The organism is Aureimonas pseudogalii (assembly GCF_014196835.1).
Classification (GTDB): Bacteria; Pseudomonadota; Alphaproteobacteria; order Rhizobiales; family Rhizobiaceae; genus Aureimonas; species Aureimonas pseudogalii.
Genome location: NZ_JACIEK010000015.1, coordinates 1 through 55,757 on the forward strand (window position 1 = coordinate 1; position 55,757 = coordinate 55,757).

57 protein-coding genes and 1 pseudogene (1 of these 58 running past the window's edge) are annotated in these 55,757 nt (G+C 60.7%); 32 read left to right on the forward strand and 26 right to left on the reverse strand.

What is annotated here, in order from left to right; all coding sequences use genetic code 11:
* Nucleotides 1–330, forward strand: a 330-nt coding sequence (locus GGR04_RS19450) for a DDE-type integrase/transposase/recombinase (RefSeq protein ID WP_183201630.1), incomplete at its 5' end; no start/stop codon positions are given.
* Here the strand turns inward: GGR04_RS19450 and GGR04_RS19455 are convergent.
* Entirely contained in the window at nucleotides 296–2,875 is a 2,580-nt protein-coding gene (locus tag GGR04_RS19455) for an SPM autocatalytic domain-containing protein (RefSeq protein WP_183201632.1), read from the reverse strand. The genes GGR04_RS19450 and GGR04_RS19455 overlap by 35 nt on opposite strands.
* Nucleotides 2,876–3,849: 974 nt before the next feature.
* Nucleotides 3,850–4,452 (reverse strand): GNAT family N-acetyltransferase, encoded by a 603-nt coding sequence (locus GGR04_RS19460; protein WP_183201633.1) that lies wholly within the window; start codon nucleotides 4,450–4,452, stop codon nucleotides 3,850–3,852.
* A gap of 580 nt (nucleotides 4,453–5,032) precedes the next feature.
* On the opposite strand from GGR04_RS19460, the gene GGR04_RS19465 reads away from it, so the two are divergent.
* Nucleotides 5,033–5,743, forward strand: a complete 711-nt coding sequence (locus tag GGR04_RS19465) for an IS6 family transposase (protein ID WP_183201635.1) — start codon at nucleotides 5,033–5,035, stop codon at nucleotides 5,741–5,743.
* A gap of 127 nt (nucleotides 5,744–5,870) precedes the next feature.
* Here GGR04_RS19465 and GGR04_RS19470 read toward each other — a convergent pair whose 3' ends face one another.
* The gene (locus GGR04_RS19470; protein WP_183201637.1) at nucleotides 5,871–6,470 is read right to left on the reverse strand and encodes a recombinase family protein; all 600 of its coding nucleotides are present in this window, start codon (nucleotides 6,468–6,470) and stop codon (nucleotides 5,871–5,873) included.
* A 264-nt stretch (nucleotides 6,471–6,734) separates the two neighbouring features.
* Between GGR04_RS19470 and GGR04_RS19475 the strand changes: the two genes are divergently transcribed.
* The 7 genes from GGR04_RS19475 (at nucleotide 6,735) to GGR04_RS24610 (ending at nucleotide 12,845) form a co-directional block, all read left to right on the forward strand.
* Entirely contained in the window at nucleotides 6,735–6,983 is a 249-nt protein-coding gene (locus tag GGR04_RS19475) for an AbrB/MazE/SpoVT family DNA-binding domain-containing protein (protein ID WP_183201639.1), read from the forward strand.
* A gap of 3 nt (nucleotides 6,984–6,986) precedes the next feature.
* The gene (locus tag GGR04_RS19480) at nucleotides 6,987–7,373 is read left to right on the forward strand and encodes a type II toxin-antitoxin system VapC family toxin (protein ID WP_183201641.1); all 387 of its coding nucleotides are present in this window, start codon (nucleotides 6,987–6,989) and stop codon (nucleotides 7,371–7,373) included.
* 8 nt (nucleotides 7,374–7,381) lie between these two features.
* Nucleotides 7,382–8,434, forward strand: coding sequence for a 3'-5' exonuclease (locus GGR04_RS19485; protein ID WP_183201643.1), 1,053 nt, complete (start codon nucleotides 7,382–7,384; stop codon nucleotides 8,432–8,434).
* A 492-nt stretch (nucleotides 8,435–8,926) separates the two neighbouring features.
* Nucleotides 8,927–10,018 (forward strand): dsDNA nuclease domain-containing protein, encoded by a 1,092-nt coding sequence (locus tag GGR04_RS19490; RefSeq protein WP_376769878.1) that lies wholly within the window; start codon nucleotides 8,927–8,929, stop codon nucleotides 10,016–10,018.
* Nucleotides 10,015–10,578: a hypothetical protein gene (locus tag GGR04_RS19495; RefSeq protein WP_183201644.1), complete on the forward strand. Its 564-nt coding sequence runs from the start codon at nucleotides 10,015–10,017 to the stop codon at nucleotides 10,576–10,578. Before GGR04_RS19490 ends, GGR04_RS19495 begins: the two co-directional genes overlap by 4 nt.
* Nucleotides 10,575–12,488, forward strand: coding sequence for a hypothetical protein (locus tag GGR04_RS19500; RefSeq protein WP_183201647.1), 1,914 nt, complete (start codon nucleotides 10,575–10,577; stop codon nucleotides 12,486–12,488). Before GGR04_RS19495 ends, GGR04_RS19500 begins: the two co-directional genes overlap by 4 nt.
* Before the next feature lie 288 nt (nucleotides 12,489–12,776).
* Nucleotides 12,777–12,845, forward strand: coding sequence for a helix-turn-helix domain-containing protein (locus GGR04_RS24610; protein ID WP_376769879.1), 69 nt, complete (start codon nucleotides 12,777–12,779; stop codon nucleotides 12,843–12,845).
* A gap of 93 nt (nucleotides 12,846–12,938) precedes the next feature.
* On the opposite strand, the gene GGR04_RS19510 is transcribed toward GGR04_RS24610, so the two are convergent.
* Nucleotides 12,939–13,565, reverse strand: coding sequence for a GNAT family N-acetyltransferase (locus GGR04_RS19510; RefSeq protein WP_183201650.1), 627 nt, complete (start codon nucleotides 13,563–13,565; stop codon nucleotides 12,939–12,941).
* Nucleotides 13,566–14,021: 456 nt separating this feature from the next.
* The gene (locus GGR04_RS19515) at nucleotides 14,022–14,258 is read right to left on the reverse strand and encodes a hypothetical protein (RefSeq protein WP_210291889.1); all 237 of its coding nucleotides are present in this window, start codon (nucleotides 14,256–14,258) and stop codon (nucleotides 14,022–14,024) included.
* Between the two features lie 187 nt (nucleotides 14,259–14,445).
* Between GGR04_RS19515 and GGR04_RS24615 the strand changes: the two are divergent.
* The 5 genes and pseudogenes from GGR04_RS24615 to GGR04_RS19535 all read left to right on the forward strand — a co-directional run.
* Nucleotides 14,446–14,592, forward strand: a pseudogene (locus GGR04_RS24615) (helix-turn-helix domain-containing protein); the annotation flags it as partial.
* Between the two features lie 96 nt (nucleotides 14,593–14,688).
* Nucleotides 14,689–15,489, forward strand: a complete 801-nt coding sequence (locus tag GGR04_RS19520) for a LysR substrate-binding domain-containing protein (RefSeq protein ID WP_246393416.1) — start codon at nucleotides 14,689–14,691, stop codon at nucleotides 15,487–15,489.
* 336 nt (nucleotides 15,490–15,825) lie between these two features.
* Nucleotides 15,826–16,518: a ParA family protein gene (locus tag GGR04_RS19525; protein ID WP_183201657.1), complete on the forward strand. Its 693-nt coding sequence runs from the start codon at nucleotides 15,826–15,828 to the stop codon at nucleotides 16,516–16,518.
* Nucleotides 16,518–16,811, forward strand: coding sequence for a hypothetical protein (locus GGR04_RS19530; RefSeq protein WP_183201659.1), 294 nt, complete (start codon nucleotides 16,518–16,520; stop codon nucleotides 16,809–16,811). Before GGR04_RS19525 ends, GGR04_RS19530 begins: the two co-directional genes overlap by 1 nt.
* Nucleotides 16,812–16,819: 8 nt before the next feature.
* The gene (locus GGR04_RS19535) at nucleotides 16,820–17,392 is read left to right on the forward strand and encodes a DUF922 domain-containing protein (RefSeq protein ID WP_210291890.1); all 573 of its coding nucleotides are present in this window, start codon (nucleotides 16,820–16,822) and stop codon (nucleotides 17,390–17,392) included.
* Here GGR04_RS19535 and icmT read toward each other — a convergent pair.
* From icmT to GGR04_RS24470, 5 genes are read right to left on the reverse strand one after another with little or no spacing between them, the layout of a single operon-like run.
* Nucleotides 17,378–17,785 carry an IcmT/TraK family protein gene (gene icmT / locus GGR04_RS19540; RefSeq protein WP_183201663.1) on the reverse strand — a complete coding sequence of 136 codons (408 nt, stop codon included), beginning with the start codon at nucleotides 17,783–17,785 and terminating at the stop codon, nucleotides 17,378–17,380. The two genes, GGR04_RS19535 and icmT, sit on opposite strands and share 15 nt — an antisense overlap.
* A gap of 2 nt (nucleotides 17,786–17,787) precedes the next feature.
* Entirely contained in the window at nucleotides 17,788–19,374 is a 1,587-nt protein-coding gene (locus GGR04_RS19545; protein WP_183201665.1) for a DotG/IcmE/VirB10 family type IV secretion system protein, read from the reverse strand.
* Entirely contained in the window at nucleotides 19,371–20,435 is a 1,065-nt protein-coding gene (locus tag GGR04_RS19550; protein ID WP_210291891.1) for a DotH/IcmK family type IV secretion protein, read from the reverse strand. The genes GGR04_RS19545 and GGR04_RS19550 overlap by 4 nt, the downstream gene beginning before the upstream one ends.
* Nucleotide 20,436: 1 nt before the next feature.
* Nucleotides 20,437–21,078, reverse strand: coding sequence for a type IVB secretion system apparatus protein IcmL/DotI (locus GGR04_RS19555; RefSeq protein WP_183201667.1), 642 nt, complete (start codon nucleotides 21,076–21,078; stop codon nucleotides 20,437–20,439).
* Nucleotides 21,075–21,923 carry a thioredoxin fold domain-containing protein gene (locus tag GGR04_RS24470; protein ID WP_183201669.1) on the reverse strand — a complete coding sequence of 283 codons (849 nt, stop codon included), beginning with the start codon at nucleotides 21,921–21,923 and terminating at the stop codon, nucleotides 21,075–21,077. Before GGR04_RS24470 ends, GGR04_RS19555 begins: the two co-directional genes overlap by 4 nt.
* 312 nt (nucleotides 21,924–22,235) lie before the next feature.
* On the opposite strand from GGR04_RS24470, the gene GGR04_RS19565 reads away from it, so the two are divergent.
* The 10 genes from GGR04_RS19565 to GGR04_RS19610 are packed head-to-tail and all read left to right on the forward strand — an operon-like array spanning nucleotide 22,236 to nucleotide 32,907.
* Nucleotides 22,236–22,871, forward strand: coding sequence for a hypothetical protein (locus tag GGR04_RS19565; RefSeq protein ID WP_183201671.1), 636 nt, complete (start codon nucleotides 22,236–22,238; stop codon nucleotides 22,869–22,871).
* Complete coding sequence (locus GGR04_RS19570) at nucleotides 22,871–23,413, forward strand: hypothetical protein (protein WP_183201672.1); 543 nt, start codon at nucleotides 22,871–22,873, stop codon at nucleotides 23,411–23,413. The genes GGR04_RS19565 and GGR04_RS19570 overlap by 1 nt, the downstream gene beginning before the upstream one ends.
* Before the next feature lie 7 nt (nucleotides 23,414–23,420).
* The gene (locus GGR04_RS19575) at nucleotides 23,421–23,795 is read left to right on the forward strand and encodes a hypothetical protein (protein WP_183201674.1); all 375 of its coding nucleotides are present in this window, start codon (nucleotides 23,421–23,423) and stop codon (nucleotides 23,793–23,795) included.
* A gap of 5 nt (nucleotides 23,796–23,800) precedes the next feature.
* Nucleotides 23,801–26,821 carry a putative type IV secretion/conjugal transfer ATPase gene (locus tag GGR04_RS19580; RefSeq protein ID WP_183201676.1) on the forward strand — a complete coding sequence of 1,007 codons (3,021 nt, stop codon included), beginning with the start codon at nucleotides 23,801–23,803 and terminating at the stop codon, nucleotides 26,819–26,821.
* Between the two features lie 26 nt (nucleotides 26,822–26,847).
* Nucleotides 26,848–27,702 carry a hypothetical protein gene (locus GGR04_RS19585; RefSeq protein ID WP_183201678.1) on the forward strand — a complete coding sequence of 285 codons (855 nt, stop codon included), beginning with the start codon at nucleotides 26,848–26,850 and terminating at the stop codon, nucleotides 27,700–27,702.
* Nucleotides 27,699–28,475, forward strand: a complete 777-nt coding sequence (locus GGR04_RS19590; protein WP_183201680.1) for a hypothetical protein — start codon at nucleotides 27,699–27,701, stop codon at nucleotides 28,473–28,475. The genes GGR04_RS19585 and GGR04_RS19590 overlap by 4 nt, the downstream gene beginning before the upstream one ends.
* Nucleotides 28,472–29,044, forward strand: a complete 573-nt coding sequence (locus GGR04_RS19595) for a hypothetical protein (protein ID WP_183201682.1) — start codon at nucleotides 28,472–28,474, stop codon at nucleotides 29,042–29,044. Before GGR04_RS19590 ends, GGR04_RS19595 begins: the two co-directional genes overlap by 4 nt.
* Nucleotides 29,041–30,186 carry a conjugal transfer protein TraW family protein gene (locus GGR04_RS19600; RefSeq protein ID WP_183201684.1) on the forward strand — a complete coding sequence of 382 codons (1,146 nt, stop codon included), beginning with the start codon at nucleotides 29,041–29,043 and terminating at the stop codon, nucleotides 30,184–30,186. Before GGR04_RS19595 ends, GGR04_RS19600 begins: the two co-directional genes overlap by 4 nt.
* A gap of 1 nt (nucleotide 30,187) precedes the next feature.
* The gene (locus GGR04_RS19605; RefSeq protein WP_183201686.1) at nucleotides 30,188–30,679 is read left to right on the forward strand and encodes a hypothetical protein; all 492 of its coding nucleotides are present in this window, start codon (nucleotides 30,188–30,190) and stop codon (nucleotides 30,677–30,679) included.
* Nucleotides 30,679–32,907, forward strand: a complete 2,229-nt coding sequence (locus GGR04_RS19610) for a DotA/TraY family protein (RefSeq protein WP_183201687.1) — start codon at nucleotides 30,679–30,681, stop codon at nucleotides 32,905–32,907. The genes GGR04_RS19605 and GGR04_RS19610 overlap by 1 nt, the downstream gene beginning before the upstream one ends.
* 48 nt (nucleotides 32,908–32,955) lie before the next feature.
* Here the strand turns inward: GGR04_RS19610 and GGR04_RS19615 are convergent, their stop codons facing one another.
* From GGR04_RS19615 to traA, 8 genes are all read right to left on the reverse strand, one after another.
* Entirely contained in the window at nucleotides 32,956–33,282 is a 327-nt protein-coding gene (locus tag GGR04_RS19615; protein ID WP_183201689.1) for a hypothetical protein, read from the reverse strand.
* A gap of 100 nt (nucleotides 33,283–33,382) precedes the next feature.
* Nucleotides 33,383–34,261, reverse strand: a complete 879-nt coding sequence (locus GGR04_RS19620; protein WP_183201691.1) for a hypothetical protein — start codon at nucleotides 34,259–34,261, stop codon at nucleotides 33,383–33,385.
* Between the two features lie 10 nt (nucleotides 34,262–34,271).
* Nucleotides 34,272–35,489 carry a type IV pilus twitching motility protein PilT gene (locus tag GGR04_RS19625; protein ID WP_183201693.1) on the reverse strand — a complete coding sequence of 406 codons (1,218 nt, stop codon included), beginning with the start codon at nucleotides 35,487–35,489 and terminating at the stop codon, nucleotides 34,272–34,274.
* Nucleotides 35,486–36,415 (reverse strand): type IV secretory system conjugative DNA transfer family protein, encoded by a 930-nt coding sequence (locus GGR04_RS19630; RefSeq protein WP_183201695.1) that lies wholly within the window; start codon nucleotides 36,413–36,415, stop codon nucleotides 35,486–35,488. Before GGR04_RS19630 ends, GGR04_RS19625 begins: the two co-directional genes overlap by 4 nt.
* The gene (locus tag GGR04_RS24475; protein WP_183201697.1) at nucleotides 36,412–36,912 is read right to left on the reverse strand and encodes a DotD/TraH family lipoprotein; all 501 of its coding nucleotides are present in this window, start codon (nucleotides 36,910–36,912) and stop codon (nucleotides 36,412–36,414) included. Before GGR04_RS24475 ends, GGR04_RS19630 begins: the two co-directional genes overlap by 4 nt.
* A 128-nt stretch (nucleotides 36,913–37,040) precedes the next feature.
* Nucleotides 37,041–38,723, reverse strand: a complete 1,683-nt coding sequence (locus GGR04_RS19640) for a Fic/DOC family protein (protein WP_183201699.1) — start codon at nucleotides 38,721–38,723, stop codon at nucleotides 37,041–37,043.
* Between the two features lie 5 nt (nucleotides 38,724–38,728).
* The gene (locus tag GGR04_RS19645) at nucleotides 38,729–38,935 is read right to left on the reverse strand and encodes an antitoxin VbhA family protein (RefSeq protein ID WP_183201701.1); all 207 of its coding nucleotides are present in this window, start codon (nucleotides 38,933–38,935) and stop codon (nucleotides 38,729–38,731) included.
* A gap of 132 nt (nucleotides 38,936–39,067) precedes the next feature.
* Nucleotides 39,068–42,934 (reverse strand): Ti-type conjugative transfer relaxase TraA, encoded by a 3,867-nt coding sequence (traA, locus tag GGR04_RS19650; protein ID WP_183201702.1) that lies wholly within the window; start codon nucleotides 42,932–42,934, stop codon nucleotides 39,068–39,070.
* A 326-nt stretch (nucleotides 42,935–43,260) separates the two neighbouring features.
* Here traA and GGR04_RS19655 point away from each other — a divergent pair, with 326 nt between their 5' ends.
* From GGR04_RS19655 to GGR04_RS19665, 3 genes are all read left to right on the forward strand, one after another.
* The gene (locus GGR04_RS19655) at nucleotides 43,261–43,530 is read left to right on the forward strand and encodes a TraC family protein (RefSeq protein ID WP_183201705.1); all 270 of its coding nucleotides are present in this window, start codon (nucleotides 43,261–43,263) and stop codon (nucleotides 43,528–43,530) included.
* Between the two features lie 13 nt (nucleotides 43,531–43,543).
* Nucleotides 43,544–43,768, forward strand: a complete 225-nt coding sequence (traD, locus tag GGR04_RS19660; RefSeq protein ID WP_183201706.1) for a conjugal transfer protein TraD — start codon at nucleotides 43,544–43,546, stop codon at nucleotides 43,766–43,768.
* 128 nt (nucleotides 43,769–43,896) lie between these two features.
* Nucleotides 43,897–45,474, forward strand: coding sequence for a type IV secretion system DNA-binding domain-containing protein (locus tag GGR04_RS19665; RefSeq protein ID WP_210291892.1), 1,578 nt, complete (start codon nucleotides 43,897–43,899; stop codon nucleotides 45,472–45,474).
* 179 nt (nucleotides 45,475–45,653) lie between these two features.
* On the opposite strand, the gene GGR04_RS19670 is transcribed toward GGR04_RS19665, so the two are convergent.
* Nucleotides 45,654–46,460 (reverse strand): helix-turn-helix domain-containing protein, encoded by an 807-nt coding sequence (locus GGR04_RS19670; protein ID WP_312857493.1) that lies wholly within the window; start codon nucleotides 46,458–46,460, stop codon nucleotides 45,654–45,656.
* 306 nt (nucleotides 46,461–46,766) lie between these two features.
* Between GGR04_RS19670 and GGR04_RS19675 the strand changes: the two genes are divergently transcribed.
* Nucleotides 46,767–46,976, forward strand: coding sequence for a hypothetical protein (locus GGR04_RS19675; RefSeq protein WP_210291893.1), 210 nt, complete (start codon nucleotides 46,767–46,769; stop codon nucleotides 46,974–46,976).
* A 320-nt stretch (nucleotides 46,977–47,296) separates the two neighbouring features.
* Here the strand turns inward: GGR04_RS19675 and GGR04_RS19680 are convergent, their stop codons facing one another.
* Complete coding sequence (locus tag GGR04_RS19680; RefSeq protein WP_183201709.1) at nucleotides 47,297–47,602, reverse strand: single-stranded DNA-binding protein; 306 nt, start codon at nucleotides 47,600–47,602, stop codon at nucleotides 47,297–47,299.
* 604 nt (nucleotides 47,603–48,206) lie between these two features.
* The gene (locus GGR04_RS19685; RefSeq protein ID WP_183201711.1) at nucleotides 48,207–48,707 is read right to left on the reverse strand and encodes a hypothetical protein; all 501 of its coding nucleotides are present in this window, start codon (nucleotides 48,705–48,707) and stop codon (nucleotides 48,207–48,209) included.
* Between the two features lie 440 nt (nucleotides 48,708–49,147).
* On the opposite strand from GGR04_RS19685, the gene GGR04_RS19690 reads away from it, so the two are divergent.
* The 3 genes from GGR04_RS19690 to GGR04_RS19700 all read left to right on the forward strand — a co-directional run bounded on the left by GGR04_RS19690 (nucleotide 49,148) and on the right by GGR04_RS19700 (nucleotide 51,740).
* The gene (locus GGR04_RS19690) at nucleotides 49,148–50,188 is read left to right on the forward strand and encodes an IS110 family RNA-guided transposase (RefSeq protein ID WP_183201785.1); all 1,041 of its coding nucleotides are present in this window, start codon (nucleotides 49,148–49,150) and stop codon (nucleotides 50,186–50,188) included.
* Nucleotides 50,189–50,575: 387 nt separating this feature from the next.
* Nucleotides 50,576–50,887, forward strand: coding sequence for a hypothetical protein (locus tag GGR04_RS19695; RefSeq protein WP_183201712.1), 312 nt, complete (start codon nucleotides 50,576–50,578; stop codon nucleotides 50,885–50,887).
* Between the two features lie 319 nt (nucleotides 50,888–51,206).
* Nucleotides 51,207–51,740: a glyoxalase superfamily protein gene (locus tag GGR04_RS19700; RefSeq protein ID WP_183201715.1), complete on the forward strand. Its 534-nt coding sequence runs from the start codon at nucleotides 51,207–51,209 to the stop codon at nucleotides 51,738–51,740.
* A 114-nt stretch (nucleotides 51,741–51,854) separates the two neighbouring features.
* Here GGR04_RS19700 and GGR04_RS19705 read toward each other — a convergent pair whose 3' ends face one another.
* Together GGR04_RS19705 and GGR04_RS19710 are read right to left on the reverse strand one after the other, a co-directional pair.
* Nucleotides 51,855–52,871: a pyridoxal-phosphate dependent enzyme gene (locus GGR04_RS19705; RefSeq protein ID WP_183201717.1), complete on the reverse strand. Its 1,017-nt coding sequence runs from the start codon at nucleotides 52,869–52,871 to the stop codon at nucleotides 51,855–51,857.
* A gap of 132 nt (nucleotides 52,872–53,003) precedes the next feature.
* The gene (locus GGR04_RS19710; RefSeq protein ID WP_183201719.1) at nucleotides 53,004–53,450 is read right to left on the reverse strand and encodes an anthrone oxygenase family protein; all 447 of its coding nucleotides are present in this window, start codon (nucleotides 53,448–53,450) and stop codon (nucleotides 53,004–53,006) included.
* 136 nt (nucleotides 53,451–53,586) lie between these two features.
* Between GGR04_RS19710 and GGR04_RS19715 the strand changes: the two genes are divergently transcribed.
* Nucleotides 53,587–54,018, forward strand: coding sequence for a MarR family winged helix-turn-helix transcriptional regulator (locus GGR04_RS19715; RefSeq protein ID WP_376769877.1), 432 nt, complete (start codon nucleotides 53,587–53,589; stop codon nucleotides 54,016–54,018).
* Nucleotides 54,019–54,223: 205 nt separating this feature from the next.
* Here the strand turns inward: GGR04_RS19715 and GGR04_RS19720 are convergent, their stop codons facing one another.
* From GGR04_RS19720 to GGR04_RS19730, 3 genes are all read right to left on the reverse strand, one after another.
* Complete coding sequence (locus GGR04_RS19720; protein ID WP_183201723.1) at nucleotides 54,224–54,646, reverse strand: VOC family protein; 423 nt, start codon at nucleotides 54,644–54,646, stop codon at nucleotides 54,224–54,226.
* 392 nt (nucleotides 54,647–55,038) lie between these two features.
* Nucleotides 55,039–55,455 carry a hypothetical protein gene (locus tag GGR04_RS19725; RefSeq protein ID WP_183201725.1) on the reverse strand — a complete coding sequence of 139 codons (417 nt, stop codon included), beginning with the start codon at nucleotides 55,453–55,455 and terminating at the stop codon, nucleotides 55,039–55,041.
* Nucleotides 55,456–55,604: 149 nt separating this feature from the next.
* A protein-coding gene (locus GGR04_RS19730) for a hypothetical protein (protein ID WP_183201727.1) crosses the window boundary here: on the reverse strand, nucleotides 55,605–55,757 show its final stretch. It continues 267 nt past the right edge of the window; 153 of the gene's 420 nt are visible here — the last part of the coding sequence; its start codon lies beyond the right edge, outside the window; it ends in the stop codon at nucleotides 55,605–55,607.

A 55,757-nucleotide genomic window follows, 5' to 3' on the forward strand; every position in this document is an offset into this window, starting at 1 on the left:
AACCGGCCCTCAGTGATCTCGACCGACAAGAACCCGGCCTACAACGAGGCGATCGCCTCGTTGCGGCGAGAGGGGCGGCTCGCCGCGACCTGCCAGCACCGGCAGGTGAAATATCTGAACAACCGCCTCGAGTCCGACCACGGCAAGCTGAAGCAGCGGATCCGCCCAGTGCGTGGCTTCCAGTCTCAGAAAACGGCGCACAACGCCATTCGGGGCTTCGAGACGATGCGGATGTTCCGGAAGGGGCAATTCCGCTCGATGGTCGACAGCCTGGCCGGTGGATCGGAGGCCCGCTTCATCGGACGGCTGTTCCAGGTGTTCGTCGCCTGAAAATGGAACAGAACGGGATCACTGCGACCTGATTGGCTATTCGCAACGGAGCCTCCGTGTCGATCTGGGTGGATCGCGCGGAACCGTCGGCATTCCAGGTCGAGACGCCTTGACTGGTACGGGCCCCGTTGGCCGTCGTGGAGGTAACGGTCCGGTTGACGCTCCCGCTGGCATCGACCGTCGTGACCTGGTTCGTCTTGAGCTCAAAGACCCCGTCGCCGTCGGCGTCGCGATGGACGATTTCCGTGTTGCCGTCCGCGCTGAGGGTTGTAATGGTCCGGCTTCGAAGGGAGTTGTCACCATTGCTGGTCGAGCTTGTGGTGACGATGCTCCCGTCCGCCTTGCGCGCAATGACCTCGTCGACGATCATATCCGTGTCGCCATCGCCGTCGAGATCGGAGACCGTCTTCTTGCCCGTGCCATCCGCCCGGTAGGTGGTCACCATCTGACCGATCTTGTGAGCGGTCGTCGTCCCCATACCGGCGTATTCGGTCAGCGTTTCGGTTCGCGTGCCGTTGCCGGCAACCGTCGTCGCCACTGTCCGGGTAGCGTTAGCGCTGCCGTCGCCATCGAGATCCGCCCGGATGGTCTGGCTCAGGCCGTTCGCGCTCGTCGTCGTGGTCGAGCTAGCCCGCGTCGAGCCATCGGGGTTCAGTCCCTTGATCTCAAGCGTGAGGCTGCCGTCGCTTGCCTTCGTGCGGGTTTCGACGCTGTCGAAGGCCCCGGAGCCATCGGCGTCGCGACTGACGGTGACGACCTTCTTATCCGCGCTGGTCTTCGTGACCTCTCGACTTTCGAGGATCGTGCCCGATCCGTCGTAGAAGGACTGGGTCAGCGTCCGCTCTCCCGAGGACGCGACGCTCATCGTCTCGTTCAGGACGCTGTCGCGGACACCGTCTCCATCATCGTCGGTCGAGACCGTCCTGGTCAGGCCGTTCGCGCTGACGGTCGAGGTGACGGCTTCGGCCATGCCCCCGTTTTCGTTGAAGGTGGTGTTGACGATGGTCGTCGAACCGTCGGCATTGGTGGAGACCGTCTGCTTCACGTTATGACCATCGGACGCATACGCAAGGACGACGTCCGCCGCCGCTCCCGTCGTGCCGTTGGTCCGGGTGAATGCGGTCGTGCCCTGTATGGCGGAACCATCCGACAGCCGCACCGTCTGGTTGTCGGTAACGAGACCGATCGACGTGATGCCCAATTCGGTCAACGTCTTGAGTGACGTGGTTCCGTTGCCGTTGGTCACCATGACCTTGAACAAGCCGAAATCCGTGTCGCCGGAATCAAGCTTGCCGTTGCGGTTGGTGTCGAAGGCGTTGCGCAAAGCCTCCATGTCGGACGTCGCCGTCGCGTCCCAGAACGTGAAGTCGATCTCATGCGCTAGATCGATCCGTCCATCGTTGCCCGCGTCGCGCACCAGGATCCCGTCACCGGCGCCCGCCCAGGCTGTGCGATGCTTCGAACCGTCACCAGCTAGGTCGAAGTACTGGTTTGAGCTGCGGAGATCGGAAATTTCGACGCCGTCACCGTCAAGGTCGAGCAGGATCGGCTTACTTCTGCTTGTATTCGCCGTGGAGTCTTCGGTGGCGTCGCTTCCGGGTACGAGACCGCCGCCTTGCCGGCTGGTCAGGCCGCTCCCCCCCGATGAGCCAGAGGAGTTGCCGCTGGATCCTGTAGATCCCTCGTCTCTGAAAGTTGTCCCATTGTACTGCTGAGTAGCAGTCGAGTCTTCAAACGCACTGCTGCCTGGTACGATTCCCCGGTTTGGTGTGCTAACGATGCCGTTAGTGGAACCTACGCCAATTGCACCACCCTGCACCGGCGAAGGTCCAAGGCTAGGAAGAGAAGTAGCGGGGCCTTCGACTACGTGAACTTGCTGCCCGCTATAGATTCGATCGATATTTTCTACGCGGTTGACAGCGCCGATTGCTGTCGCAGTCGTACCATAGTTTGCCGCAATTTGCGAGAGTGTATCTCCGGGCTGCACTGTGTAATTCAATGACGCATTATGTACGCGCACGCCGTTGGCGACGTAGGTGTGAAAGCCTTCAACCTCAATGTTGTAACTCTGCCAACCATCGACGGCAACGGGAGCAATTGCTGCGTTCCCGGCCGCCACACTGTAGCATTCGGCCCGCTCGAACAAATGCGCACGGTCTTGAGAATAACTGATACTCTCAGCGTATACTTGTTTTATTTCTCCAGACGCCAGCACGACCGTCGCTTGGCCTTCGGCGATCATTGCCTCGATCGGCGGGAATTCACCGAACTGATCGAGAAAATGATGCCCAGGCGTCGATACGAGTTCGCGCGCCTTACCCCCTTCGTCCCATGAAAGTCGCACCCACTCGGTCGTTACATTGTGGAAGATCCGCATGATCCGTCGAGGATGAAGCGCACCCCGACCTTGATTGACAGTTGGATCAAAAGCGAGAACATGATCACCAATATTAAGTTGAGCTATTGGCCTAAATGAGTTATCGGCAATCTGAACAACTGTTGATCCCGGAAAACACATCGGATCGGTTGTATTCAAAGCGCGCATCTGGTCTAGTGCTTGACGCCCGTTCACAACCTCAGTCTGTACAGCTCCTTGTCGGGTGACCGTGCCGTCCAGACCTTGAACAAATTGCTCTGTTCTGAGCGTGCTGGATTTTGAATATTCCCCTCCGACTACGTAACTTGCCTGTATACTTACTGTTCCGTCCGGGTTGGTGAAGCTATTCGTAACTGTTTGTGACGATCTAGCTTGATTTGACAGTCGAGATTGAATAGCTTGGCTATAGTTTGGTTCAGGCTTCGTAGATGTTGGGATTGTAGAAGCAGTAAAGTAAGCACCGAACTCTGCTAGATCGGTAACCCCTGCACCAGCTTGAATAGTTGTGGAAGCATCATTATTGAATGTAACAGAGCCTGTAAGCGGGCTAGCGGTGCCCGTTGGAACGCCAAAGCCTACCCCAGCGGTCTTCGTCCACCCCCACCCGGTGTCTGGGTCGTATGTAAATCCTGTTGTCGCACTGGTTGCAATTCCGGCCGAGCGTTGTGCCAAAACTCCCGCGCTAAACCCTCCTCTTGACGTAATGCCCGCGTACACCCCTACGGTACCAATTTGCCCGTAGAGGCCGCCTTCGTCGATTAGTTCTGATCAGTATTGTTATTTGGCATTGTTATCTCCTGTATATCTTTTCTCGGACGTCGCGCCAGATTATGTATTCAACACCAGTACCTTTGATGCCTTTTACAATGTTCTTTGATTCGTTTTTAATGAGCCAATCAATAAAAAAACTTAGAGATGCGCTAATTGGGCCGAACAAAAAGAATAATATTGTAATAATTCCGTATAAGCTGCAGTAAAACCTTACGTTTGACGGATAATTTGTGCTAATTATAGAAAATACGTATGGAATCGATGAGGATGCAATTATAAACAATGCGACTGAGAGTAGCGAAATTGTCCTAGGAATCATAGTATCACCGTTTGTATCATTCCGTGTTGGTGCTTCTTTGTAGATGATGAATTCAGCTTTGGAATTTAATAACATAATTACCGCCATAGGGCTGTAACCCGAGGCGCTTCATGAACTTGTCTGTCTGGGCTGGATGGATACCTGAAGTGACGTGCACGTTCAGTTCGTGTGCTCCGTTGGCCTTTGCCCAATCGATGAACAATCGCATCAGCTTGAGCGCAATACGCCCACCCAGTACGGTCCTGCGAAGCTTGCCTGAAACATAAATGAAATAGTTGGTCGCGATGGGACAACCCGTTCCGAGGAAATAGTCGCCGATCTCGGCACCCATGACCCCGACGATCTCACCCTTCCGCTCGACTATTACCCCAAGAGTTGTGTCCGGCCTAGTAAGCAGTCTCTCGTAGGCGCGCACGAACTTCGCTTCAGAGAACGGAATGTACCCATATCGGCTTTCAGCATGGAACTCGCGGCCGATCTCGATTGCCCGAAGGATGCCTTCACGTGTCGTAATCCGTACGATCCGTAACTTCGACGTTAGCAGTCCATCTGCCTCCAACGTTTCACTGGAGGTTGCTGCTGTGCTTAAATCAACATGACCAAGAGTGGTTGTTGTACCATTCATTGATGCTTCTTTATCTACAAGAGGGCTCATATTTTTAACGAAACCGCATGATTTGCACGAAATGTATTGAAATACATACCGACCCCGTTTAGCGGTTGGTCGAATGGTCTCCAAGACCTCTTAAACATCAGTCCGTCTGCCCGACCTTTCATTATTCACTGGCTCTGACAAGAATTGCTCATATCTGCGACCTTCAGTGGCCTTATCATCAGGTCCAACGTTAGATTTTTCGTTCGAAAGCAGGCCATCGTGAGTCACCATCCGAGATCCCCTCATTCTGTGAATTAACGTGGCAAGAGGGTGCATTTCTTACCAAAAGCCAGATAAGATCAATTTTCGCAGTAACTTATATTTCGATATTTGGCTCAGTCAATTAAAACAATGGCGATTGGAACTTATTTTGCTAATAATGCGTTATTATCACTCTTGCGATGAAACATATTATTTGTTCTACTTCGTATTTCGTGATAAAAGTTTAGCAGAATGGGTGGTACGAAGGCTGTGAAACTTCGCCACCGTGCCGTCGCGTGGATTGGACGGCTCTGTTGCAAAGATCCGAAAGCAGTGAAAGCCTGTGGCTCTGAAGACGGCGGACAGCGAGGGCTCGAGCATGAGTTTGGCGTTCAAGGGCCGGCACTTCGCCTCCGACATCATCCTGCTCTGCATGCGCTGGTACTGCCGCTACGCACTCAGCTACCGCGACCTCGAGGAGATGATGGCCGAGCGCGGCCTCTCCGTCGATCACACCACGATCTACCGTTGGGTCCAGCACGACGCCCCCGAGCTCGACCGACGCGTCCAGTGGTGCAGGAACCGCAACAGCGGCAGATGGTACGTCGACGAGACCTATTTGAAGGTCCGGGGTGAGTGGATGTACCTCTATCGCGCGATCGGTGACCGAGGTGAGACGCTCGATTTCCAACTGTCGCAGAAGCAGACAACGAAGGCGGCCAAACGCTTCCTCGTCAAGGCTTTGAACCGGTCGCCGCATAACCGACCATTGGTGATTTCGACCGACAAGAACCCGGCCTACAACGAGGCGATCGCCTCGCTGCAGCGAGAGGGGCGACTCGCCGCGAGCTGTCAGCACCGACAGGTGAAATATCTGAACAACCGCCTGGAGTCCGACCACGGCAAGCTGAAGCAGCGGATCCGCCCCGTACGGGGCTTCCAGTCTCAGAAAACCGCCCACAACGCCATTCGGGGCTTCGAGACGATGCGGATGTTCTGGAAGGGGCAGTTCCGCTCGATGGTCGACAGCTTGGCCGGTGGATCGGAGGCCCGCTTCATCGGACGGCTGTTCCAGGTGTTCGTCGCCTGAAAATGGAACAGAACGGGATCATTGCGGCCCGATCGGCTATTCGCAACGGAGCCCCTAAATCTACACGGAACCGCGCTGATTGGTTGCTTGCAGCGGTTGAACTCAGTCCAGCCCCACTTGAAGCCCGCTACGGCGTCACTTGATCCTGTGCCTTCGCCGCATCTCTCGCCCGCTGGATCGTCAGGCGACTGACGGCAAACTCGCGAGCAAGCGCGGAGATCGAAGCCCCCTCCCCCAGCCGATCGCGAACAACGCGCTTCTGCTCAGCCGACAGCTTGGCGGGGCGCCCCAGCACCCTGCCTTGCTCCTTCGCCCGGATCAGTCCGGCGTGCGTGCGCTCGATCAGGAGATCACGTTCGAACTCGGCGACCGCGTTGATGACGCTCATGGTCATCCGGCCCGTCGAACTCGTCAGATCGACGCCGCCCAGCGCCAGGCAGTGAACCTTGACGCCCATCTCGGCAAGCAGCTCGACGGTGGCGCGGACGTCCATGGCGTTGCGCCCAAGGCGGTCCATCTTCGTGACGACGAGAATGTCCCCCTCCTCCATCCGATCGAGGAGCTTGCGGAAACCCTCTCGGTCTTTCGCCGCGAGCGAGCCGGACACGGTTTCGGAAACGACGCGACGGACCTGGACCTCGAAACCGGCCGCCCGGATCTCGCCGATCTGGTTGTCGGTGGTCTGGCCGTTCGTGGAGACGCGAACGTAGGCAAAAAGGCGGGACATTCGGGCTCAAACCTGCTCGGAAACGTATCAAAACTATAGCGCATGCGCGATACACGCAGGAGCTATTTTTCGTGCAGGCTCAGCCGACCCTGCGCTAAACCGATCGTTTGAGTGCAGGTCACTCGGCTGCGGGAGGCCATGGTGCCTTCCCTTAACGTCTGGTGGGAGAACGCATCTGTTTCGTGCTATGCACCATTGCCCCGTTCTGGCATAGGGAATGTCATCCCGCTTTGCAGTCGCATAGCGTAGCTAAGGGTTCCGACCATGCCGGCAGCCAAGGGCAAGATCGTCGAAGGCGGGCGGGTTATCCTGCCAGCGGCGTTTCGCAAGTCGATGGGGTTGCAGAAGGGCGACACCGTACTGATCGAACTGCACGGTGAGGAGGTTCGCATCCGCCCTGCCCGCTCTGCGTTGCGGCGTCTGCAGGAGAAGCTGCGTGACTATGCACCCGAATCGGGATCGGTGGCGGACGAGCTGATCGCCGAGCGGCGTCAGGAAGCGACGAAGGAGTAGCTGATGGCCTGCGTCCTCGATGCGTCCGCCGTTCTCTGTCTGCTCTTTTCCGAGAAAGGGTCCGATAAGGTCGAAGCCCGGCTCGGTGACGCCAGCATGTCCGTCGTCAACTACACCGAGGTTCTCTCCAAGCTGATCGATCGTGGCCTGGGTGCAGACGAGGCGGTGCAGGATCTGTCCGATCTCGACATCGCGATCGTCCCCGTGGGTCAGGAGGTCGCCGAGGAGGCGGCCCGTCTGCGCTCCCTGTCGAAGGACGTCGGTCTTTCGCTGGGGGATCGGTTCTGCCTCGCACTCGCCAAGAACCTGGGCGCGCCAGCCCTCACGAACGATCGGGCCTGGAAGGAGATTGCAAAGGCCGCCGGCGTTAAGGTCGAGCTCGTGCGCTGAATCGGGTTATGAGGACGGAGGAACACAAGCCAGTGGCCGGCGATCAGCCCTTCCTGACGGATCTCTTCGGTGTGCCCTCGCCCTCCCCACGCGCGCTTGCCGAGACCCGTCGGCCCACGCCTTCACGACACATCGTGGGAAGTGCTCTGGCCCAAAGGAAAGCCTTGGAGCTGGACGCCTCCTTGGTCGAACGCCTGGAGGCGACCGGACGGTATCGTGTCCTTCGCAAGCTCGAGCCCCGCCCCGTCATGCCGGAGCTCTGGCCGCCGGCGGACCGTCAGCCGGGATCCTGGCCGCGGCTCGGCATCATCCTCGACACCGAGACGACAGGTCTTGACCACGCCACGCATGACGTCATCGAGCTTGGCATGGTCGCCTTCACCTATGACGAGACCGGCGTGCGGGATGTCGTGGGTGTCTTCTCAGCCCTGCAGGAGCCCTCACACGCGATCAGTGCCGAGATCACCCGGATCACCGGCATCACGGGCGAGATGGTCGCCGGACAGCGGTTCGACCTCGATGCCATACAGCGCTTCATTGAGGACGCCGATCTCTTGATCGCACATAACGCCCGTTTCGACCGGCCCTTCTGTGAAAAGCTCACACCGGGCTTTGACGTGAAGCCGTGGGCCTGCTCCGTGTCGGAGGTGGACTGGGTCGGGCTCGGGTTCGAGGGCACGAAGTTGGTGTATCTCGTGAGTCAGTGCGGCGCGTTTCACAACGGCCACCGCGCCGTCGATGATTGCCATGCCCTCCTCGAGGTTCTTTCGCATCCGGCGCGAACGCAGGCACCGGCAGCCTTTCAGCAGTTGCTGGCGTCCTCGCTTCAGACGCGTTTGCGCATCCACGCCATCGGCTCGCCCTTCCACACCAAGGATGCCTTAAAGGCGCGTGGGTATCGCTGGAGTGACGGCACGGGCGGCAAGTCAAAATGCTGGTGGCGTGAGGTTGCGGAGGACGTCTACGACGACGAGGTCTGCTTCCTGGAAGAAGAGATCTATGCTGGCAGCATGAACGCCTATGTGGAGAGCCTGACAGCCTGCGAGCGATTCAAGGCGTAGCTGTAGGGCGTCTTAGCGTAGATTGGGGGCACTCTTGAGCCCGCTCGACGTGGATCGGCGGGAAGTCAGCTTTGCGCCCATCTAAGCCGTCCAAGTTAATCCCGCGCGATCCTGAAACCTGCCGTTCGTGAACGAAGCCCCGAACGGCAGTCGAAACAACTGGCATTGGGACGAAGCCGTCATTCCGAAACAGCTTGCTGAACGGCGGCTTTTGTCACCAGCGGACATTCGCGTACCCGGCCTGTGACGATCCCCTTCCGATGGACATCATCCTTGCCGGCTGTAGGTGCGATGATCCGCATCGACCTACGCCTCCGTACACTTGTCGGATGTATCGCCCCGCGCTTATAGTTTGACGGGATGTGACAGCGGGGGCTGTGCCAGTTAAGCCGAAAGCGCCGAGATCTGTCGTTAGAGACTGAAAACCTTGAGAACGACGAAGATGCCTGGCCATCGATCGATGACGCCCGCCCTTCCGAAGAAGGCGGCCCTATCGCGCGCAAGGGCTTCAACTATCAGGACGAGATCGCCGTCGGCTTCGTGCTGGAGATGTTGGACAACCCCCAGCTGGTGAAGATCCATTTTGAGACCCATGACGATCTGGTGCTCGTCTGGGCTAACGGCGCGCCGCCCCTAGTCGCTGAGTTTGTGCAGGTTAAAGGTGCCGAAGCGGACAAACTCTGGTCCGTCGCGGACCTTTGCCTGCGCAAGAAGCAGGCTGTCGGATCGTCGATCTTTGAGAAGTCTCTGGATCGCGACCAGCACGAAGAGACCGCGTGCTTCAGGATCGTCACCCTACGTCCGGTGGTTTCCGCTCTGACACCGCTAACCTACAAGCGGGGAAACGAAGCGCGGGCCATAGATTGCGACGAGATGGTCGCCCTTAAAGCGGACCTTGATGGAAGAATGCCCAACGTCGTGTCGAAACGGGGCAATGGGACCGGTTACTGGCTGGACAACTGCCAGTGGGACGCTCGCCACGACGAGGTGGCCGTCAAGACGCACAACAGGATGCGGCTCTTCGAGATCATGCAAGCCGCCGGAAGCCTACTTCTGCTAGAGCATATCGACATCCTACTTGATGAGCTGCGCAAGCTGGTGAAGACGGCCGGCGATGCGAAGTGGAAGCCGGATAAGGCCAAGAAAATTCTCACCCGCAAGGCCTTCTTGACCATGTGGGACGCGTGCCTGGCCAAGCTGAAGGACGACGCCGCTCAGCCTTCGGGCGGCAAGCTAATCGAGAAGATGAGTAGCGCCTCCCTCACAGGAACGGTGGTAGCCATGGCCGTCGATATGCGGCTTGATTACGCCCGCTCCGTACGGACTTCGCGCTACATGCAGCCGGATGAAGCCAGTCAGCTTCAGGGGCGCGTCAAATCCGAGGTCCAGAACCTTAGTGCCAAACGCGCGGCCGGGACCCTCGATCTCGACGGTCCCGCCTTCCACGCGCTCTGCGTCGATCGGATGGATGCGATCAACGCTTCCCTGCCGGCGGACCAAGGCGACCGGTCCGCCTTCCTCAAGGGCTGCATGTACGACATCGCTGACCGGTGTCTTTTGCGCTTCGATCGGACGGGGTTGTGAAGTCTCTGTCGCGCCTCGGAACTCGTCCCGCTAGCCTCCCGCTGGCAGCCGACGACATCCTCGAATTTCACGCCGCACGGTTGCTGCTGCTCATGCATGTCTGCGGGACGGCGGGCCGGATCGATGGTCTAACCAAGATGGCCAAGCTCGACTTCTTCACCCGCTACCCGGACTTCTTCGATGCTGCGCGGGCGGCGACCGAACCCGATGCACAGTCCGCGCCCTTCGACCGTTCGGACGCCATCGAGTCCACGATGGTGCGGCATCACTACGGTCCTTGGGACAAGCGCTATTATCAGGTCCTCGCCCATCTTGAGGCGCGACGATTGATCACCGTGTCGAAGGTCAAAAATTCCTACCAGATCGCGCTGTCAACCGAGGGCGCGGAAAAGGCCAAGGCTCTCGCCAAACGCCCGTCCTTCGCCACGCTCATTGAGCGCCAGAGGGCCGTAAAGAAGGTCTTTGGTGGCAAGTCAGGAACCTTCCTAAAAACACTCATCTACCAGCTTTTCGACGAAGAGGTCGGTAAACGGCCCCTAGGACAAGTCATCACCAAATGAGCGCATCTTTCCTCTCAATCCGAACCCTGGAACGTCGGCTGGCGACCGGAAACGTTGAGTCGCTCACTTTTAAACCCGGCGTCAATGTCTTCGTCGGACGACCGAATACCGGTAAGACAAAGTGGCTGCAGACGCTCGATTTCCTGCTCGGCGACACCGGAGCCAACCCCTACGAGCAGAGCAACGAGGAAGGGCTCGCCGCGAAATATGATGCGGCCGCCGCGACGCTCTGCATCGCCGACGAGACGTTCCGGATCGAGCGCCGCTGGCGGGAGACCGGTGCCAAAGGGAAGGTCTTCGTCGACGACGAAGGCATGCTTGTGAGGGATTTCCAGCACTGGCTCATGGAGAAGCTGGGCATCCCGCTGCTGAACTTTCCCAGAGGCAACCCGATGTCCGGCCAGACTTGGCCGGAGCTCAGCTTCCGCACCCTGTTGCGGCACATCTTCCGCCAGCAGCGCTTCTGGAGCGGTCTCGTCGATCAACAGGCTGACACCGAGCAGCACGCCAGTCTGTTGCTCTTCCTCGGCCTAGCCGAACGCATCTACAGTGAGGACTACGGCAAGCTCGTGAATTTGAAGCTCAAGTCGATGCGGTTGAGAGCACGCCGTGAGCAGTATAGCGAGACCCTTAACGATCTAGCCAGCGGTCTCCTCGACTCGGAGGACGCCCCCCTTGGCGTGAATGAGGCCACCGTCACCGCTGCCATGAAACGGCTTCGGGACACTGTCGAGCGCCTGCATACCCGGAGGGGCGAAGTCCTGGCGGCGGCCAGCAACATCAGTCTTCCCGCATCCGATCGCTCGCGCGTCACCGAGCTTGGCCATGCGCGGGCTGCGGCACTCGAAGAGGTGACGGCGGCGCGCCAGAAGCGACAGGGAGCCGAGGACAGGCTGGCCGAGGTCCGGCGATACCGCGCGGACCTCGCGGCCGAGATCGAACGAATGGGTCGGGTCGCCGACGCCAGCCAGTTGCTCGCCGATCTGAAAGTCACCCACTGCCCGGCCTGCGACCAAGGGATCATCCCCTATCTTAAGCCTGACCACTGCTTCGTCTGCCACCAGCATTTGCCCGAGGAGCCGGAGATCTCCGGGCTCGGCGAGGTTCGGCTCCGCTTCGAGCAGGATCGGCTGAACGCCGAACTGCTCGAAGCGGAGGAGCTCATCTCCGTTCTTGAGCGCGACGTTGACAAACAGACAGAGGCTTCGCGGGCCGCCGATGAAAAGCTGCGAACAATTGAGGTCGAGCTCGCGCCCGCCCGTCGCGCCGTAGCTGCCGTCGCCCAAGCCGATGTGAGCGCGATTGATGTGGCTCTGGGCAAGGCGGCGGAGCGGCAACGCCAGATGGACCGGGTGGCCGCAGCGCTCGAGTTGGGCAAGAGCCTGACTGAACAGGTCCAGGCCCTCGAAGACGAGATCAATCCGCTTCAGGAGAAGGTTGACGAGGCCAACCGATCCGTCGACTTCAACGCCGCCGCTCAGAAACTCGAAGACGGGATGAACGCCTACCTCGCCGCCCTCAATGCGCAGCGGCCGGAGACTTGGAAGCATAGCCCGGTTGAGGTCGATATCTCCAGGTCCACCAACAGCTTCCGGGTCGGGCGCAAGCGCTGGCAGAGCGCCCTCGGCGGCACGGACTCCCTCTACTTCCTAATGGCCTACCAGTACGGGCTGCTCTCGCTAAGCCCCGTCCCCGGCATGCACTACCCGGGACTGTCCATCATCGACGTTCCGGGCGAGTTCTCAGGCGAAGAGGTCAAGGACAGCGAGAACTTCATTGTGCAGCCCTTCATCGACCTCCTCGCCGAGGAGGCGTTCGAGGGCGCTCAGTTGATCATCACGGGTGCCTCTTTCGAGGGTCTCAAGGGCGTCCACGTTCAGAAGCAGACCCACGTTCACGTGGCACGATAAAAAGTCCGACTGACAAGGGGCGGGCTTATAACTTCTGTACGGAAGCTCGAGGCTTTTAAGCTGATAGCCGCCGAAGAAAAAGCGAAAGGCCTACTTTGATCGGAAGCTGCCGCTTGCCAGCAGTGTTCAACGACGGCTGCTTTCTCCTGTCGAGCTTCCGATAGCAGACGGACCGCTTTCGGCCCTGAGCGTCTTAACGAATGAGTATCCAGCACCGTTCGTCCGGCAGCACCCTCCTGATCGGCCATTTGGGCCAAGCGCTTAATGGATGATCTGGATTTGACGATGATGACGATCGCGCGTCGGGTCGGCGTATCCAGAGCCACGCTCTATCGCCGGCTGAACGCCAAGAAGTAACTTCGCGGCGCTCAGCGTTCATATGCTTGCGAGTCGGTCATGAATGGAAGGATGCGGAACTCATCGAGCCCGCCCCTCCCCTCGCTTTAGGTATCAGCGCAGCGTGCTGGGCCGTTCCAATGCACAAGGCTCATCCCACTGTCCTTCCGGGCGGATCGTTCGAACAGGGTCGTTCCCGATGCGGACCGCATCCGAGAAGGGTTCGACGTCCTCTTCCATCTCGATCAGAGACCAGCTCGCCAGTTCGAAGGTCTCGCCTTCATTGCGGATTTTGAAGCCAAAGTGTAGCCAGAAGTCCAGAACGTCCTCGCTCGCATGGCCGTAGAGCTTGGTGTAGCCCTTCGCGCGGCACAGATCGACCGCGGCCCGGACGAGTTCGAATGCGATGCGTGACGTTCGAAACTCCTTTCGAACCGCAAGGCGCTCCATCTTGGCGAACTCACCGAAGAAGCGGATGCGGATGCAGCCGGCGGGTTCATGCTTCTTGCTGTAAAGCAGATGCGTCGCGGCGAAATCGTTGCCGTCGAACTGCTGGGCGTAGGCAAAAGCTTTCTCGCCCATGTAGACCGCTGCGCGAACCACAGCCATCTTGAGGAAGTCGTCCATCCCGTGAACGATCACCAGCCCGGTGCCGTCAGCATTGAGCCCTCGTTCATACCGACGCTTCTCATTGCGCCGATCGGAGCTGTTGGACTCGTTCGCGTTTTCAGAGGCAGCCATTTCTCTCTCCTGTGTGACAACACCGGAGAGGCATCGATCTCTTTCTCGACCATGCCCGCTGGCGAGCACGAATAAGCGTCCATGGTCCCACAAGGGGTCATCGAGGACGGTCCCTCATGGGACAGGCTTATGCAGTTCCCTGTTGGCAGCGCCACCCGTGCAGGATGTCCAGAGCTGCGCTGATGCAGACGTATGGACCGGACCCTGCTTGGAGGTCGGATCTGGCTCGCGAAAGTGCGGCGGTGAGTTCATCGCGGGTGAAGTGCGTATCAGGATCGATCGCCGGAGCTTCTGGAGCGATCTCGTTGATGGCGAACTCGATGTATGTCGCAGCTTCTGGCGAATGAGCGTGGGTCGATTGGACGAAGCTGGCTAGGTAAGACGCCAAGCTCACCCTTTCGAATAGGTCGGGAAATGGCTGTTTGTGCAAGCAGATGACAGACGTATACAACATGGTCAGTGACGGTCTGTCTTGGCGCCGCTTGCGCGTTCGATGACGGAGAGACGCAGTTTGATTTGAAGGAGGTCGTCCAAGCCGCAGCCGTCAGTCCTGGCACCGGCTTGCGGGTCTCGTCCCTGCCACTGTATGGCGAGCTCCACGAGGGAGAGGTCGATCAGCTTTGTTGCGAACGGTATGGAGAGCGAGCTTGCCAGCTCGCGACCACGAGCTAGGATTCGAGCCAGTTCCGTCAACTGGCGCTCCTCCTCGAACGTCACAGCGGGACGGTCTCGAATAAAGCGGCCACGAGAGTGGATCGTGGAGGAATCGCTGTTGTGAACAGATCCATCGTGTTCTCTTCGGTGATTGCCGAAATTTGATGGCTACACAGGCGCGCACGTTCGCGCTGCACCTAGTTCAGACACGGGGGCGTTCGGAATTTTGATACACCTTCCCCACAACGTCGATTGGGATGGGATCAAGGTTCTGATCGCCATCGCCGATCGTCAGAGTTTCCGTCAGGCCGCTCTCGATCTTGGTCGAAGCGTCAACACGTTGCGCGGGATCATCGATCGGCTCGAGGATCAGCTCGGGTTCGCCATTTTTCACCGCCATGCCGAGGGCATCCGGCTGACGTCTGAAGGTCGACGCATTCTTGGATCTGCGCGCCATGTGGCGCAGTCCATGTCGGACCTCATGCAAGTGGCCCAATCGGCGACGGACACGGCGAAGGGATCAGTCCGACTGGCCGTTACGGAAGGGATCGGCACCTTCTGGATCATTCCTCAACTGGTGGACTTTTTGTCGGGGCCTGGGCGCGACATCCAGGTCACGCTGCAATGCGCCTTGAGTGCGGTGGACGTTTTGCGCCTGGAAGCGGACATTTCCATTCAGACGAGGGAGCCGACGTCGTTGGACGTTGGGAAGCACCGTCTGGGATGGGTTCACATGACGCTGTTTGCCGGGCGCTCCTATGTGGAGCGGCATGGTCTTCCCAAGACCCTTGCAGACCTGGCGCACCACAAGATCATCGAGCAGGACATGGGCCTGTTCCCAGGCTATGGCCTCGACCAGGTGTTTTCACGGGAAGCTTCTGAGAAGATGGTGTCCCTTCGCACCAACTTTGCGAGCGCGCATTATTGGGCGGTCGCCAAGGGCGCTGGGATCGGGCTTTTGCCAAATTATGCTGTGGCGATCGGCGGTGATCTCGTGCCCATAGACATCGGCATGAGGATCTCGGTTGAGCTTTGGCTTGCTGTCCATCCGGAGTTGGTCAAAACGGAGCGTCACCAGACAGTTGTTGAGTGGCTGAACCAGTGCTTCTCGTCAGAGACGTACCCGTGGTTTGGTGAGCGGTTCATGGACCCTACGGAGATCCAAGTTTTCCTCAAAGGGTCCTCCCGCCTTCGAACCTACTTCACGGGGTTCACTCCAGTCGGTTCGGTAGAGGCGAGACGGCGTCTGGCCAACCAGGGAAACCCTTAGCGGGAGCCAGGTACCCGTTGGTATCCATGGATACCAACGGGTACCTTTCTGTAGCCTAGACTATGGTATCCTACCTTACGGTAGGCTATGGTACGATAGGATAGGATAGGATAGGATAGGATAGGATAGGATAGGATAGGATAGGATAGGATAGGATAACTTATGATACGGTAAGGTAAGTTATTTTTGAGTACGGTAAGATATGGTTAGATACCTTAACCAAGGCTGGGGTAAGGTACGGTACTCTAAGGTAGCAAAGGCTATCCACGGGTACGGCGGACTACCCGCAGCTAGTCACCAGTCAAACGCCACAACGTTGAGAAAACAGAGGCACCAATGCCGGTCATAACGTTCGCAAACTCCAAGGGTGGTTCAGGCAAGACGACATCGGCGCTGCTGCTGGCGTGCGAGTTGGCGACTGAGCGGCCAGTGACCATCATCGACGCAGATCCTCGTCGTCCCATCACAAAATGGGCGACTCTCCCTGGGAAGCCGGAACGGCTGACTGTGATTTCCAACGAGTCGGAGAAAACCATCCTCGAAGAGATCGAGGAGGCAAGCGCGGTGTCGACCTTTGTGATCGTGGACCTGGAGGGCACGGCATCGCGCCTCATGAGCTATGCGATCTCGCAGTCTGATTTGGTGATCGTCCCCATGAAGGAACAGACGCAGGACGCCACGGCCGCCGTAGACGTCGTGCGAGAAATCCATCGAGACATGAAAGCAGCTCGCCGGAAAATCCCGTACTCAATCCTTTTCACGCAGTCCAAGGTCGTAGCGAAATCACGCACGGCTCGGTTCGTCGCAAGCCAGTTTCGCGAGAACCCCGATTTTCACGTCTTTCAGACAGAAATCTTCGATCGAGATGCGTTCTCGGCGCTGTTCTCGGTGGGGGGGACCGTGAGGACGCTCAGCAAGGACACGGTGCGGACCACCGAGGAGGCCGTAAAAAACGTGCAGAGCTACACCCACGAGGTCGTCAAACGGTTGAAGGACGCCATGGGTATCAAAAACGCGGATGCAGCCTAATGAGTGAGAACGCCAACCAAGGTCGAAGGTCGCTGGATATGGACTTGGGCGCATTCGATCGTCCGGACGTGTCACCGGCCAAGGCTCCCAGCTCGTCGGATGAACAGCGGCGCCGCGTGAACCAGGTTTCGCAATTTCCCAGCCGTGAGCCGGACGCAAAGGGAGATCAGATCAACCTGAAACTCTCATCCGAGGAGAAGGCACGCTTCAAGCGCATGGCTAAGAAGGAGCGTTACAACCACGGTGAGTTTCTCACTGTCCTGATGGACGCTTACGAGAAGAGCCAGTCGTAGGGAGCTTGATGACGGCCGTGAGGAAAGCGATCGTCGGGGCCATCGTCGCTGTCGTTGGATCTGTGCCGGCGCTGGCTGATCCCAACATCGTATCGCGCATCGAGACATACCCTATCGAAGGCAGGGATGCCGACGAGTTGAGGATGGCAATCATCGAAGCTTCCCGCGCGCTGGGCAACGGCGCCCACGGGGCAGCTTCGGCGACGTTTAGGTTCACGCCGCAGCTCAGCTACCTTGAAGTGCGTGAAGGCTGTGTCCTGGATCGCGTCAGCGTACGCCTGGATGCAACTGTGACGCTTCCCGAGTGGGTTTCATCGAGGGGGGCTGACGAGGCGACTGTCGGGGCCTGGCGGCGCTTCGCGCGGTATGTGAAGGCACATGAAGCTCGGCACGAGGCGATCGCAGCCGAGTACCGGCAGATCATGGTGCAGGAGCTTGAGGCGATCGGCGCATCGAGCGACTGCCCGGCTTTGGGCCGGGAAATCGTTGCGGTGGTTGCCGATGTTGAGCGGATGCACGACCAGGCACAGGTCGCTTTCGACCGCGACGAGCGTGATCGATCTTCGCTACTCGGCCGGTGAAGGGGAGGGGAGGGGGGCTTCGGCCCCCTTCTTCACCTTCACCGGAGCGGGCTGTGGCAGTTTGCGCGTACCGCGATCGCCGAGAATGGGATGGTCCTCGAAACCGAAATCGATAGCGTGACGGTAGCGTGACAAGGGCCGTGCGGGTCTGATCGGCCCCGCAAGGCGAGCTCGGATGCCCCGGATCGAGGACGAAAAGCGGTAGCCATACCGCTCCATCGCCCAAAACAGGAGGATCCCAATGAAGAGGAGAAGGGCGGTCCAAACTCGCAGATGCAGGAACAGGAGCACCACAAAGAAGATCAGCCTCGCGTCGAAGATCGCAAGGCGTGGGTTCTTCATCGTGTAACGCCATTCGATCGGCTTTCCGAACAGGCCGTCGTCCTTCTCCATGCTCAGAACCGCCGGACGTTTTCGGTGAAGAGGACGCCGATCAGCTTGCCGGAGTTGAGGCGGACGATGGGTCCGCGCGGTCCCATGTCTTCGATCTCGTTGGCGAGCTGGTCGCCGACTTCGCCAGCACCGGCGTAGAGCCCTTCCTCAAGCCGTGGCTTCGGCCGTCCGATCCCGGCGCCGGTCAGACCGAGAGGAACGATCGTCTGCTCAGTTTGCGAAAGGGTTCGTCCGATCCCGCTGAGGAAGGCGCCAGCGAGCTTTGGAGCATATCGCTGGAGAAGGCGGGCATCGTATTCGGACTTGACCGCCAGCGTGCCCTTGGCGGCGTCGATGGCATAAGCCTCGGCGTCGAGGTTCGTGCCGTCGGGCAGAATGACGCGATCGAACTGAACCACCATGGCCGTCGTTTCGCGGTTCTCTTGGAACGAACCGAGCAAGCGAGAGCCCTTGAGGGGGCCGCGCATGACCTTCGCGACGACGGGACCGGGTGTATCGGTGTCGGACCCGTTGACGATCACGGCATAGGTGATGGAGCCGGCGGTGGCGTAGTAGTCGCCGTTGAAGACCTGTGTGCCCGAACCGTAGTGCTGCCCGGTGTTGACCTGGAGGCGAGGCTCGTCCTCGCTTGGCGCAACCGAAAGGTACGGCAGGGACGTGCCGAGGTCGGCCTGATAGCTCGTGTCCTGGGGAATGGTCTCAACCGGCGAGGCATTGGGCCTCCGCGACGCCTGACGCTCGCGCCGCTGGCGCTGGCGCTGGCGCTGGCGCTGGCGCTGGGGCTGCTCGCGAAGGGTTTCCCGATCGCGGCTGTCAACGTAGTCGCCGACCTCGAGCTGGTCGCCGCGCGTGGAGGCGCTGCTAGGTGAGACGCTTTGTGGCGATCCCGGTGCGCGAACCTGAACGCCGGTGGGACGGCCCTTCGGGTCTTCGTAGAGTTCCTGGTCGATGACGACGGTCTTGACGGACTTGCCGGCCTGCCAAGAGCCGGAGAGCCCGGTGCCCTGTGTACCCATGCGCTTAGCCATGGCGTCGATGCTGGCCCAATCCGTTTGCGGCGGGGGAGGCGCTTGGGTAGGTGCTGCGGCTACGAGCCGGTCGCGATAGACGATCTTCTCCTTCTCCACGACGACGCGCTGGTTTGCCGGGGGTAGCTTTGGCGCGACAACCGGTATCGGCTCCTTGGGAGGATCGATCGGACGGGTCGGTTCGTCGGGTGTAGCAAGGAAGCTCTGGCCAGTCGTCAGCGCTGCTTGCTGGGAGCCCTGCTGGTTGGAGTTCGCAAGCGACTGGCGGTAGTTCTCCGAGTTGGCGAGCTGCTGTCCAGCGGGCGTCGTGTCGATGTTCTGCGGCACGGCAACCATGCGGGAAGACGCCTCGTCGCCTCCACGGGAGAAAACCACGTAGACGGCGCCGGCTAGAAGAGCGGCCATGCCGACACCGGCAACGACCGGCGCCTTGCTGCGGCGCGGTTTAGCACGATTGATCGTGCTGGAGGTGGTGTTGCCGGGCTTCGGATCCGGGTTCACGACCTTCGCGTCTTCGCCGGCTGCGTCTTCGCCGTCGATCCGGGCGTTCTCGTCGCTCATTGGGTGATCCTGACCTTTGTGACTTGGCCGTTGCGGGAGATCAGCGCGACGGGGGCGGGGCGAAGACGATAGGCTTTGATGCCACCCGGCCCTGCGAGGGTCGCGGACCACGACGGAGCCATGAGGGTCTGGTTGGTTCGGATGTAGAGGTTGCCGTTGAAGTGCCACGCGGCGACGTCGCTGTCGTCGGTGGACAGCTTGCGAGCGGTCTTGGGAATATCCGAGCCTTGAACGAAGGCCATCATCAGCTCGTCCGAAGCGGTTTGCTTGGGCTCGCGCGTCTGGACGGCTGGAATGATGGCGTTCGGGCCGCGGCCACCAACGGACAGATCGAGACGGTAGTGCGAACGCGCCTCGTTCGTCTCAAGGTCGATGACGAGAGGCTGATCTTCCTGCACGAGTGAAACAGCGAGGTTGGAGTAGCCGTGGGCGACCAGCGGCGCGACCGCGAGCTGGTTGGAGCCCTCCTGCATCGCGTAGACCTGGAAGGCGTCTTCGCGGCCGACGACGAAGCTGGCGATCGGCCAGGGCGCCCCGGTCTGGTCGAAGAAGGAGACGATCGACACTGTGCCGGGTGAGGTTTCAAGCTGCGGGGTCGGGCCGCGCGTGTCGAGGGAGACGCGAAGGGATTGCGTTAGCGCTTCAGGGCGAACGCCGTTGGGCGGAGCCGCTGCGGCCCGCTGGCTCTCGTTGAGCCGACGACGGTAGTCGCGGATCATGTCGGGGTTCAGCGGGAACTGCTCGCGGAGCGACTGGCCGTAGGCTGTGATCTCTTCCGGCGACAAGGGTCGATCGAGGTCATTGAGGCTGTTCAAGAGGCGGCGCGACTGCGGAGCGGAGGTCTGGCCTTGCGGCAGGGTCATTTCCTGCTGCGAGGACTGCGCTCTGGTGTTGGGCGGAGCCGCTGCACCCTCATCTGCGACGGCCCCATCATCCGTTTCATCACCAGCTTCCTGGTTTTGAAGCACAGGCTCCATCATCACGGGCGACGACGATTGTGCGAATGCGGCCGTCGCCATGAACGTTGCGAAAAGCGTGGGGATCACGGTCGTGCGCGCCATGCTAACCGCCTGCTGCTGCATTGAACTGCGAAATGGCGATGCCATAGGGCGTCTCGTAGGTTGGAAGGCGGGTCAAGCGAACCGTGACCATGTTGGACTGGCCCGAGACTTCGGATGCGGACTGGTAGGTGATGCGGATCGGCATCTGGACGATCCACTCGTACGAACCGCTGGCATTTGTACCTTGCCTGACGATAACGGGCGTTTGGGGCACCGTCGCAAACGAGTTGAAGCGACCGTTCCGAACGAGGTCGAGGGCCTTGGATTTAGAGACAGCATCCACGAACGAGTTCCAGCCGTCAGGTTGGCTGAAGAACTGCTGCGACTCCTGAAACTGAGCGCGGTAGTTGTCGAACGAGTAGGTCAGCGAGTTCGAAACGGCCCTAACCGCGAAGTTGAGGACGTCAGCCGAGGACATATGAGGTCGATCGAGCGGCGTCAGCGGCTGGATCTGGCCGTTGCTCGTGGTCGCGAAGTAGCGTGGCTCCGGGCGCGTCAGGGCGAGGTAGACGGCGGAGCCAACACCAACGCAGGCGACGCCAGTCGCGACGGCGGCGTAGATCGCCATGATCTTGTAGGCAGACTTGTAGGTGCTGGCCCGCATCAGGACGGACTCAGCATTTCCGTAATTGGTGGCGCTCATTGCTGTGATGCCTGGGCCGCGACCTGTGCCGTCCCGCGCGCCGGGTGGGCGGATTTCAGCATGGCGTCCTTAACCTCGCCGAACTCGACCTTACCGCCCTCGGCGGTGGTGTAGATCCAGAACGGCACGCCCTGGACGCCGTTGGCGCGGATCCATTCGACGTTGCGCTGCAAGCCGCGAACGATCTCCGGACTGATGTCTGTTGGCGCCAGCACCTTCAGGCTGCTGGGCGTCGAGGTGGTTTTCGAGAGCTCGTGACTCATGAAGTCGGCGGCGGGGGTCTTGCTCTGGAGCATCGATGCCGCCTCGTACACCGCCTGTTGGCTGCGGATCGGCGCAAGGATGACGCGAAGGTCGATGTCGCCCGCCTGAACCTTCTGTGCCAGCGTGTCGACGGCGACGGCACAATGCGGACAGGTCGGATCGGCGACGAAGTAGATCGCGGGGGCCCCTGGCTTTGGCGTGCCTGCGCTGAACCAGACGCTGAAGTCGGTAGCCTGCTGGAACAGCTCGTCGAACGTTTGTGCCCTAGCCATCGTCAGAGGGGGCGGGGTCGCTCCCGCAGAGGTCGGAGCCGCCTGAGCAACCGGGGAGGTCGCTGGCGCGACCGGTGCTGCCTCCAAGACGACTGGTGGTACGACGGGGACAGGTGAAAGGGCGGCTTGCGGCAAGGAAAGCGCAGCCTGCTGCGATGTCGTGGGCGGCGCCACGCTGCTCTGCAAGGGAGGCAGGTTAGGGGCGGCTGAGGCCGCAAGGCCGGAAATGGCGAGAAGGGCACTCGACAGGTCCTGTCCGCCTGGACCGATCACGTCGCCGATGACCGTGAAGCCTTCGGTGGTCGTCACCGCAATGCGTTGCGAGCTCCCGTCCGTGACCACCCACGACTGCATCGAGCCCAAGGGGATCGCTGGGCGAACATTTTGGTATCGCTTCAAATTTTCTGGAATGGAGGAAGCCGGTCCATAGCCGTCTTGCGCCAGCGCGAAGGGTGTAGCTGCCACGCTACACGCGAGGGCCAGGAGTAACCGTACCATTCGGAGAATGCCCCATGCACGAGGAGATGTGTTAACGATTATTCGGGTGCCTGGCAGGGCGCGTGCATAGCCGATAACTGACGTCTACACCAAAAATATAACGCATTGCAATCGGGGCATTTAATGGAAGTTCAAAGCGTTTCGCGCTGGGATGCAACTCCCATTAAGAGTAAAAACAAATTTAAGGTTGCAATCGCAATTTCTGTCTGCGCAATCGCCTTCTTGATTGCAACGAATGCGTATCTCATATCCACTTTGAATTACGATAAACAGACAAACAATACTTTAGATTTTGCAAATAGTTCTGAAGATGAAAGGTCTTCCCTCAGCCGATCTGTGCCGGAATCAGATGCGAAATTAGTCGAAAATGTGGCACAGCTCGTCATACGCGTTAAGGCTTTAGAGAGCGACAACCAGCGTTTGAGTGCGGAATTAAACAATCTTGTAGATCACGACGGCGTGATCGAACGCTTGGTTACGCACATTCGCGCGCTCCATGCTCAGAGCGAGGCAACCCGCCGGGACGTCGTGGACGCCATGGTAGGCCCGTTGCCCGGCAGCGATCCCGCTTTTGATATGCCAGGGAGCGATCCCGCACTTCCAGTGGAAGCGACGGACCCTCCCTTCTTGAGCAAGGCTAAGCACACGATCGTCACGCCTGTGGCGGCGAAGGTCGAGGTCCAGAAAGAAGCTGTGCCCAAACCCCGAGGCAAAGCCAAGCCGGTCGTACTCGAGGCAGACGAAGGCGCGACGAACTAATGCAGGGTTTCGCCGCTTTCATTCAGCGCGTCAGCGATCTCGTCCCGCCTCTTCAGGCGTTGGCGGTGGCGTTCTGTTTCATCGCCGGCACCATCTTCCTGATCCGCGGCATCCTCGTCGCTGCGCAGCACGGTGACACACCGAGCCGCTACGCTTCTGGAGCCCACTCCAAAAACGCCGTGATCGCCCATCTGGTGATCGGCGCATTCCTTCTGGCGCTTCCTTCGGTCGTCGGCGCCTCGCTGGAGACGCTGTTCATGACCTCCACGGCCGCACAGCCGACGGAGATCTTCGCTTACGCGCCTGAAGCCATGCAGACGATGACGAACGAGAACGCTCGGACCATCGTCATCGCGCTTCTGCGCATCGTCCAAATCATCGGCCTGATCGGATTGATCCGGGGCCTTTTTCTTCTCAACGCAGCGCCGGTTCACCCAGGCTCCGGTCTCGTTGGCAAGGGCATCACGCATGTCATCGGTGGCACGCTCGCCATCAACATCGTGGTGTTCGTCGGAATGATCGAAAGCCTGGTCGTAGGGTAAGGGTCTCATGAAGAAGCTTCACGTTCTCGCCGCCAGCGTCGCCATGATCGCGTTCGCTGGCACCGCCAACGCACAGGAAGCCGGTTTCGGCGGCACGATGCAGACCGTTCGCACGGGCTTCCTCGGCCCAATGGGTGATCTGCTCTTGGCAATCGCCTTCATCGCGGGTGTCATCAGCGCGATCGTCGCCATCACCGTTCTCTGGAAGAACAGCCGCAACAACCACGATCCCAACGCTTCGCCGATCGCGGCGTTCAAGTGGGGCGCAGCCGCTGCGGCCCTTCTCGCTCTGCCGGTCTTCATGGGCCTGTCGGTCGACACGTTCTTCGGTGACGGCGGCACGCGCTCGGCGATCGACGGCACTCTCCGCGCGGTCGAGTAGTCCCCTTGTCGCTGCTTGAAGGGTTCGCAGGCTTCCTGAGCCGTTCGGTCTTCCGCAAGTCGCTGGACGGCTACTGCCGTCTGGTGTCGACCGAGAACGAAACGACGTTCGTCTCCGACGACGGAAGCCTTGCGAGCCTCTTCGAGCTCGACGGGTTCAGGTCTTTGCCTGGGCCGCTGGAGATCTCCGAGTCCGTCGAACGGCTTCGGGTCGCGCTGAGTGCTTATCTCGCGCGGCCCGGTCATTCGATCGAGTTCTTTTTCGCGCAATCGCCTGAACTCGGGCACGAAGAGATTGCGAGGGCGATCCGCCAAACCCGGCGGAACGCACAGGACACAGGCCTCGATCTCGAGGATATTCTGGAGGAGCGCCTTGCGCTGCTCCCGCTACGGCTCTCCGGCGAGCGCTGCTACCTGACGCTCTGGTCGCGTCCCTCCCTGATGACACGCACCGAGAATAAGGAAGCCGGCGCTGCCGTCTCCAAACGCCTTCAGGGCTCACCCTCGACCCGGGAGGGGCAGTTTCCCAGCCTTGCCCTGGACAGCCTTCTGACGCGCCACATGAGTGTCTGTGACGCTCTGGTGCGAGAGTTTTCGACCCAAGGGATCGTGCTGGCGCCTTTGACGTCGCATGAAGCTCTTTCCGTCATGCGCGGGGTGCAGAACCCTGCATTTCTACCCAACGGAAAGACGTGGAAGGGAACGCTTCCCGGCGACTACGTGCGCGCTCGGCTTCCTTCCAACGAACGTGAACTGACCAAGGGCGACATCTCCAACATCGTCTGGCCGATCATTGCTCGCCAGGTGATGACCGAACATGGCGAGGTCCTCGATCAATCGACGGTGCGCCTCGGCGACTACGTGTTCTCTGGCTTTGACATCGTGGTCGGCCCAGAGGTCGTGGTCGAGTTCAACCAGCTCATCCGCAGCGTTCTCGAAGGCGAGGAGCGCACGTCCTGGCGCTGCTCGATGGTCGTGGATGCCGGCGGCTTTCAGGGCCAAGTCTTCAAGCAGCAATACGTCAACCTCTTCGCGTGGACGGCGCCGATCTCGAACATGCGGATCAAGAACGCCTTCGAGCGCCTTCGCCGCATCGATGGCGCGGGCGATACGGTGGTGCGCTGGCGCGTCTCCTTTGCCGTCTGGTGCGACAAGGGCGACGAGACGAAGCTTCGTCGCCATGTGGCGATGCTGAGGCGCACGGTGGAGCGCTGGGGCAACTGCCAGACGGATGCGCTAACCGGCGATCCCATGGAATGCGTCATGTCCTCGGCCGTCGGCATTTCGGCCGCCTCCACGGCGCCGGCTGCCTCGGCATCTTTCGCGGAGGCGCTTGCCATGGCTCCGATCGCCCGACCCGCGAGCCCGTGGTCACGCGGCGCGGTCCTGCTTCGCACAAAGGACGGCAAGCTCTGGCCCTACCAGCCGGGCTCGGCCCAACAGCTTTCATGGGTCGATGTCATCGTCGGCACGCCGGGATCGGGCAAGTCGGTTCTCCTGAACACGATCAATCTCGCGGTCGCGCTGAGCCGCCAGTCAGGTCGATCCGACGACAACAACGGTCTCTTGCCGCGCATCTCGATCATCGACATCGGCCCGTCGAGCTCGGGCTTGATCCTCATGATCCGCGATGCCCTGCCGGTGGAGCGGCGGCACGAGGCGGTCTATCACCGCCTTAAGATGGACGGATCGAACGCGCTCAACCCGTTCGATACGCAGCTTTGCCTTCGCTTCCCGCTCGCCCATGAGCGCGCCTTCCTCGTCAACCTCATCTCCCTGATCTGCACGCCCGACGGCGAGGAGAAGGCGTATGACGGCATGGCGCAGGTCGCGGCGGCCGCGATCGACGCGGCCTACCTGCATTTCTCCGACGAAGGGGCCAAGAAGTTCGGCTGGACCGAAAGCCACGAGGTCGACGCGGCTCTGAAGGCGCTTTCCTTTGAAAGCGACAAGCAGACGACGTGGTGGGAGGTCTGCGACTTCCTGGCCGCGAAGGGGAAGCTACATCCGGCTGCGCTGGCGCAGCGCCTTGCGGTGCCGACGCTCTCCGATCTCGTCCTCATGGCGAACGAAGAGACCGTCGCGGAACAGTTCCGCGATATGCGGACCCCGACCGGAGAGACCGTCATGCGCTCTTTCCAGCGCATGGTGACATCGGCAGCGCGTGACTTCCCGATCCTGGCACAGCCCACGCGCTTCGATCTTTCGAACGCGCGCATCATCTCGCTGGATCTGGCGGACGTCGTGACGACTTCCGGGCCGCAGGCCAAGCGTCAGGCCGCCATCATGTATATGGTCGCGCGTCAGGCCACGACCGCCGACTTCTGGCTCGATGCCGACGAGATCCGCGGCAAGACGCTGCACGGCGACTTTGCCGAAGGCGCCCGTGCGCTGCATCTTCGCCGCGTGGAGAACAACCGCCAGATGGCGAAGATGCTGTCGGTGGACGAGTACCATCTGACTGGCGGGCTCGGCATTCGCGATCAGATCGTTCAGGACACGCGCGTCGGCCGTAAGAACGGCGTCCAGATCATACTGGCCTCGCAGCTTCTGGAGGACTTCGACTCGGCCATTCAGGAACTGGCCTCGACGTTCTGGTTCTGCAACGTCCCGACCGAGAAGAGCCGCGACCGGATCTGCCGGGACTACAATCTCGGTCCCTCGATCAAGGATGTCATGCGCGGCTTGACCGGCCCGAGGGGCGACGGCGCCCCGGTCCTGGCAATGATGAAGCTGCGCAGCGGCACCTATGTTCAAGAGCTGGTGAACCAGCCTGGGCCGAACGAACTGTGGGCGCTGTCCACCACGGCCGAGGACGCGGCGCTGCGTCGGATGCTCTACGAGCGTCTCGGCTCCAAGCCGGCGCGGGCGATCCTTGCCAAGCGTTTCCCCAGCGGCTCGGCGCGGGGAACGCTGGAGCGCCGCCTTTCCGATCTGGAAGACCAGGGCACGGCGATCGATAATCGCGCGCGCGAGAACGTCGTCCAGCAGCTTGCAGATGATTTGGTGCGTGAGGTTTCGCGATGAAGGTTCGGGGGATCGCAGGAGCGATCATGGCGTCGATGCTCGTGTCGACGTCGGCGTGGGCGCAAGCGGGCGTCGCCTTGGAAAAGGTGACGTTCGACAAGGAAAATCAGGAGGCCACCAACATCGCACGAGCGATGTATCAGCCGGAGTTCGGCTACGTCTCCGCGCAACGCATCTGGCTGCGAGACCCTGCGGAGGGGGCGATCGACCAGATCGCCGTGAAGATCGGGCAGGGCGTCTCGTGCAGCGAGGATTGCCACGTCGCGGTCCTTTATCACACGGACGGGGAATGGGCCGAGCTGTGGCGGGGCGAGGGCAAGACCTTCGAGCTTGGCCAGATCAACGAGATCACCGGTTTGAAGTCGATCTTCGCCGACAACCGCGAATGGTCCTGGGGCGGAGCGAAGTATGAGCCGAGCCTCTATGGCGGCTATCCACCAAGGCGTCCCGCCAACGAAGCCGAGATGCGTTTGGCGACGGACTGGATCAAGGCGAACTACGCGGACGAGCTTCACAACATCGACGCGCCGCAGATCACGGCGCTCGATGTGAACCTGATGACCGGCGACGAGAAGCTCATCTTCATCTTCGACCTGACCATCTGCGGGAACGATGCCTGTCCGGTTCTCGCGGTCGACAACGGTAAGGTCCTTCAGCAGTTTTCGGCGATCGGGCCTGATGCCGGCATCGCCGATGGGCGCACCGACCAGAACGGCTACCGCCTCATAGAGATCCAGACCGATCAGGACGTGTCTGTGGTGAGCCCGTCCACCGGCGAGGTCGTCCAACACATTCTGGCGCAGGACGTCATCCCGGCCGGGGCAAAGCGCGTGATTGCCGAAGCCCCCGCTGCAACTCAGGTGCCGGAGCTGCCGCAATGAAGATCCTTCGCACGACCCTTCTCGCTGCTGCGCTGCTCGGAACGACAGCACTCGGCTTTGCCAGCACGCAATACGTGAACAATGTCACGGGTGCCGAGTCGGGGGGCAACTACGCCATTTTCAACACGTCCGGCACGACGCGGGCGATGGGGCGGTATCAGTTCCTCCCCAGAACGTTCGCAGGGCTGGGCTACATGAAGCACACCGGCGGCCCGGTCAGGGAATGGTCGAGCTACACGTTCACTGACGAAGCTCGCTCTGCTGGTGTGAACAGCTTGAACGACCTTCGCTACTCGGAAGCTGGCCACCGTCTTCAGGACGCCGGCATGACGCGGTTCACGAACCGGAACCTCAACAGTTTCAGCTCGACGACGCGCGGCGCGATCGGCTCGACCGTAGCGGGGCGTCCTGTCACGACGGATGGCCTCTTGTCAGCGGGGCACTTCCTGGGATCCGGCGGGCTGAACCAGTGGGCTGCGTCCGGCTTCAGCGTCTCCGGTTTGCCCGCGAAAGTCGTAGCCGCCAATGGCGGAAGCGCGGCGAAGCTCAACGAATACCTTCTGAACCGCATGGGCAAACACGCCGGGGAAACCTGGGTGGGCGGCGAGTCCGTCGAGTGGGCAGGCGGCACAGGCGACACCACCAGCTATGCTCAGGACGGCATGTACGACGCCACGGAAGGCTTTCCAGGCTTCGGGTCCAAGCGTCAGGTCGTGATCCAGGAAACCCTACCCTTCCAGGGTCAACGCAAGTCGCTTGGAGGCGGCGCATGATGATGCTCCGGACACTGACGATCGCCGCGATCGTCGCGCTTCCCATCGCCTCCGTACATGCGCAGGATGCCGTTTCCCAGCTCTTCAAAAGCGGGCAGGGCGGCTGTGATAGCGGCGTTGCATCGAAGTTGACGGAGGCAATCCGCGCGGGGATCAATACAGAGGTCAAGCGCGCGGAAGCGGCTTTGAAGATGCCTGCCGGCATCTCGGGCCTCGGGTGCCTGGACGATCTCTTTTCGATCAACCTCGACACGATGATCTCGCTTCCGAACCTTCAGGGCCTCCTGAAGAATGCGATCTCGAACGCCGAGAGTCAGATTTGCTCGATGGCTCAGGAGCAATGGGCGAAGGTCACGGAGCCGCTCACGGCCGCCTTGCAGCTTCCAAGTTTCGACCGGCTCGGCATCCCCGGCTTCAACGGTTCGACCGTGCAGATCGAGTTCACCACTCCGCAGTCAGGCTTCGGTTCGCAGGGCGGGGCACCGAGCTTCTACGAACGCGAGGATCTAGGTGAGGGAACGCAGCTCCGAGACGAGTACAAGCGTATTTACGGGGGGAACGGACAATGAAGCGGCTTGTCGTTCTGGCGGCGCTGGTCGCCTCGTCCACGTCTATGTTCGCCATCGTCCCATCGGCCTACGCGGTGTGTGACGGTTGTGTTGTCAGCGCCGTGAACAACATGAACGCCAATGTGAGCGCCCAAATTCAGGGAACGACGCAGGCGGTTATCGCCGCTCAAACGGCGATTGTGACCGCGCTGGGTCAAAGCACGGCACAGCTTTCGGGCTACGAGACCCGCACGGCGCGCTCGCAGCAGCGCGTCGAAGACGCCGCGCAACAGATCGAGACCATGCGCCAGCGCGACCTCGCGCGCGCGAAAGCCGAAGGCGGTCGATACGATCCTGCGGCATCGGCGTGTACGGATCTATCGGGCATCATCCAGTTCGGTGGTGGTGGGGGCGGATCGCAGGGCGTCGGCGGCAACGATCTCGTCAACTCTTCGAGAAACTGGAGCCGTGGCAACGGCCCTGCTGGTCTACCTGTCACGCAAGGCGGGCTTGCCGTTGCGCAAGTGATCGTTGCGGACCGGGAAGAGCTCCAGGGTCTCGGGGGTTATCTCGATCCGACAACGGATCTTCGTCTCATGCTCGAAGGCCAAACCCTCGACACGACGGACGAGAAAGTCGCGAAGGCGTCAGCCCGTCTGGTGAACAACGTGGTCGATCCCACGCCGGCGAGACCGTTGACGGATGGCGAGAAGAGGACACCGCAGGGCAAGGCGCAACTCGCAGCTCGGCAGATCGATGAAGCCCGGCGATCAGCAGCTCATTCGGTCTTTTCCTACCTTGGCGATCTCGCAGCGCCGACAGGGAGTAGCGGCTTGGTCGATTGGGCCAAGCGAGCTGCGCCTGCTTCCTACTCCAACACGATTGGCGATGCGGTCTCGAACCAACAGGTCATCGACATCTTCGTGCAATCTCGGTTCGCAAACCCGGACTGGCACCAGCAGCTTGCGACGATGGCGCCAGAGGCCGTTTCGCGTGAAATCGCGTTGACCAATGCGCTCAACCTTCATGTGAACTGGATGATGTTCCAGCTTATGAAGCGTGAGGCGGCGGTCAGCGCCACGCATCTGGCCACCGAACTCGACAACCGCGATACATCCGGCACCGCCATCACGACGCGCTTCGAAAGCGCTGCGGCGCAATAGGATGGCCGACAAGTACCAAAGAAGACGCTGGCGGTTCTTTCGAGCGCCAGGTGTCGACCTCGCGTCAAAGGTTGCAAAAGAAGGGTTGGACGGGGCAGCCGAAGGGCTGTCCTCAATGCGTCCGAGAGGCTTCAACCGACGTGGGTTCTTCGGGCGCGACCCGGACGGTGGGATCCAGCGTTTTCGGGACCATTCCTACTCCCTGAGCGATGACCAGATCGAGGCCGCCTTGTTCAATTGGGAGCGCGATCGAGGCATTTTTGTCGTGGTCTGCGTCGGATTGCTTGCAGCGATCCCATTGGCCGCTCTCTACGACGTCCTGACGATTCCGTTCGGTGTAGGTCTCGTCGCCGGCGCAGCCTTCATGGCTGTCAAAGCTTTGGTGGCGGATTTCCGCGCTTGGCAGATCCAGCAAGGTCGGTTTGGAGCGCCTGTCGAGTACCTGAATCACCGCTTGCCCCGGAACATGCAGATCATGGAGAAGGAGCGGTGATGAACCGGCTTTCCGCTGCGCTCGTCTTGTTGCTGTTGTCGGCATCGGCCGCGACCGCGGCTGAAATTAGTCTGGTCGACATTTTCCGTGGCCAGGGCGATCCGCAGACGAACGAGTACCTGAACATGGTGTTCGGGCCTCTGTTCCCCGTTGTCGGCGAGATGGGGGGCCAGTCTGCGACGCTCGTGTCGCGTCTGATTGCAAACTTCAACGTGATCTTCTTCGCGATCGGCCTCTTGCTTCTCGTCTACAACATTATCGTGGGCGTCACGGAAACGGCCCACGACGGCTCGGTCCTGGGGCAGCGCCATTCTTCGCTATGGTCGCCTATCCGGATGATCGTCGCCGCCGCGTGCCTCATCCCGCTTCCGACTGGCTACAACGGCGCGCAACACGCCATCGCCTATGTCGTGAACGCTGGCACGGCGACGGCATCGTTCTTTTGGGACGAGACGGTCGACATCATCGTTCAGGACAGACTTCCCGTCGCAGCACCGGACTATGCGTCTCTTGATGCGCAGTTCCTGCAAGCGGTGTGGCGCATGGAGCTTTGCACGGCCGCATACAACGAAGAGGTCGTTAAAGGCGGGGATCTGCCTGCGATGACGGGAAGTTGGTCAGGACAAGTACCCGATACCTACCAATATTCCATCCCAGACCGGATCGCGGCCTGTGGAAAGATCAGCCTGCCGTCGGCTCCTGCTGGCTTCGAACGGGTCGCCTCGGCGGCTGGCGCGTCCTATGAAACTTGGCATAGCGGCATGAAGGACGCCATCGACGCGACCCTCGACGATTTTACACCCATTGCCAAACTTGTCGCGGCCGCTGCAAGCAAGCGCGAAGCGCTACCGGAACCGCGACGGCTTGGTCTCGATATGCGCGCATGGCGTGTCCGTCATCGAGCGGTAACGAACGCGCTGGTGACGACACTGGAAGAACGAGCGCAGCAGGCGACAAAGGAGTCGCTGGTCAAGACGGGTACGGAGGTCTCGAACGAGCAACTTGCCGCCAATATGAAAAACGGCGGATGGACGCAGGCAGGCTTCTACTACGCAATCGTCTCACGGTTCTCGGCCGATGCGTCAGCCGTGCAGCAGATGATGCCGATTGCTTCGCCCGGTGACGCGATCGGCGCAAGTAGCAACCCTAATGGATCAACGTTCCAAGCCGTTCGATCACAAGTGGGTGGGTGGCTAGGATGGAACCGTGACGAAGATGCGCGAGATTTTCTAGCTGAGGTTCTGAACACGTATAATATCACAGTGAACTGGTGGAACGAGTCTGTTGCTCGATCCAACATTCAGGCGTTTACTAACGAGCGCCAAGCGTATGCGGACACAGCGGGCGAGTTGTCCAGTTGGATGCCATCGCCCAACGGTGTCTTCGATGCCTTCCAGTATCTCGATCCTGCAAACGGCTACAATCAGGATCCCCTTCTGGCCCTAATGACTGTCGGCCGTGTGTTGGCCGTAGCCGCCGGCGCCACGATCGTTCTTCTGGCTGTCGCCGCTGCTTTCCCGCTTGTAGGGGGCGGATCGGTGTTCATTGGGACCGTACTGGGCTGGGTGTTGAGTGGAACAGCCTTCATGGGAGTGTTCATCTCCTACATCCTGCCTTTGGTTCCATCCGTCATTTGGGTGATCTCGATCGGAGCCTTTCTGCTTCTGGTGGTCGAGGCAATCTTTGCCGGCCCCTTATGGGCTATTGCTCACCTTTCCATGGACCGGAACGGCGGCATGGCTGGGCCGAACGCGCGCCGTGGGTATGTCATGCTCCTGGCTCTATTCCTTACGCCTGCGCTAATGCTGATGGGCTTTCTTGCCGGCATGGCGATTTTCCGTGTGCTGGGTACCCTCGTGAACGGGGGCTTCTATTACGCCATGACCGCGGCGCAATCGTTGAGCGCAGACAGCAACTTCGCCATCATGTCGGTGTTCGGCATCTTTGCGGCGCTCATCATGATGACGTTCCTCTACCTTATCCTTCTCGAACGCTCGTTCAGCTTGGCGGCCGAGTTGCCGAGCCGCGTGTTGCGTTGGTTCGACAATGTTGCAGTCGATCTCGACGACGGAACCGCAAACCGCGCGCGCATCGCGGCAGCGGGCGGCGGTGCGACCGCAGCCGGAGGCATGAAAGCCCTGGGAGCACAGTCCAACAGATCGATTGACGACCACGAGAAGCGGGTCCGCCCTGTTCTGCCGAGGAGGCAGCTGAAGAAGAAGGATTAGCGGACAAAAAAAGGGGACTTCAAGCCCCCTTTTTTCATCCATCGTCCTTCACCAGTGGGTGGTGAGGTATCGATATTTCAGAAACCGGCAAATCAAGAAGCTCAACAACCAACTTGCCACGATCAGGGCGAATATTGCGATCTGGTCATCGCTGAACCCATTAAAGCGACCATCCATCATTCCAGAAAACCCGATGAAGATTGCTAGAGCAGGCAGCAATCCGAACCCTACAAAAACCAAGGTGATTGCAGCAGGAAGGAAGGCGACGATCCAGATGGCCCCGAATACCAGGACCCGGAGCCTGTATTCAAAAGCGCTGAGATGCGTGCAGGGACCTCTATGGGGCAACGCCCATCGGATCAGGAATGTTGGCATGTTGCCCTCCATTGAGGTGGATCAGACGACAAAGACCGCAACTGCCGTGGATTAGAACGAAACCAGAACTATAACGTTCCTCTCTTAGATGCAACCTGCGCTAAAGTTTTGGCTCCATGATATTAGACAGGGGGGCAGTATGAGCGGTCTTCACAGCCGCATCCAACGCCGCGTTGTCAAGATCCACTCGTCGCTGATCGACTGCGATGACGACCCGTGGACTTGTGTCCGCTCGATCTCCTGGATAGGCGACGATGCCTCCGACACAGCCGTCGGTCTCGATTTTGCGAGCCGCATCGAACGCGTACGGCAGGGACGATTTTTTGAAGACCTCGAACTCCGACGCGCGCAGGCACATGGGCATGGGTCCAAACGTGTAATTGTGTCTGTTAGGGATCTCGTACCCAGCCCGGTCGTTAGTCCGGTCATAGGCTTCAGGCATACGGTCGAACACGACACGTCCGTCAGGGCCGAAGACCCACAGCGATCTGTTGTCACGCTTGTAGACGCCGGACGTTGCTCCGTACTTCTTTTCGAGGAGCGTCATGAAGCCCTGTGGTGAGATCGGCGTGTCGCTTGGGGGCCGGTACGTGTTGCTGATCCGTACAGCGCGGTTAGCGACGAAGGGGGACCCGAACGTCACCTCCAGAACGTTCTCTGCCTTGATCGGCGCCCCGTAGCTTCTAGGAGGCAACTTGGTTGTGAGCTGGTAGACATACTGGACGTCGAAGCTGGCGCCGGTGTCCGGGTTCACCTCGCGAATGGTGCGCTTTTCCTCAGAAAGCTCACCATCGTAGGCAGCGCGCACGTCGTCCGGTGTCATGCCGAGCTTGATGCCGAGAACGTCCAGCACCGCTCCTTCTGGGAAACCTGCCATCGGCGGATCGTCATTGACCGGCACGATCGTCCCGGCCGACGCGGAGGCAACGATTGCGAGGAGGGAGAAGCCGCAGAGGGCCAGGCGACGGAAGCTTCGCATGTCCGTTCCTTCAGGCGCTGGCGCGTTGGGCGCGTGGGATAAAGCGTCGAGCTTCTTGATCGGTGATCCGGCCTTCATTGACCAGATCCTGCGCCGATCGCCATAGCGGTTTGGCGAGGACGCCCTCGGGCGGGCGGTCCATGAGATCCGAGACGATGCTGGTCCAGGCTGTCACCGGCGTCGACGTAAAGCGGTCGCGAACGTCGTCGTCGAACCGAAGGTATTCTCGCACTGCCACGCGACCGCGAGCATCGCCAGTGCGGATCAAGTGCTGGACGATGACAAGTTGGAGCGAGGTTATGAGATCGAAGGCGCGGCCTTCGCGCTCCTCGGGCGGGAAGACGGAGGCCATACGGCGGAGCGCCTCGGCCACGCTGCCGGCATGGGTGGTGGTGTTCACGAGGTGGCCCGTCAGGCACGCCTCGATCGAGGCGGCCATAGTTTCACGATCGCGGGACTCGCCGACGTTGATGATCTGCGGCGCGCGGCGCATGGCAGAGCGGATGCCGTCGGCAAAGGTCGGGAGGTTTCGACCCTCGCCGATCTCGCTCTGACCGATCAGCGACGCCATGTCGGCGTTCTCGTCCAGAATGTCGGCGTAGGTGAACTCGATAGGCGCCTGGAAGTCGGCGATCTTGATGCCGCGCTTGGCTTCAAGGTGCATCCTGGTGATCGCCGCCATGGTGGTGGACTTGCCCTGTCCGGTGGCGCCGGCGATGACGACGATGCCCGAACGGTGATCGAGCTGGTCGCGAAGTTCTAGCTCGAGCGAAACGCTGTCGAGGGTCGGGGTCTTGTTGGGCAGGCCGCGAAGGGTGATCTCGATCGCGTTCGTGCCGTCGCGCATGATGGGTGTGGCGTTGACGCGGTATCCCTGGCGCGTGCGACGATCCACACGGACCTCGAAGCGAAAATCCAGAGCTCTCCCCTGTCGGAGGATGGAAGCCGCGTCAGTGCCCTTCCAGAGTCGCGAGAGAATGGCCACGACTTCGGCCGACGAGATGTGCTTCTTGGCGCCGAAGTACCATCCGCCGTTAATCTGGACCCGCGGCCTGGCATCGCTCTGCAAGGTGATGTCGGACGCGCCCCGTTCGACCGCGCCGACGGTGAAGGCATCGAACAACTCCTCCCCGCCGGCGTCGTATCGACCGGGCTCCGGATCGAGGACCGCCACATAGGCGGCCTCGGGATCGAAGGGGGTCGTGTCGAACAGCCGTTTGTCGATCATGGGCTTTCGAATTTGCGGGTGACGGGCTTCCACTGCTTGGGATCGCGCACGAAGGTCGCGGCATCGACGATGCGGACCGTGCGCTCGCCGATGAACAGTTCGTTTGGCGCGGACGAGGCGCGTCGCTGGTCCCAGCGAACGGCCAGTTCCTTGATAAGACCGGCGTCGACCAGGCGGCGGTACTCGACCATGCCGAGATAGTCGCGGCGTAGATCGTTCATCGCAGCCTTCAGGGCGTCGTCGGCCATGCCCTCGCCGACTTTCCATCCCTCGGCGAGGTAGGCGTCGAAGATTTTGCGCTCGTCGTCGTCCTGGGGCAGGAACTCGATGTCCGGCTCGTTGGGCTGTTCGAGGGCCATTACGAGGTAGTCGCGCCAGGTGGGGACGACGCCAACGAGGCGGCCGGGCTGTTCGATCCGGTAATACTCGTCGGCCGCCACGCTCTGCGTGCCGGTGTCGTTGATCTGGAGCGCGGACGTGCCGCGTGTCACGATCGGCGGGATGACGAACCCGGCTTCCTTGGGCGTGACGTAGACGACGCGGTTGAAGTTGAAGGCTTCCGAAAGGCGACCGCTCTCGACCTCGAGCTGGCGCATGATGTCGTAGGCGCGGCGATAGTAGCCTGCCTGCGAGGCATAGGCGGTCGCGGCGTCGCGCAGAACCTCGTGCCGGATCTTCTCCACCTCGGTCGTCGCGTATTTGCCCGACCGGGCACGCTTGGAAAACGAGGCGTAGTCGAGAGGAGCTGGGCCCTTGGCCAGGAGGTCGTTGTTGCCGGCAAGGGGAAGGGGACCGCCGGTATGGGCCGGAACGTTGATCTGAATGTCGTCGGCAAGCGTCTTCTCGCTGCCGCCGACTTTGGTGGTCTGGCAGCCGGCGAGCATCGTGGACGCAGCGAGCATGGCGAGGATGACGCGCGCTCTCATAGGGTGACGTCATCCTGATGCGGGACGGGGCTCGACTCGGGCCGCACATAGCGGATGGTCATGACCCGGTTGTTCTGGTCGATGGTAAGGGTGGCCCGGGTGCGCGCCTGTGCGAAGCCCTCGCGGAGAAAGCCGATCGCCGTCAGATCGGCTTGGTTGACGGCGACGACGATAGGGGCGCCGGGCTTCTCCCCGGAGGTCGCGACGCGAAAACCCGTCAGCTTCGCGATGCGCTGGGTGAGGTCCTCGACCGTGCCGTTCCATCGGCTATCGACCAGACGGAACAGCTCCTCGCTCGGATAGTTCGGGACGAGCTGGACGGCGTTGGCGTTGTAGCCAGCGAGCGCCCCGTAGCGCGAGGCGTATTCCTTCTGGTCCTCGGTGAACGAGGTCTGCTGAGCGATGTAGCCGGAAATCCCCGTCAGATCAGGTGGGGGCGCTTTTGCGCATCCCGCGACGGGAAGGCAGAGCGCAACGATGATGCCGATTCCCCGCACGATCGGGCTCCCCCTGAATTAACGATGTCGGTTCTGCATACTCTAACGATTATTTTCCTCAATGAGCTGGCGTAGATCGCGTGTGGCTGTTGCAGTGGAGTCACATGGCTAATCCGTGCAAACCCCAGCTAGGCGCCGGGGCCTATATCGATCCCGCGCGATGTGTTGATCTCGATGGTGGCTTCGCGAATGATTGAGCGTTGCGTGGTCATGGACGCTTCTCGAACCGCAGTGTCGACGGTCGCGACGGTGGCAACGATGCCCGCTCTCTTCTCGTCGGATAGGCCAGGGATCCGATCAACCGCGTCGGGGACGCTCATGCGGGCATTCACCGCTTGGCGCCACTCCTTCACCTCGGAGAACGCCTCCTGTCCCATCGCGCTCACGGCGAGTTCGTGAGCCGGTTCCTTGTCCGTCCGCTTCATGGCTGAAGCCTGGGCGAGGTCCTGCACGACGCCGATGGCCGCGGGAGACAAGGTGGGAAGGGGCGTTGCCATCTCATCCCGCCAAGCGATCTCGGTTTGGCGGATTGCCGGCTCCACGCGCTCTGCGGCCTCGATCGTGTTACGCATGGAGGCCGTGAACAAGGGTACACGCTCCAATGCGAGTTGCCGCTCTGGATCGGGGTTCCCGAACAGAGTCTTGCCTCCTGCCATGGCGCCAAAGGACTGTGGCGACGCTTCGACGTTGGCTAGGATCGCGGCGGCCTGTGAAGGGTTCGAGGCGATCGCCTCCTGAACCTTTGCCACTACGCTTTCCGGCTCCTTCCAGGCATGTCCGGCATGGAGCGTGGCGTCCTGCAGAAACATCGTGACGCTGGGGTGTGTGGCGACAACCTGCGAAACGGTCTGCTCAACCGTCTGCGGCCACTGCGTGATGGCGGGCATGAACGAGGCGGTGACGGCGATCGCGGTTGTGGCGATCACGGGCACTTCAAAGCTGGAAGTGACCGGGACGGTCACGGTGCCGTCGGCTTCGATCGTAGGAGGTATGTCTTTCTTGGGTACGACGACGAGCCCGACTTCGGTGATGATGGTTGGGAAGGGGCTATCCTCCGCCAAGATGGTGCCGACGACGATTTCGCCCGACCGGGCGGTTCTCACAATGAACTCGTCGGGTTTGACGTCCTGAGCCGCGAGGTCTCCGATAGCGATCCGAAGGGCTTCCCGACGGCCGGGATCGACGGCATCCTCTATGAGGTGGCGCATTGCCGGTGCTTTCGGATCATTGAAGGTCTCGACAGACGCTTCGATCATCCGCGTCTTCGTGATGACCGAGAAATCGACTTCATGTCCGACATGGGCGCCAAGCGCCTGGATGAAGGCTTCCTGCGTGCGGCCGTTGCCTTCACGGAACGGATGGACGTAGTTGAGCTCGCCCAGCACTTCGCCAGCGTTTGCGGAGAAGGTCTCGATCGAGGACCCTTTCAAGGCTTCGATGTTTCGGATGGGATCAAGGGCAGCGTTCAACCCCATCTCGATGCGCGAACCGGGCAGAAATGCCTGTCCGGCCTTTGACATCGATCCGATCGGCTCGACACGCTCTCCATCGATCACAGGACGCTGGTTGCGCGTCTGCCCCGCCCATTCGTAGACATCTTGGAAGATATGGTGGTGGATGGCCTTCAGGTGATCGGCGTCGAAAGAACCCCGCGGGCCACGACCTTCGCTCAGTTCGATCTGTCGAAGATCCGTCAGGGCATATTCGGCTACGCGAAGCTCGGCACCTGATCGGATTTCAAACTTGTTTCGCAGGACGTCGTGCCGATCGGCGTCGTCACCCTCGTTGGGATAGGTGTAGGAACCGGCCATGGCGATCAGGCCGGACGAAAGCGAGCAAGGGTCTGCTCGCGTAGTTCATCCATGGTGATCTCGCCGTTGGCATAACGAGCCTTGCCGTCCTCGAGCACCTGGTCGTGAACGTAGCCCTGACGTCGATTGGCAGCTCGCGCTTGGTCGATGGCCTTCAGCCGGCGAGCTCGCTCGGCTTCGCTAATGGCTGGGTTGAGCCGATCGGCTGTCATGGTCGTACTCCTTCTTCCAATTCGAACGCTTGCCCAATTCAGCGGCCTCGGTTCGGTGGGGCTCTACTGCATCGAAGTCGATGCCCCGACACTCCCTGTCTCTCACTCTCGATCCAAAGGATTCAGGGCAATCTAGATGCTGATGTCGGGAGAGGTGTTGATGGTGATGCTCCGTTCACGCTCGATTTCGATCCGCTGCGTGTTCCTGGCTTCCTTCAACGCGACGTCGACCGTGGCGGCAGTCGTCTGGATCTCGCTCGCCTTCTGCGTGCTGATCTCGGGGATGCGGTTCACCGCATCCGGCACCGCGAGGCGTTGATCCAGTTCCTTGCGCCATGCCGTCACCTCGGCGAGGACCTGACGGTTGCTGATCGCCTTCAAAGCGATCTCATGGGCAGGTTCTCGGTCGGGCCGCTTCATGCCGTTGGCAAGAACGAGGGCTTCGACGACCTTCGCAGCTTCAGGCGATAGGGTCGGCATAGGCTTCGCCATGAGGTCTCGCCACTGCGTCTCCGCAGCCATGATGCCGGGCCGAAGAAGGTCGACCGTTTCCCTCACGTTGTTGATCGAGCGGGAGAATACGATGGCCATATCGACGGCCTTTTGACGTGTCGCGTCGGGTCGCATCAGAAGGGTTCGACCACCATTGAGCTCACCATATTGCTGGGGGTTGCTCGCCACCGCATCGAGGACGATACGGCGTTCTGCAAAGTGCGCCGGCAGCGCCGCCTGGACCAAGCCCAAGGCGGCGTCCGGATCGCGCCAAATGATGCTGGCCTGCTTTCGCGCGACGTCCAAAAAGCCAGTGACTTCGGGGTGAGCTTCGAGCGTTCGCGTGACGGCCTGCTCGATCGAAACGGGCCAACGCGTCACAGCCGAGATGAACGGTTGAGGCGCCTCGACCGCTTCGACGATGCGGACCGTATCCGTCGCGCCGGTATCGATCGGACGGACTGGCTGGATCGCTGCCGCGACGGACCTCTCATACTCCTTGAGTGTCGTCGCCTCGATACGATCATGACGGTAGCTCGCGTCGATCGAGCGCACGGTTTCCAGAAGACCGAGTTCCCAGGCCGCGCGCGAGACGGCATGGATCTCGATCCAGTTCTCATGCAGAGCGCGCCTTGTTCCATCAGCCAGATGGTCAAGGCGAGTGTCTTGGAGAACCGCCTGGGCGTCGCGGCCGATCGCGACCACGAGTGTCGGGGGAACGATCGCGGCCACACGCTCGGCATAGCTCGTAAGCTGCGTTGAGGTTCGCATCAGCGTCAGTTCGTTCTCGGCCGATCGGAAGGCAGAGCGACGCGCCAGACCTTCGTGGTTCATGGCGGCCGAATGCTGCTGCACATGATCGAGACGGTGGATGGCGCTGACGAGTTCCGGAGACGGCGCGATCTTGGGATCAGGTGCCTGGTCTGGACGAAGCAGGGTCTCGGGAACGAGGATCCGTTGACCGGCTTCTGGCGAACGAGCGCGGGCCAAAACCTCGGCGGCGAACTGGCGAACGGAATGAAGGACGTCGGCCGGATCGGGAAGACCACGCTCTTCCAGGAACGCCCTGAAGCGCCCTATGAGGCTTTCTGGAACGGGGGAGATCGCCCGCTCAGCCTCGAGAGCCTTTCGCGCTTCCATGTAGTCCTGCGTCGTCCGATAATCGATCGACGTGTCTTTCAGCTTATCGGTCGCAAGACGCTCCATTGCCTCAGTGACGGTCGCGAGCTTGGGGGCGCCGGGACGAGTGAAGGACTCCAACGGAACGTGCATCGTCACCTCCTCGCGGTGCCGCGAAAGTGCAACGTAGGTGAGCTGCGCATCCATCATTCCGCCGGCAACGATATGCACGCGATCGTGCGTCGAACCCTGCGATTTGTGGATGGTCGTGGCGTAGCCATGATCGATGTTGATGTACCCGCCGGGGGCGACCGGGACGGCTTGCTTGCGCTCTGGTACCGCGACGAACATCGTGCCGTTCTCGAACCGATCGACAGTTCCGATGCTGCCGTTTCGGATCGAGAGTTGCCGGTCGTTGTCGAGGAAGATGACGCGATCACCAACGGCGAACTCGCGTTGTCCGCGAGCCGTCATCATCGTGCGCTCGTCAGCAAGACCACCCTCGGCCTGAATAGCTGCGCGAGCGAGCTGATTGAGGACGCGAACGTCGACATTGGTATGGGCCAACATGACGACGTCGACATTGGCGCGCCAGTCGATATGCCAACCTTCGATCGCTGCCGTAAGGGCGTCGGCTCTCCGATCGTGAGGTCGGAAGGTATCGTTTCCGTGGTAGATGTTGAGCGCGGACTTGGCATCGCCGGCGCCGAAGTGAACGCTGGCTTCGGCATGGTCCGAACGCTCCTGGCGACGAACTTCGGTGAGTTCGACGTAGCCGACTTCATTCGCGATCGAGCGGAAGGCAGCGCCCGCTTCGATCGGCTGAAGCTGGCGAGCATCACCGACGAGGATGACCTTGGCGCCGAACTTGTCGAGCTCCGCCACGACGCGCGCCATTTGCGCCGATGCGACCATGCCGGCTTCATCGATCACGAACACGCTGCCGGGCGCGAGACGGTCGTAGCCCTTGCTCCAGGCATTCTCCCAAGACGCCAGAGTGCGGCTTTCGATGCCGGAGGAAACTTGCAGGTTGTCGGCAGCCTTACCGGCCAAAGCGGCACCGACGACGGTCGCGCCTTCGGCGGTATAGACCTCGTTCACTGCCCGCAGGACGGTCGACTTGCCAGCGCCGGCAATGCCGACCATAGACGAAAGCCCGGTTTCAAGGGTTAGACGATCGACGGCCGAGCGCTGCTCGGCCGTATAGGCAAATCCTTGAGTTTCCTGCGCGAGTCCAATGGCGATTTCCTTGCGCTCGGGATCGACGGCAAACGACACATCGGCGGAACGTCGTTCGACGGACGCTATCATGGCCGCTTCGCGTTCCAGCACGATCGTCGTCGTGAAGCGTTCACGCTGAACGATGCGGTCCGTCTCGGGATCGTGGATCTGCGCCTGGATCGTTACGAGCTCAGGAAGCGCACCGACGCGACGATGAAGCGAGGCAAAGTCGTCGCCTTCACCGGCATAACGATGAATGAAACGAGCGACATCACGGGTGTCGAACGTCGACTGTTCGCGGGTGATTTGCTCGAGAACGAGTGACGGATTGGCGACGAGCGCCTGGAAGTTTCTCGAGCGAGCTGCAAGGTCGGCTTGGACGTGGATATCAGGTTCGCGAACGGCGCCGATATGGTGGACAATACCGTGGTGCGTCGTCGGCTCGATGTCGATGATGCCGCGATCCCTGAACGAACGATGATCGACTGAAATATCAAGACCGGCTTCGGCGAGAGCGACGTTGACGGCGCCCGCCCAAGCTTCACGGTTGGCGTAGAGCTCACGCTTCGATCCGGCCCACTTCGTGTAGGCGATCGCACCCCTATCCGAACGGATCGCGATGCCCTCGGCGTCGAGTTGAGCGATCGTCTTCGGGCCGAACCCGATCTCTGTTAGGGGGCGCACGGTGGCCATGATATGGGCGTGCGGATTATGCAGGCGGTCCTCGGGCGCATGGTAGGCCCAATCCACGACCTTGCCCTTCTCGGTGTAGTTCACCCGGACGAAATCGCGGATCAGTTCGATGTTCTGCGCCTCGGTCAGCTCGCGAGGAAGCGCGACGATCAGGTCTGTCGCGTAGAGAGCATCGCCGCGCTTCTCACCCGTTTCGACCGTGTTCCAGAGGGCTTGGGATGCCGTGACGGCTGAGGCTCCAACGAGATGGGCCGTCTCGGGATCGGTGAAGCCAAGTTTTTGGCGGATCCAGTCAGGTGCGTCGGATGGAATTGCGAGTTCGGAGTGGACGCCACCCTGCTTGCCGGAGAAATCGTTGATGATCCCGGTCAGTTCGCAGGTCATCACGACGGCATGGCGGTACGCAGCGGCCGCGACGGCCGATCGTCCGCTCCCTCCTGTGACCGCAGATTGGCGAAAGCTATAGATCGCCACCAGACCATTCCGACCAATCGTCGCTCGGCAGCGACACTAGGAGGGTCCTATCGCCTCTGTTGCGAAACGCAACAGCTAAGTGCGCAGACTGCCAAAACAGCCTGATGCTCGTGCGGTCGCTATGCGACCACATCTTCGAGCAGGGTCGCTTCGCTCCCGATGGCCAGCATGGGAGTGAGTGGGACGGCAGGTTGCGTACGCATGGCCTGGAGACAGATCACCGCCGTCGACCACGGTCATGAGAAAAACTTGGCATCGGTGCTGGCTTATGATGGATGGGAACGTGCCGAGTAGAACGCATTCGAACACGAAAGGGGACAAGTAAGATGGCCAGACCCAAAGCGAACAACGAAGGGTCGCAATCGCGATCGGCCGTTCTGAGAAAACAGATGGATGATCTGAAGGCTGAGCTTCGACAAGTCGAAGTCGCCGAGGAAGCAGCCTTTGGAAAGATGGCGCGTAAGGCGGGCCTCTTCGAGCTGAATGTTCCTGACAAGGATCTGCGTGAGGCGGTCGCGTCGATGGTCGCGACGTTTCGCGGAAACGCGGGTCAGAAAGACGACACCGCTAAGAGACCGCAAACGGAAACTCCTTGAAGGGATAGCGGCGATGCAAAGGGCTCTACGAAGAGCGGAAGCATGGCCCGCGGCAGACGCTCGACGCAAAGACGCTCATGAGAAGATCGGCCTTGGAGGTTTGGTGGTGAAAGCCGGACTGCGAGAAGCGGATAAGGCGTTCATCCTGGGCGTCCTCGTGGATGCCGCATCGCGTATGTCGGACGGCGAGTATCGAGCTCGTATGACGGATCTCGGCAGAAGGAATTTCGGGCAATGATACGCAGGGAACCGGTGCCAACCGTATGGTGGGCATTCGCAGCGTTGGGGGTCGGGTTTGTCGGAACGGTCATAGCATGGGGATGGCTGTTCGCAGGCAAGTCCTGGATGGTGAGTTCAGGACAGATCATGTACCTGAGCCCATCGAATGCGACCTACTGCCTTTGGCCATGGGACGTTCTCGACTGCCGCCGAATGTTCAGCCTGAACGGCTACGCCAACATGCGGAAAATCACATCCTATCAATCAATCACGTTCGCGCCTCTGCTCACAGGCTTGACTGTCTTCAGTGTCGGTTTCTGGCAGCGCTGGCTTCGCCAGAAGGAAAGAATCATCCTCGCGGGCCCGACCGTCTCCGATTTCAAGGGCCTCGTCGCGGCCAGCAAAGCCGAGCTGGGCAATGGCGGTCTGCCTATGTACGGCGAGTGGTCCCTTGGGGACCGGCGTGCTTTGAATGGGATGATCGTTTTTGGTGCCCAGGGTAGCGGCAAAACCAACCTGTTACGCCACCTGCTCCAGTCCGTGACGGACGCCGGTGATCGCAAGATCGTCTACGGGTACAAGTCGCACGTATATGCGCTGATGCCATGCGAGCTTGCAACAGCACAGGACACTGGCGGCGAGGGTGCCCTCATCAACCCAGCGGACAAGCGTTCATGGGCTTGGGACATTTCAAGCGATTGTCGAACGCGGGCCGACTGCATCAACCTTGCAAAGCACCTTATCAAGAATCCAGAGTACGAGTACTTTGAGAAAGCGGGCCAAGGTGTCGCCGCCGTCGTCATCATCATGCTTCATACGCTCAAGCCGGGCGTTTGGACATGGCGGGATTTATTCGACGCGTTCACGGCTCCGAAGGAGCAACTCGCAGAGTGGGCGAGTGAGTACCATCCGACCTCATTGATCTATATCGAGGTCGACGATCGCCAGTGGAACAGCACGCGCACCGGCATCCAGAACGCGATCAATAATTTCGAACTCCTGGCCATCGCCTGGGGAGATCAGAAGGGTAAGAAGCTTTTCTCGATTCATCGGTTCATGCAGGGGACTGGGCTCCCCAAGACCGTCGTGCTCGGTCATAGCGGACGCTTCGACGAGCTATCGGGTTCATGGATCGCGGCGTTCTTCACGATCGCGGCAAAGTCGGTTTTCCACGAGAACTTCAAGCAGCCGGATGGACAGCGCACATGGTTCTTCCTCGACGAGTTTGCGCGTCTGGCGAAGATCGACGGTATCGAAGAGCTGGTGAGCGCAGGGCGCGAGCGCGGTGCGCCTGTGGTCCTTGGCTTGCAGGATTTCCACGCAGTCGAGAAGGTGTACGGTCCCGAGGCGTTCAAGACGTGGATGTCTTCGATCCAGACGAAGGTCATCTGTCGAACGGAGCCTGGAGAGACTGCATCCTGGCTGATGCGTATTCTCGGATCGACGCGGATCAAGGAACTCAGAACCAAGCCTTCGCAGAATGGGGGCACGACGCGAGAATGGCATGAGTACGAGGACAACGCCCTGCGTGACTCTGAAATGTCCTCAGAGCTTTTTTTGGTCGAGAACGTTGGGACTTGGGTCGTAGTCCTTGGCTACGGCCGGGATATGTATCGCGTCCTAGTCCCGTTTGTCGACCGCACCGAATTGCGCGAAGGGTATGTCGAAGCGGAATGGATCAAGGAGAAGCCGGCACCCAAGCCCATTCCGGAGGCGGCTGAATAGTCGTCTCACGGAGCGAACGCATTAAGATGCAACGGCCGCGCAAGCGGCCGTTTTTTGTGCCCAACAGGCGCGCTTGTCCAGCGCGACCGGCGGTATCGGGCATGCGCTTTTGTGCGCCGGCACAGGTTCGCCTTTCGGTGAACCGTCCTGCCCTTGGAAACGGCTATGGGTGGCGTGAGCTAGGTCGAGAAGGGGCTGAAATTTCGCCCTTCTTCGGTCACGAGCCTTTCACGACCCGCAAAGCGGGTCGTGTCCGTTACTCCTATAAGAGAGTATATTGGGGTTTGGTTTTTGGGTGACATTCGTGTCCTACCCTGGAATCCAGGGATCACGCCCGCGAAGGGCCGAAGGAGCGCTCCCGGCGTTTCTGCAAGCCACCGGGCGAGGCCCTTGGCGGACTCGAAGAATGGCGCTGCGAGCTCAGTGACGATGATCGTCAGGCCGATGTGCATCCCGTTGCGGTTCGTGCGGACCTTCGTCTCGATGTAGCCCCAACGAACGAGGTCGGTGAGGTAGCGCCTGATGGTGCGCGTTGAACGCGCCATGATGTTGCCAGCGGTGCCTGTTGTGATGGTCGTCTCTCGCCCTTTGCCGCAACGTGCGCGCAGCACCTGCAAGAACGCCTTGGCGTTTGGCGTCAGGCGATCATCGCGTGCAGCGGTGGTCGCCATAGCGGGTGCGTACTGACGGCTCTCGTTGGGGCTGGGACGCAGCGAACGAGGGCAGGATGCCTTCGGCTTCCTTGGCGCATTGGGTTCGCGTGGAGGCGTGCCGACGAGCCGCTGAGGCGATGTCGGTGGAGCGCCGATCGCGGCCGATCGGCGTGTCGCCTCGGCGAGCGAGATCAGTCCGGCGGAACGGTCGCGCCAGATCGCCGCCCGCGCCAGGAAATCAGGGTGCGGAGGGGCGATCTGTTGCGCGTCGGACGCGAACAGGTCGGGCGTTGATACCGCGCTCTGTGTCCAGGCGTGGCTCAGCGTTCGCACGCTCGGGGACGTGCGGGATCGTTCTGCCAAGGAACCTCACTCTGCGCAGATGGCAAAGCTTTCCCGTGGCGAGTTCATCGCATTTTCGATTGACGATTTTGGCGTGAGGCTGTAGGGTTCAAGCGCTTACTTTGAAGGTCCTACAGCCCCGTCGCGATGATCTCGCGGTGGGGCTTTGTCTTATGCGCGATCTCTCGTGTTGGGATTGTCGTTCAGGGGTGAAGCCGAAGGCGCCCCCCCGGTGTTCTGCTCGACACGGAGCCGCTCGAGCAACGCCTGAAGGGCGGTGCTTTGGCTGGCGTAACCGTGCTGGATCTGAAAACGCCGCAGGATCTGCATATGTTCTTCGCGAACGAAGAACTGGCGGCCGCGTTCGCCCGCGGCTTTCCGGCGTTCGACATGCTCGAGGACGCGCTGCGTGGTATCGCTACGCTGGGGCAAATTCTGAAACTCCCCTTCTCGTTTAAGTTAAACGCCCTGATTCTGAGCGATCGATTAACCAACTTAGACACGTAAAATCGGAGTGCGTGAAGGGGAACAGTCGTTTTTTGGGTGCTGGCAGGCAATCGAATCGGCAGAACTAGGCGCAATTATCGACGATGACGACTGATTGGGGTAGTGCGGAATCAATCTTACGGGTCGAACGTAGCCTATTAAAAGAGGCTGCATTTATCTTCCTTCAAAGCCCTATAAGACAATGATTTCAACGCTCTATGAGCGTTGGGCGGTTTAAGCGAAGCTTTTGCGAAGCAGGAGCGAGCGATCAGCGCCGGTTGCAGCCGGCGAGCATCGTAAAACGATGAAAAAGCGAGCCCGGAGGCTCGCTGTTTTCGTCTTCAGAGCTTGTTGAAGAGGTTCGCGACCACATCCACGGTGTACTGGCGGGCATCGCCCTCGCCGTAGGAGGTCTGTGCGACTCGGGCCTCGACGTAGACCGTATCGCCCTTTGCGATGTTCTCTTCGATCCACTTGCGCTGGTTTTCCTCGAAAACCGTGACCGGAACCCAGTCGGTGCGCTCCCGGCGCTGACCATCTTCACCGGTCCAGGAGCGGTTGGTGGCGATCGAGACCTTGATGCAGCCGTTGAAGACGTTGATGGAGCCGACGTTGCCGAGAATGGTGAGGCGGTTGACCGAGCGCATGGGGTTCTCCTGTGGTGCGCGTTTCGATGCCCTCGCCAGCCCGCGCCTGGCGTCGCGCGAGCAACCTGAATTGCGGAGGGTCCGCCCCGCAGGGGTGGAAACCGTCATTCGGGTTGCGCGCATAGCGACCCAAGCGGGCAAGAACGGGCATCTTCGGAAACGGGCATCAGGGAGGCCCTTGGTCGGGTTCGTGGTAGCCTCTCTTCGGGCTCACATCGGCCTGGTACGTCGTTTGCCTGCATGGTGCCTCCAAGTCCCTGCGCGGGCCGCGGCGGGATGTCAGCGATGCTTACATGGGGTCCGGTCGCGGTTTTCGAGTTCGCGCCGTGGCGGAATGAAGGGGCCGGGAAGGGCCAGGGCTGATTGTGGCCAGCCGCTCAGGTGGCGGGTCGTGACGATGGGTGACCGCTTCGCTGGGATGTGGTTGCTCGGCCGTCATAGGCTGGATCGAAATGTGCGGCCTTCGGATTGCTGATCGTTGGCGCCGGCTGTGACCGGCGCACTGAAGGGCTCGCGGGGGCGAGACCTTAAGCGGCCCGAACCGGTCGATCCGGTCGGGTCGCTGTGCGGCCAATAGAAAGAAGCGGGCGAAGCCCGCTCCTTTCTAATCGTCGCGGCCGACAGGGACGAACCGGATCTCCTGAGCGGTGATGTTGATGCCGGTCTCTTCGTAGAGGTTCTCCAGAACGTCGTAGAGACGATCCAGCTCGGGGAGCGGGATGCGGGTGGTGATCGGCATGTTGTCGTTGAGCGGGAGCCAGCGCCCGAAGGGCGCGATGCGGAACTCGTCCGTGGCATTGTCGATGACCAGATGGTCGCCGAGGTGGACGGGTGCGTCGTTGAACGCTGCCATGTCGAAGGCGAGGGTGGCTTCCATGAGGTCATCGGAGATCGCCTCGCGTGCGGCGTCGTTCTTGGCCTCGTCGAAGGCGCGCTGTGCCTTGACGACGGTGGAAATGGTGTTGGTGATCGTCTGCAACTGCTCGATCGCCCTCGTATGGTAGTCGCGTGCGACGGGATGATGCGTGAACATCAGCGAGGTGGAGATGAACCGGCTGGCGAAGGCCACGGTGTCGCGCAGCTTTTCGTAATCGTTCAAGGTCATGTCGTAACTCCTTCATTTGGATGACGGAGTTCGCCCACACTGTAGTCCTGAGTGGTCAAGGACCGCGCGCGCGGCCGCCAGCGGCGGCGAGCGGGGGTGCCGATTTTCTCGATGCGCAGCGTCGTGAAAATTGGGGGGACCGCGATGTCCTTGAGGACGGAGGGACGGGTGTAGAATACCCGAAGTCAGAGAGAGATAGCCCCGACCCCGAAGGGGGCGGGACCGCATGGATGGCGCCCGGTGTTTCCGGTGGGCTGAGGTTTGGCCTCGAGCTGGCGCGCATGTCGAAGCCTTCGTCTCTCCCGGCTTTTTGGGGCCGAGCCCGCGAAGCGGGAGAGGCTTGGCGAGGCAAAGCCGAGCGCGTGAGATGGGGTAATCGGTCGCCGCCGCTTTCCAACGTCGCTAGGCTTCCGGTGTTCTCATTCAACACGGAGCCGAACATGCGCAAGGTGGTGGGTCTCGACGTTTCTCTCGAAAAGACGGCGGTTTGCGTCCTCGATCGCGACGGCACCCTGGTTTGGCAGGGCAAGGTGGGCAGCGAGCCCGGCCCGCTCATCGACAAGCTGAACCTCTGGAAGGCCGATCTCGATCTCGTCGGTCTCGAAGCATGTCCGCTGTCGGAATGGCTGCACCATCATCTGACAGACGCTGGGTTCCCGGTGGTCTGCGTCGAGACGCGCCATGCAGAGCGCTTCCTGTCGACCCGGCCCGTGAAGACCGATCGCAACGATGCGCGGGGGCTCGCCGAGATGATGCGCGTCGGGCACTACCGGGCCGTTCATGTGAAGTCGATCGAGGCGCAGATGGTGCGAACCGTCCTCCAGGCGCGCCGCCAGATCGTCGCCGCGCTGATGCAGATCCAGGGTACGATCCGCGGCTTGCTACGAATGCACGGTCTGAAGATGGGTGAGGTCCACCGGTGCAAGTTCGGCGATCGCGTTCGCGAGCTCGTCGCTGAGAAGCCTATGCTGGGAGCCGCCATCGATCCGCTCCTCCGTTCGGCCGAGGTCATGGCGACGGAGCGCAAAGCGATCGACCGACGCCTCGAACAGGCAGCACGTCGCGACGACGTGTGCCTTCGGCTGATGACCATTCCCGGCGTAGGCCCGATCACCAGCCTGGCGTTCCGCGCCACAGTCGATGATCCGGCACGGTTCAGCGCGTCGAAGAGCGTCGGCGCTCTGATGGGCCTGACGCCTCGCGTCTACCAGTCCGGCGAAACGGATCGATCCGGACACATCTCGAAGGCGGGCGACGACATGATGCGTCACCTTCTCTACGAGGCAGCCTCGGCGCTGATGACGCGCGTGCGCAAGCCGTCGAAGCTGAAGGCATGGGGCGTGGCGGTCGCGCGACGACGCGGCGCGAAACGCGCCCGTGTCGCGGTGGCCCGCAAGCTCGCGGTGATCATGCATCGAATGTGGATCGCCGGGACAAGGTTTGAGACCGGGGTGGAGGCGAAGACGCCGGCGGCCGCATAAGAGCAGCGGCACCAGCCTTCTAGCCACCATCCTGTCAGACCCGATCCTGGACGACGGGGACGGTCAGTCCGTCACGATCCCGGCGACGTCTCTTCCGAGATAAGCGCGCGCTGTGAGATTGGACGACCGAAGCCCCTCGAACCCCATCATGGGGCGGCCTGACGGCCAGACCCCGTACAGAAGCACGATCCAGGAACGTGGCCCATAAAGGGAAGCGACCCGCAGCCGAATGGCTTGCGGCGGCGATCGGACGCGCCTACCGGCAAGTTTCGACCCTTGTGAGACGTTGGACGCCTTCATAGACTGCTCGAAAGCAGACGCTTGGAAGCCTGTAAGCCAACGCCAAACCGTGTGGGTTTGATATTGTACCAATCTACTATTCTGAACATGGCCTACGTCGGAGGTTACATTCTGATCCCATTCTTGGCGGCGCTTGTGACAAAGTATCAGTTCAAGCAGCGTAAGGTGTGGCACATCGCCTTTTTGTCGTACTTGGCCATTCCAATCGTCAATTTCGCCATCTACGCCTCGGTTCCAGAAGAAATGATCACCAATTCGCTGACACATTATCGTGGGAACGAATGGATTCCGCCCAGTGATCATATCATCGACGTCGCGTTTTTCGTTGTGATGATGGCAGTTCCTGTGACGCTGGCAACTCTCCAGGTGCGAATGTCGAAGTCCTGTAAGGAGGTCTAGCGTCTGTTTGTCCTTTGGGACTGTGCCTAACCGGACGGTCGTCTTTCCACCCATCTTTCGCGTTGGCAGACGGTCAGCTTTCGACCCCATCATGACGTAGGATGGCATCGCCAGACCTACCAAGAGCAGTCGTTCCGCGAAGCCGCGTTGACACGTATGCCCGACCGCTGACAAGTTCGGGACTGGCAGGTGCCGCCAGCCGCTCGCATCCACATGGATATGGTGAAGGCACCGAGATATGACCGTCACCGGATAGTCCGCCCGGCAATGGATCGGCAATGCGAGCCCCGACGACCCGTTGCCGGCGCGAGGACCTGTCATGCCGACAATCGACCAAGCCAAGTCAATGGCCAAGCGGCTGCGATCCGCATTGGCTACTAAGGAGATCGACGTCTCCCACGCCACCAGCCTCGAACTCGTCGCAGTGGAGCTCGGGTACCGCGACTGGAACACCGCCTCGGCGGTTCTCGAGCCCGAGCGACTAGGTCCGGTTTTGTTCGAGCAGGCGATCCCGATCCTGCGCATTTTCGACGTTCCGAAGGCACGGGAGTTCTATTGCGGTTTTCTCGGCTTCGGCGTGACGATGGAGCACCGCCACGAGCCGGGGCTGCCCCTCTACATGGCGATCGAACGGGCAGGCCTTGAGCTTCATCTCAGCGAGCACCACGGCGATGCCAGTCCTGGCTCCACGGCTTTCGTTTGGACCAGGGGCATCCAGGCCTACCATGCCGAATTGACTGGCAAAGCGTATGGATACGGACGTCCTGCGATCGAGCGATTGCCCTGGGGCGACCAGCTCCAGGTCCATGACCCGTTCGGAAACCGCGTCAGGTTCTGCGAACGGCGAACGTAGGTCTGCGAAAGTCGATAGCGGCGCGTTCGAAAGGTAACTGCGATCGTCCGCCCGCTCTCGACCCCATAAAGACATGCGATGGCCGATATCCACCACTTGGAAGCGGACGTTCCTTTAGGCGGCTTCCCTGAGCAAGCCTTCAGCGAAGGTCTGTCCGCGCTCACAAAGAACCCGATGGCTAGCCGCATCAATGTTCGAACCACAGACCACGAGCGCCACTCGCTTTCCAGCTAAACGAGCGCGAAGCGGACCAAGCGCGCCAGCCAACGCGGCAGCGGCTGCGGGCTCTACGGCTAAACGGGCTTGCTCTTGCATGACGACGAGGGCCGCGCAGATTTCATCATCAGAAACCGTAACCACGTCATCGACATAATGAGCGATCAGCGACAGGCTGAACGGGAGCGACATCGGTGGAGCGAGGCTGTCGGCAATCGTATCCGTTCGGTCGAGTGAAACCGGTCCGCTCGCGGCGAGACCCCGTGAGACCGCATCGGCGCCTAGCGGTTCTACCCCGTAAACCGCACACTTCGGGTTCACTAGTTTCACAGCCGCGGCAACGCCGCTGATCAGGCCCCCGCCGCCGACCGCGACGACGACTGCATCAAGCTCGTGGACGTCTTCCATGACCTCAAGACCCACGCCCGCGGTTCCCAAAGTGGTGTTCATTCCCTCGAACGGGTGGATGAACGAAAGGCCTTCCTCGCGCACTAGCCGTTCGGCTTCGGAGAAGGTCGCCGCGCCTGGTGGCATCAGGACGACCTCTGCTCCTTCGTCTCGAGCCTGTCTGATGCGAAAGGGGTTGGCCGTAGACTGCATGACGACCTTCGCATTCACGCCCTGTTGCCGAGCGGCCCATGCCACCGCGATAGCATGGTTGCCGGCACTCGCTGCCGTCACGCCGTGTCGCCTTTCCTCTGATGTCAGCGACTGCATGACCGAAAGAGCCCCGCGAGCCTTGAACGTACCCGTATGCTGGAAGGCCTCAAGCTTCAGATAGAGCCTTGCATGATCAAGCGTTCGCTGCAGCGAAGGCGACACTAATTCCACGGACGGCGTACGAAGGATCGAGGTTGAAAGATCTCGATGCCGCGACCGGATCTGAGTGAGTGATATGTCTTGCGGATTGGCCATAGGGCTTTCCACCTTCCTCAGGCTCCAAGCGTGCAATGGCAGTTTGGCTCAATTTTCGTCCGAAAGCTGCCAGTCTCTTTTCCACCCAGTGACGTCTTTCCACTAAGGCAGCCCAGTCCGTGCCGCATCCGTTCACCGGGTTGCAGCGACGAGGCCGAAGACAGCAGCCGCCAGCGCTAGAACGATGCGGACCCAGTGCACGGCGAGCCAGGCATCGAGCTGGCCCGGAACATCATCGACCGCGATGGCGCCCTGGTTGAACGTTGCATTGATCGGGAAGAAGTAGGCGACTGTCAGACCGAGAAGTACGGCGATGCATCCCAGTGCGGCAAGCCACAGATTGCGGATGCTGGCATCCCCCCATGACAAGACGATTGAACCGACGAGACCGAAGATCGTCGGCCCGACCACAAGCGGGATCGTGCGGACGATGAGGCCACTGTTCGCCGCGAACCATGTGAGAAAGTCAGCGGGAGGTAAGCTCCGCCAGAAGGGGCCGAGGATCAGGGCGATCGCGAGCATCACGCCTGCAAAGGCGGCCGAACCGACGACGGCGAGGATCTGAAACGGGAGGATCATGGAGCCACCTTCCAATGGATCGAGATTGACACTATGATGTCAACCTACATTTCGACATCATGATGTCAAATTGAAAAGCCGAGTTTCATCGATGCCCGACAGATCTCATTCCGCTGAGGCGTTGACGGAACTCGTCTTGACGCTCTTCCGCGTTAATAACGCGACGCTGGTTTGGGGTGATAGACTGGTCCAGCCATTCGGGCTGACGAGTGCGCGTTGGCAGATTATGGGCGCCATCGCCTATGCCGAACGGCCCCGGACCGTGGCTTGGCTTGCCCGCGACCTCGGCGCTAATAGGCAGAACGTCCAGCGGATCGTGAACGAGCTGGAGAAGGACGGGCTGGCAGGCTTCGTACCTAACCCTCACCACAAGCGGGCGCAGCTCGTGGTTCTGACCCCGTCGGGGAGGCAGGCTTACGAAAGAGCAGTCGAGGTCTGGTACCCCGCCGCCGACGAGCTGGCGAAGGAGCTCAAAAAGGAGGACTTGGCGACAGCCCTGCACGTCCTCAATACCCTCCGTGGCAAGCTGGGCGCGGGCAACGACGGGGAGGACGAGGCGGTTATTTAACCGGCGACGATCAGGAAGGTGAACCGACGTCCGTTTCGCCTGAGAGTTCGGAGCCCGGAGAATGCGACGGGATCGTTGCGACATCCGGTGGCAGAAGCCGTTAGCCAATCGTGTGACTCCGACCCGCAAGGACGATCACAGCTTTGGGCGGGTTCGCCCAAAGCTGCCGCTTTTAGATGTGGGTATGCGCCTTGACGGACTCAGCCTAGATGCCGAAGGTCACGAGGCCACGATCATCGATCGTCCATGCCGGGTTCCAAGCGATCTCCCATGCATAGCCATCTGGATCGGCGACATAGCCGCGAAAGCCGCCATGGGGTGGCGCGTCGGCCTTGCGCAGAAGCGTTCCTCCCGCCCCGACGAGACGCTGCACGACCAGGTCGACATCAGCCTGGTCGGCAACGTTGTGAGCGAGGGCGAACGCCCCGGGAGCCGGCTGGCTCGGACGCTGTATATCCTCGTCAAGACCCGGATTTGCCCAAGTTCCCAGCACGAAGCCGTTCATCTGGTAGAAGGCGATATCGTCGTTCTCGAAGACCGGAGCCCAACCGAAGCCGTCGGCATAGAACTGCCGAGATCGTGCAAGCGAAGCAACGCCGAGAGTGATGACCGAAATCTGTTGCTGCATGTTCCAAGCCCCATGGTTCGCCCGAGCGTGGTCGCTTCGGACGTTCGAGGTCTTGGGCCGTCACCATAGCGACGGAAGGACCCGCTTTCGCGGGGGCCGGGCCAACCGCACCGACCTAACCTGTTTCAGACGTTGAGGGTGCTGCACGCTTTTGCGGCTGCCATCAAGCGGTCGAATGTCAGCTCGACGGGCATGACGTCCAAGAGCGGACGGACCTCTTTCCACCCATTTTCCCCATTGGCGGACGTCGCCAGATTGGCGCTTGACGATCAAGGACCGATTACAGAAGTGATCGTGACCCGAAGGGACGAGACCCCTTCGGGGGCTCGGGTCGCGCAGCGACTAGAGCCCGGCCCGAAGGGTCACGCCCGGACCTTGCTGCGCTGGCTGAATCACTGCGAGAAAGCTGCGGCGACGACGATCTTCTGGATCGCCTTCTCTTCCCGGGCCGACAGCTTGAGGGCCTTTTCTGCCCGATCGTAGCGAACGGTGGCTTTGGGCAGGGTCATGTACTCCACGGGCTCCCAGCCCATGCGTTTGCTGGCGGTGTTGTCGAGGTGGTAGCCGCTGATGTCGATGGCACCGCACTCGGCGAGCTTGCGAGGTGAGGGTTTGGCCCGGAATGCCTTCCAGCAATCCTGACTGGCGCCGTTGAGGCCGCCCATGCCGGACTGCTCATAGGTTTTCTGGAAGATGGCGACACCTCGCTGTGCGCCTTTGCGGGCCTCGGAGAGGCTATCGGCTTCTGCGGTTTGGACGCCGACGAGGGTTGCTGCTGCGAGGATGACCAAGAGGGTGTTTTTGCGCATGGACGATTTCCGCGATGGCTGAATTGGCAAACGACTGTCGGTGGCCAATGGTATCGCGGATCCCAGCGGAGTGTGGAGCTTTGCTCTGGGTGAGCGCGCATAAAAAGGGGGGCGCAAGGCCCCCTTGGGATGCTGGTGTCGAAGAGGTGTTAGTCGAAACGCTCGATCTTGGCAGACCCGGATGCCATCAACGGTTTCATGGCGGCGGCGATCTTGGCGAGGAAACCTTTGCTGAAGGAGCCTCGGACCTCGACGTTTGGGTTGTAGTAGTAGGATCGCTCGGCAATGTCGTAATTGTATTC

Coding starts and splice junctions, on each gene's coding strand:
- GGR04_RS19455 (WP_183201632.1), bottom strand. CDS start 2,875: ATGCGCGCTTTGAATACAACCGATCCGATGTGTTTTCCGGGATCAACA.
- GGR04_RS19460 (WP_183201633.1), bottom strand. CDS start 4,452: ATGAGCCCTCTTGTAGATAAAGAAGCATCAATGAATGGTACAACAACC.
- GGR04_RS19465 (WP_183201635.1), top strand. CDS start 5,033: ATGAGTTTGGCGTTCAAGGGCCGGCACTTCGCCTCCGACATCATCCTG.
- GGR04_RS19470 (WP_183201637.1), bottom strand. CDS start 6,470: ATGTCCCGCCTTTTTGCCTACGTTCGCGTCTCCACGAACGGCCAGACC.
- GGR04_RS19475 (WP_183201639.1), top strand. CDS start 6,735: ATGCCGGCAGCCAAGGGCAAGATCGTCGAAGGCGGGCGGGTTATCCTG.
- GGR04_RS19480 (WP_183201641.1), top strand. CDS start 6,987: ATGGCCTGCGTCCTCGATGCGTCCGCCGTTCTCTGTCTGCTCTTTTCC.
- GGR04_RS19485 (WP_183201643.1), top strand. CDS start 7,382: ATGAGGACGGAGGAACACAAGCCAGTGGCCGGCGATCAGCCCTTCCTG.
- GGR04_RS19500 (WP_183201647.1), top strand. CDS start 10,575: ATGAGCGCATCTTTCCTCTCAATCCGAACCCTGGAACGTCGGCTGGCG.
- GGR04_RS19510 (WP_183201650.1), bottom strand. CDS start 13,565: ATGGCTGCCTCTGAAAACGCGAACGAGTCCAACAGCTCCGATCGGCGC.
- GGR04_RS19520 (WP_246393416.1), top strand. CDS start 14,689: ATGTCGGACCTCATGCAAGTGGCCCAATCGGCGACGGACACGGCGAAG.
- GGR04_RS19525 (WP_183201657.1), top strand. CDS start 15,826: ATGCCGGTCATAACGTTCGCAAACTCCAAGGGTGGTTCAGGCAAGACG.
- GGR04_RS19530 (WP_183201659.1), top strand. CDS start 16,518: ATGAGTGAGAACGCCAACCAAGGTCGAAGGTCGCTGGATATGGACTTG.
- GGR04_RS19535 (WP_210291890.1), top strand. CDS start 16,820: ATGACGGCCGTGAGGAAAGCGATCGTCGGGGCCATCGTCGCTGTCGTT.
- icmT (WP_183201663.1), bottom strand. CDS start 17,785: ATGGAGAAGGACGACGGCCTGTTCGGAAAGCCGATCGAATGGCGTTAC.
- GGR04_RS19545 (WP_183201665.1), bottom strand. CDS start 19,374: ATGAGCGACGAGAACGCCCGGATCGACGGCGAAGACGCAGCCGGCGAA.
- GGR04_RS19550 (WP_210291891.1), bottom strand. CDS start 20,435: ATGGCGCGCACGACCGTGATCCCCACGCTTTTCGCAACGTTCATGGCG.
- GGR04_RS19555 (WP_183201667.1), bottom strand. CDS start 21,078: ATGAGCGCCACCAATTACGGAAATGCTGAGTCCGTCCTGATGCGGGCC.
- GGR04_RS19565 (WP_183201671.1), top strand. CDS start 22,236: ATGGAAGTTCAAAGCGTTTCGCGCTGGGATGCAACTCCCATTAAGAGT.
- GGR04_RS19570 (WP_183201672.1), top strand. CDS start 22,871: ATGCAGGGTTTCGCCGCTTTCATTCAGCGCGTCAGCGATCTCGTCCCG.
- GGR04_RS19575 (WP_183201674.1), top strand. CDS start 23,421: ATGAAGAAGCTTCACGTTCTCGCCGCCAGCGTCGCCATGATCGCGTTC.
- GGR04_RS19585 (WP_183201678.1), top strand. CDS start 26,848: ATGGCGTCGATGCTCGTGTCGACGTCGGCGTGGGCGCAAGCGGGCGTC.
- GGR04_RS19590 (WP_183201680.1), top strand. CDS start 27,699: ATGAAGATCCTTCGCACGACCCTTCTCGCTGCTGCGCTGCTCGGAACG.
- GGR04_RS19595 (WP_183201682.1), top strand. CDS start 28,472: ATGATGATGCTCCGGACACTGACGATCGCCGCGATCGTCGCGCTTCCC.
- GGR04_RS19600 (WP_183201684.1), top strand. CDS start 29,041: ATGAAGCGGCTTGTCGTTCTGGCGGCGCTGGTCGCCTCGTCCACGTCT.
- GGR04_RS19605 (WP_183201686.1), top strand. CDS start 30,188: ATGGCCGACAAGTACCAAAGAAGACGCTGGCGGTTCTTTCGAGCGCCA.
- GGR04_RS19610 (WP_183201687.1), top strand. CDS start 30,679: ATGAACCGGCTTTCCGCTGCGCTCGTCTTGTTGCTGTTGTCGGCATCG.
- GGR04_RS19615 (WP_183201689.1), bottom strand. CDS start 33,282: ATGCCAACATTCCTGATCCGATGGGCGTTGCCCCATAGAGGTCCCTGC.
- GGR04_RS19620 (WP_183201691.1), bottom strand. CDS start 34,261: ATGCGAAGCTTCCGTCGCCTGGCCCTCTGCGGCTTCTCCCTCCTCGCA.
- GGR04_RS19625 (WP_183201693.1), bottom strand. CDS start 35,489: ATGATCGACAAACGGCTGTTCGACACGACCCCCTTCGATCCCGAGGCC.
- GGR04_RS19630 (WP_183201695.1), bottom strand. CDS start 36,415: ATGAGAGCGCGCGTCATCCTCGCCATGCTCGCTGCGTCCACGATGCTC.
- GGR04_RS19640 (WP_183201699.1), bottom strand. CDS start 38,723: ATGGCCGGTTCCTACACCTATCCCAACGAGGGTGACGACGCCGATCGG.
- GGR04_RS19645 (WP_183201701.1), bottom strand. CDS start 38,935: ATGACAGCCGATCGGCTCAACCCAGCCATTAGCGAAGCCGAGCGAGCT.
- GGR04_RS19655 (WP_183201705.1), top strand. CDS start 43,261: ATGGCCAGACCCAAAGCGAACAACGAAGGGTCGCAATCGCGATCGGCC.
- traD (WP_183201706.1), top strand. CDS start 43,544: ATGCAAAGGGCTCTACGAAGAGCGGAAGCATGGCCCGCGGCAGACGCT.
- GGR04_RS19665 (WP_210291892.1), top strand. CDS start 43,897: ATGTACCTGAGCCCATCGAATGCGACCTACTGCCTTTGGCCATGGGAC.
- GGR04_RS19680 (WP_183201709.1), bottom strand. CDS start 47,602: ATGCGCTCGGTCAACCGCCTCACCATTCTCGGCAACGTCGGCTCCATC.
- GGR04_RS19685 (WP_183201711.1), bottom strand. CDS start 48,707: ATGACCTTGAACGATTACGAAAAGCTGCGCGACACCGTGGCCTTCGCC.
- GGR04_RS19690 (WP_183201785.1), top strand. CDS start 49,148: ATGCGCAAGGTGGTGGGTCTCGACGTTTCTCTCGAAAAGACGGCGGTT.
- GGR04_RS19695 (WP_183201712.1), top strand. CDS start 50,576: ATGGCCTACGTCGGAGGTTACATTCTGATCCCATTCTTGGCGGCGCTT.
- GGR04_RS19700 (WP_183201715.1), top strand. CDS start 51,207: ATGCCGACAATCGACCAAGCCAAGTCAATGGCCAAGCGGCTGCGATCC.
- GGR04_RS19705 (WP_183201717.1), bottom strand. CDS start 52,871: ATGGCCAATCCGCAAGACATATCACTCACTCAGATCCGGTCGCGGCAT.
- GGR04_RS19710 (WP_183201719.1), bottom strand. CDS start 53,450: ATGATCCTCCCGTTTCAGATCCTCGCCGTCGTCGGTTCGGCCGCCTTT.
- GGR04_RS19720 (WP_183201723.1), bottom strand. CDS start 54,646: ATGCAGCAACAGATTTCGGTCATCACTCTCGGCGTTGCTTCGCTTGCA.
- GGR04_RS19725 (WP_183201725.1), bottom strand. CDS start 55,455: ATGCGCAAAAACACCCTCTTGGTCATCCTCGCAGCAGCAACCCTCGTC.